44 protein-coding genes and 4 pseudogenes (2 of these 48 cut by a window edge) are annotated in these 57,671 nt (G+C 71.7%); 23 read left to right on the top strand and 25 right to left on the bottom strand.

All coding sequences use genetic code 11. The features are described 5' to 3' along the window. The 4 genes and pseudogenes from ACQEV8_RS15260 to ACQEV8_RS15245 all read left to right on the top strand — a co-directional run. Positions 1-176, top strand: the 3' portion of a protein-coding gene (locus ACQEV8_RS15260; RefSeq protein ID WP_432960442.1) for a tetratricopeptide repeat protein. Its footprint begins 676 nt before the window's first position; 176 of the gene's 852 nt are visible here — the last part of the coding sequence; its start codon lies off the left edge, out of view; the stop codon is at positions 174-176. Beyond that, positions 173-1,587, top strand: a pseudogene (locus ACQEV8_RS15255) (PP2C family serine/threonine-protein phosphatase). The gene ACQEV8_RS15260 and the pseudogene ACQEV8_RS15255 overlap by 4 nt, the downstream one beginning before the upstream one ends. A 100-nt stretch (positions 1,588-1,687) precedes the next feature. Further along, entirely contained in the window at positions 1,688-3,034 is a 1,347-nt protein-coding gene (locus ACQEV8_RS15250) for a vWA domain-containing protein (RefSeq protein ID WP_432960440.1), read from the top strand. A 32-nt stretch (positions 3,035-3,066) separates the two neighbouring features. Then, positions 3,067-4,688: pseudogene (locus ACQEV8_RS15245) on the top strand (FHA domain-containing protein). 20 nt (positions 4,689-4,708) lie between these two features. Here ACQEV8_RS15245 and ACQEV8_RS15240 read toward each other — a convergent pair. Next, entirely contained in the window at positions 4,709-5,701 is a 993-nt protein-coding gene (locus tag ACQEV8_RS15240; protein ID WP_432960438.1) for a methyltransferase domain-containing protein, read from the bottom strand. Between the two features lie 77 nt (positions 5,702-5,778). On the opposite strand from ACQEV8_RS15240, the gene ACQEV8_RS15235 reads away from it, so the two are divergent. Then, positions 5,779-6,192: a globin gene (locus tag ACQEV8_RS15235; RefSeq protein ID WP_184592781.1), complete on the top strand. Its 414-nt coding sequence runs from the start codon at positions 5,779-5,781 to the stop codon at positions 6,190-6,192. A 24-nt stretch (positions 6,193-6,216) separates the two neighbouring features. Here ACQEV8_RS15235 and ACQEV8_RS15230 read toward each other — a convergent pair whose 3' ends face one another. From ACQEV8_RS15230 to ACQEV8_RS15180, 11 genes are all read right to left on the bottom strand, one after another. Next, positions 6,217-6,885 carry a hypothetical protein gene (locus ACQEV8_RS15230; RefSeq protein ID WP_432960435.1) on the bottom strand — a complete coding sequence of 223 codons (669 nt, stop codon included), beginning with the start codon at positions 6,883-6,885 and terminating at the stop codon, positions 6,217-6,219. Then, positions 6,882-7,295 (bottom strand): acyl-CoA thioesterase, encoded by a 414-nt coding sequence (locus ACQEV8_RS15225; RefSeq protein ID WP_328338823.1) that lies wholly within the window; start codon positions 7,293-7,295, stop codon positions 6,882-6,884. Before ACQEV8_RS15225 ends, ACQEV8_RS15230 begins: the two co-directional genes overlap by 4 nt. 6 nt (positions 7,296-7,301) lie before the next feature. After that, positions 7,302-8,966: an energy-dependent translational throttle protein EttA gene (ettA, locus tag ACQEV8_RS15220; protein ID WP_432960433.1), complete on the bottom strand. Its 1,665-nt coding sequence runs from the start codon at positions 8,964-8,966 to the stop codon at positions 7,302-7,304. Positions 8,967-9,788: 822 nt separating this feature from the next. Next, the gene (locus tag ACQEV8_RS15215) at positions 9,789-10,010 is read right to left on the bottom strand and encodes a hypothetical protein (RefSeq protein WP_391097590.1); all 222 of its coding nucleotides are present in this window, start codon (positions 10,008-10,010) and stop codon (positions 9,789-9,791) included. A 93-nt stretch (positions 10,011-10,103) separates the two neighbouring features. Next, the gene (locus tag ACQEV8_RS15210) at positions 10,104-11,075 is read right to left on the bottom strand and encodes an N-acetylglucosamine kinase (protein ID WP_432960429.1); all 972 of its coding nucleotides are present in this window, start codon (positions 11,073-11,075) and stop codon (positions 10,104-10,106) included. Continuing rightward, positions 11,066-12,331 carry a 6-phospho-beta-glucosidase gene (locus ACQEV8_RS15205; RefSeq protein WP_432960426.1) on the bottom strand — a complete coding sequence of 422 codons (1,266 nt, stop codon included), beginning with the start codon at positions 12,329-12,331 and terminating at the stop codon, positions 11,066-11,068. The genes ACQEV8_RS15210 and ACQEV8_RS15205 overlap by 10 nt, the downstream gene beginning before the upstream one ends. An 88-nt stretch (positions 12,332-12,419) precedes the next feature. After that, a complete protein-coding gene (locus ACQEV8_RS15200) occupies positions 12,420-13,313 on the bottom strand; it encodes a carbohydrate ABC transporter permease (RefSeq protein WP_432960424.1) in 894 nt (297 codons plus the stop codon). Beyond that, positions 13,310-14,254: a carbohydrate ABC transporter permease gene (locus ACQEV8_RS15195; RefSeq protein WP_432960422.1), complete on the bottom strand. Its 945-nt coding sequence runs from the start codon at positions 14,252-14,254 to the stop codon at positions 13,310-13,312. Before ACQEV8_RS15195 ends, ACQEV8_RS15200 begins: the two co-directional genes overlap by 4 nt. A 3-nt stretch (positions 14,255-14,257) precedes the next feature. Continuing rightward, the gene (locus ACQEV8_RS15190) at positions 14,258-15,595 is read right to left on the bottom strand and encodes an ABC transporter substrate-binding protein (protein ID WP_432960419.1); all 1,338 of its coding nucleotides are present in this window, start codon (positions 15,593-15,595) and stop codon (positions 14,258-14,260) included. A 67-nt stretch (positions 15,596-15,662) separates the two neighbouring features. Then, complete coding sequence (locus ACQEV8_RS15185; RefSeq protein WP_432960416.1) at positions 15,663-16,874, bottom strand: ROK family transcriptional regulator; 1,212 nt, start codon at positions 16,872-16,874, stop codon at positions 15,663-15,665. 251 nt (positions 16,875-17,125) lie between these two features. Further along, entirely contained in the window at positions 17,126-18,229 is a 1,104-nt protein-coding gene (locus ACQEV8_RS15180; RefSeq protein ID WP_432972712.1) for a mechanosensitive ion channel family protein, read from the bottom strand. Positions 18,230-18,557: 328 nt separating this feature from the next. Between ACQEV8_RS15180 and ACQEV8_RS15175 the strand changes: the two genes are divergently transcribed. Further along, on the top strand, positions 18,558-19,094 hold the full coding sequence (locus ACQEV8_RS15175) for an HNH endonuclease (protein ID WP_215121353.1): 537 nt from the start codon (positions 18,558-18,560) through the stop codon (positions 19,092-19,094). 95 nt (positions 19,095-19,189) lie between these two features. On the opposite strand, the gene ACQEV8_RS15170 is transcribed toward ACQEV8_RS15175, so the two are convergent. The 4 genes from ACQEV8_RS15170 to ACQEV8_RS15155 form a co-directional block, all read right to left on the bottom strand. After that, entirely contained in the window at positions 19,190-20,545 is a 1,356-nt protein-coding gene (locus tag ACQEV8_RS15170) for an FtsX-like permease family protein (protein ID WP_432972709.1), read from the bottom strand. A 77-nt stretch (positions 20,546-20,622) separates the two neighbouring features. Then, positions 20,623-21,309: an ABC transporter ATP-binding protein gene (locus tag ACQEV8_RS15165; RefSeq protein WP_432960412.1), complete on the bottom strand. Its 687-nt coding sequence runs from the start codon at positions 21,307-21,309 to the stop codon at positions 20,623-20,625. Then, positions 21,306-21,839: a PadR family transcriptional regulator gene (locus tag ACQEV8_RS15160; RefSeq protein ID WP_432960409.1), complete on the bottom strand. Its 534-nt coding sequence runs from the start codon at positions 21,837-21,839 to the stop codon at positions 21,306-21,308. The genes ACQEV8_RS15165 and ACQEV8_RS15160 overlap by 4 nt, the downstream gene beginning before the upstream one ends. Before the next feature lie 103 nt (positions 21,840-21,942). Next, positions 21,943-24,843, bottom strand: coding sequence for a beta-N-acetylglucosaminidase domain-containing protein (locus ACQEV8_RS15155; protein ID WP_432960407.1), 2,901 nt, complete (start codon positions 24,841-24,843; stop codon positions 21,943-21,945). A 270-nt stretch (positions 24,844-25,113) separates the two neighbouring features. On the opposite strand from ACQEV8_RS15155, the gene ACQEV8_RS15150 reads away from it, so the two are divergent. From ACQEV8_RS15150 to ACQEV8_RS15140, 3 genes are read left to right on the top strand one after another with little or no spacing between them, the layout of a single operon-like run. Then, the gene (locus ACQEV8_RS15150; RefSeq protein ID WP_399027064.1) at positions 25,114-25,383 is read left to right on the top strand and encodes a hypothetical protein; all 270 of its coding nucleotides are present in this window, start codon (positions 25,114-25,116) and stop codon (positions 25,381-25,383) included. An 8-nt stretch (positions 25,384-25,391) separates the two neighbouring features. Then, positions 25,392-27,488, top strand: a complete 2,097-nt coding sequence (gene malQ / locus ACQEV8_RS15145) for a 4-alpha-glucanotransferase (RefSeq protein WP_432960404.1) — start codon at positions 25,392-25,394, stop codon at positions 27,486-27,488. A 60-nt stretch (positions 27,489-27,548) separates the two neighbouring features. Further along, positions 27,549-27,842 carry a hypothetical protein gene (locus ACQEV8_RS15140; RefSeq protein WP_432960402.1) on the top strand — a complete coding sequence of 98 codons (294 nt, stop codon included), beginning with the start codon at positions 27,549-27,551 and terminating at the stop codon, positions 27,840-27,842. Positions 27,843-27,865: 23 nt separating this feature from the next. Here ACQEV8_RS15140 and ACQEV8_RS15135 read toward each other — a convergent pair whose 3' ends face one another. Then, on the bottom strand, positions 27,866-28,387 hold the full coding sequence (locus ACQEV8_RS15135) for a MarR family winged helix-turn-helix transcriptional regulator (protein ID WP_432960398.1): 522 nt from the start codon (positions 28,385-28,387) through the stop codon (positions 27,866-27,868). Between the two features lie 136 nt (positions 28,388-28,523). Between ACQEV8_RS15135 and ACQEV8_RS15130 the strand changes: the two genes are divergently transcribed. After that, positions 28,524-29,468, top strand: a complete 945-nt coding sequence (locus tag ACQEV8_RS15130; RefSeq protein WP_432960395.1) for an EamA family transporter — start codon at positions 28,524-28,526, stop codon at positions 29,466-29,468. 91 nt (positions 29,469-29,559) lie between these two features. Here the strand turns inward: ACQEV8_RS15130 and pepN (ACQEV8_RS15125) are convergent, their stop codons facing one another. Further along, entirely contained in the window at positions 29,560-32,139 is a 2,580-nt protein-coding gene (gene pepN, locus ACQEV8_RS15125) for an aminopeptidase N (RefSeq protein WP_432960393.1), read from the bottom strand. A 171-nt stretch (positions 32,140-32,310) separates the two neighbouring features. Here pepN (ACQEV8_RS15125) and ACQEV8_RS15120 point away from each other — a divergent pair, with 171 nt between their 5' ends. Next, positions 32,311-32,826: a DUF1203 domain-containing protein gene (locus tag ACQEV8_RS15120; RefSeq protein ID WP_432960391.1), complete on the top strand. Its 516-nt coding sequence runs from the start codon at positions 32,311-32,313 to the stop codon at positions 32,824-32,826. On the opposite strand, the gene ACQEV8_RS15115 is transcribed toward ACQEV8_RS15120, so the two are convergent. Next, a complete protein-coding gene (locus ACQEV8_RS15115) occupies positions 32,823-33,839 on the bottom strand; it encodes an aspartate-semialdehyde dehydrogenase (protein WP_432960388.1) in 1,017 nt (338 codons plus the stop codon). The genes ACQEV8_RS15120 and ACQEV8_RS15115 overlap by 4 nt on opposite strands. Positions 33,840-34,198: 359 nt before the next feature. On the opposite strand from ACQEV8_RS15115, the gene ACQEV8_RS15110 reads away from it, so the two are divergent. Together ACQEV8_RS15110 and ACQEV8_RS15105 are read left to right on the top strand one after the other, a co-directional pair. Then, entirely contained in the window at positions 34,199-34,759 is a 561-nt protein-coding gene (locus ACQEV8_RS15110) for a sigma-70 family RNA polymerase sigma factor (protein ID WP_432972706.1), read from the top strand. A gap of 1 nt (position 34,760) precedes the next feature. Further along, a complete protein-coding gene (locus ACQEV8_RS15105) occupies positions 34,761-35,663 on the top strand; it encodes a hypothetical protein (RefSeq protein ID WP_432960386.1) in 903 nt (300 codons plus the stop codon). 70 nt (positions 35,664-35,733) lie between these two features. Here the strand turns inward: ACQEV8_RS15105 and ACQEV8_RS15100 are convergent, their stop codons facing one another. Further along, complete coding sequence (locus tag ACQEV8_RS15100) at positions 35,734-39,030, bottom strand: S8 family serine peptidase (protein ID WP_432960384.1); 3,297 nt, start codon at positions 39,028-39,030, stop codon at positions 35,734-35,736. A gap of 218 nt (positions 39,031-39,248) precedes the next feature. Here ACQEV8_RS15100 and ACQEV8_RS15095 point away from each other — a divergent pair, with 218 nt between their 5' ends. The 4 genes and pseudogenes from ACQEV8_RS15095 (at position 39,249) to ACQEV8_RS15080 (ending at position 44,134) form a co-directional block, all read left to right on the top strand. Next, the gene (locus ACQEV8_RS15095; protein WP_432960382.1) at positions 39,249-39,716 is read left to right on the top strand and encodes an NUDIX hydrolase; all 468 of its coding nucleotides are present in this window, start codon (positions 39,249-39,251) and stop codon (positions 39,714-39,716) included. A 231-nt stretch (positions 39,717-39,947) separates the two neighbouring features. Next, a pseudogene (locus ACQEV8_RS15090) lies at positions 39,948-41,707 on the top strand (TIGR03767 family metallophosphoesterase). Between the two features lie 95 nt (positions 41,708-41,802). Beyond that, on the top strand, positions 41,803-42,945 hold the full coding sequence (locus tag ACQEV8_RS15085) for a serine hydrolase domain-containing protein (protein WP_432960379.1): 1,143 nt from the start codon (positions 41,803-41,805) through the stop codon (positions 42,943-42,945). A 43-nt stretch (positions 42,946-42,988) separates the two neighbouring features. Next, complete coding sequence (locus ACQEV8_RS15080) at positions 42,989-44,134, top strand: serine hydrolase domain-containing protein (RefSeq protein WP_432960377.1); 1,146 nt, start codon at positions 42,989-42,991, stop codon at positions 44,132-44,134. Between the two features lie 106 nt (positions 44,135-44,240). Here ACQEV8_RS15080 and ACQEV8_RS15075 read toward each other — a convergent pair whose 3' ends face one another. Further along, positions 44,241-44,363, bottom strand: coding sequence for a DUF397 domain-containing protein (locus ACQEV8_RS15075; RefSeq protein ID WP_432960375.1), 123 nt, complete (start codon positions 44,361-44,363; stop codon positions 44,241-44,243). A gap of 505 nt (positions 44,364-44,868) precedes the next feature. On the opposite strand from ACQEV8_RS15075, the pseudogene ACQEV8_RS15070 reads away from it, so the two are divergent. The 6 genes and pseudogenes from ACQEV8_RS15070 to ACQEV8_RS15045 all read left to right on the top strand — a co-directional run bounded on the left by ACQEV8_RS15070 (position 44,869) and on the right by ACQEV8_RS15045 (position 53,652). After that, positions 44,869-47,348: pseudogene (locus tag ACQEV8_RS15070) on the top strand (Pls/PosA family non-ribosomal peptide synthetase). Continuing rightward, on the top strand, positions 47,348-49,798 hold the full coding sequence (locus ACQEV8_RS15065; protein ID WP_432960372.1) for a non-ribosomal peptide synthetase: 2,451 nt from the start codon (positions 47,348-47,350) through the stop codon (positions 49,796-49,798). The pseudogene ACQEV8_RS15070 and the gene ACQEV8_RS15065 overlap by 1 nt, the downstream one beginning before the upstream one ends. A gap of 32 nt (positions 49,799-49,830) precedes the next feature. Then, positions 49,831-50,838, top strand: a complete 1,008-nt coding sequence (locus ACQEV8_RS15060; RefSeq protein WP_432960370.1) for a TauD/TfdA family dioxygenase — start codon at positions 49,831-49,833, stop codon at positions 50,836-50,838. A 29-nt stretch (positions 50,839-50,867) separates the two neighbouring features. After that, complete coding sequence (gene sbnB, locus ACQEV8_RS15055) at positions 50,868-51,917, top strand: 2,3-diaminopropionate biosynthesis protein SbnB (protein WP_432972703.1); 1,050 nt, start codon at positions 50,868-50,870, stop codon at positions 51,915-51,917. 43 nt (positions 51,918-51,960) lie between these two features. Further along, positions 51,961-52,944, top strand: coding sequence for a 2,3-diaminopropionate biosynthesis protein SbnA (gene sbnA, locus ACQEV8_RS15050; protein ID WP_432960368.1), 984 nt, complete (start codon positions 51,961-51,963; stop codon positions 52,942-52,944). A gap of 12 nt (positions 52,945-52,956) precedes the next feature. Then, a complete protein-coding gene (locus ACQEV8_RS15045) occupies positions 52,957-53,652 on the top strand; it encodes a 4'-phosphopantetheinyl transferase family protein (protein WP_432960366.1) in 696 nt (231 codons plus the stop codon). A gap of 2 nt (positions 53,653-53,654) precedes the next feature. On the opposite strand, the gene ACQEV8_RS15040 is transcribed toward ACQEV8_RS15045, so the two are convergent. The 4 genes from ACQEV8_RS15040 to pepN (ACQEV8_RS15025) all read right to left on the bottom strand — a co-directional run. Further along, positions 53,655-54,398, bottom strand: coding sequence for an anti-sigma factor (locus ACQEV8_RS15040; protein ID WP_432960364.1), 744 nt, complete (start codon positions 54,396-54,398; stop codon positions 53,655-53,657). After that, entirely contained in the window at positions 54,395-55,006 is a 612-nt protein-coding gene (gene sigK / locus ACQEV8_RS15035; protein ID WP_432960362.1) for an ECF RNA polymerase sigma factor SigK, read from the bottom strand. The genes ACQEV8_RS15040 and sigK overlap by 4 nt, the downstream gene beginning before the upstream one ends. A 183-nt stretch (positions 55,007-55,189) precedes the next feature. Then, positions 55,190-56,230: a hypothetical protein gene (locus ACQEV8_RS15030; protein ID WP_432960359.1), complete on the bottom strand. Its 1,041-nt coding sequence runs from the start codon at positions 56,228-56,230 to the stop codon at positions 55,190-55,192. A 209-nt stretch (positions 56,231-56,439) separates the two neighbouring features. After that, positions 56,440-57,671 carry the 3' end of an aminopeptidase N gene (pepN, locus tag ACQEV8_RS15025; RefSeq protein ID WP_432960357.1) on the bottom strand. It continues 1,345 nt past the right edge of the window, so the window shows 1,232 of its 2,577 coding nt (coding positions 1,346-2,577); the start codon falls outside the window, past its right edge; it ends in the stop codon at positions 56,440-56,442.

Raw genomic sequence — 57,671 nt, 5'->3', positions numbered from 1 at the left:
TCCCTCCCGCCGCCGGGGACGGACGCTGCTCGGCAGCGGCCTGGACGAGCGGGGCCTGCGTTTCGGCCTGGAACGCTCGTACCGCACGCTGGCCCGGCTGGCGCGGGGCGGCGAGGAGAGGATCGACCTGGTGGAACGTGCCAATCGTTACCGCCCCCGGACGTGGGTGTAGTTGATGTCGCAGATGCCCCAGTTGTCCGCCTGCCCGAGTTGCGAGGAACCCCTCGAATCGGGTGACCGTTTCTGCGGCGCGTGCGGATATGACCTGTCCGCCGTGCCCGAACGGCCGCAGGACAACCCGACCATCACCATGAACGGCTCGGTGCCCGCCCAGGGCGCCCCGGCCGGTGAATATCCCGAGCGCCCCCCGGCGCCCCCGCCGGCGCGCCCTGGCCGGCGCCAGGACCGGCGGACCCTCAAGCCCCGGCCGCGGGTGTCCCCGTGCCATCGGAGGCGCCCCCGGCCACCGGCGTACGGTTCGACCGGAGACCGCAGCCCGACGGACATGCCGCGTCACCGGAGACGCATCAGGCCCAGTCCGATCAAACTCAGCCTGATCGAACCCAGCCTGATCGAACCCAACCCGATCAGATGCAGCCCGACGAGTACCTCCTCCAGGCACCGGACCCACGGGTGTCCGCCGAGCCCGCGGCCCCGGCCGCAGGGGCCGGCGGCAAGGTCTGCGTGGCCTGCCGTGCCGGCCGCGTGGACGACGACGGCTACTGCGAGAACTGCGGCCACGCCCAGCCGCGTGAACGGGACCACATGGAGCAGGAGTCCGGCCCGATGGCCGCGGTCAGCGACCGCGGCCTGCGCCACCACCGCAACGAGGACGCGTTCGCCATCGGCACCACCGCGCTGCCCGACGGCACCCCCGCCTCCGTGGCGATCGTCTGCGACGGAGTGTCCTCGGCGACCCGTCCCGACGACGCCTCCCAGGCGGCGTCGAGGGCCGCGAGCGAGGCGGTGCTGGCCGCCCTGCCACGCGGCGCGCACCCGCAGCAGGCGATGCACGACGCGATCGTCGCCGCCTCACGCGCCGTCAACTCGCTCGCCGCCGAGCCCGCCACGGCCCTGGAGCAGGCCCCGCACCAGAACGCCCCGGCGTGCACCATCGTCGGCGCCGTGGTGACGTCGGGCCTGCTGATCGTCGGCTGGGTCGGCGACAGCCGCGCCTACTGGGTCCCGGTCGACCGGAGCGCTCCCCCCGCCCGGCTCACCGAGGACGACTCGTGGGCAGCGCAGATGGTCGCCGCGGGTCTGATGAGCGAGGCGGAGGCCTACGCCGACGAGCGCGCCCACGCGATCACCGGCTGGCTCGGCGCAGACGCCTACGAACTGGAGCCGCACACCGCCGCGTTCAAGCCGGACCGGCCGGGCGTGGTCGTGGTCTGCACGGACGGCCTGTGGAACTACGCGGAGGCGGCCGAGGAGATGGCCCGGGTCCTCCCCGTCGACGCCGCCGCGCACCCGCTGCACAGCGCCCGGGTGCTCGTCGGCCACGCCCTGGACGGCGGGGGCCACGACAACGTAACAGTGGCCCTCGTGCCGTTCCCCGCCGTGCCCCAGGGGGCAGGATCGGCCTGAGGCCACGTACGAGGACGCCTCGGCGGACCGGAGGGGACCGGTCCGCCTACCGTCATCACCCCGCTGAAGGTGGGGGCTTTCGAGGGGGATCGAAGCAGGCATGGCCATTTTCTCGAAGTCGAACGTGCCGCAGTTCTCGGTGGACGTGTACCAGAACGAGTACCTGCCGGAGGGCGCCGGCGAGGTCAACGCCATCGTCACGGTGACGGCGACGGGCGGCGGCACGATCGGCAGCGCGGTCGCGGCACCCCACCTCTACTCGCCCGGCGAGGGCCCGTCCGCGGCCGTGGCGGTCATGGTCGACTGCTCGGGGTCGATGGACTACCCGCCGACCAAGATGCGCAACGCGCGGGACGCCACGGCCGCCGCGATCGACACCCTGCGCGACGGCGTGCACTTCGCGGTGATCGGCGGGACGCACGTGGCCAAGGAGGTCTACCCGGGCGGCGGGCGCGTCGCGGTCGCCGACGCCACCACCCGCGAGCAGGCCAAGCAGGCACTGCGCTCGCTCAGCGCGGGCGGCGGCACGGCCATCGGCACCTGGCTGAAACTGGCCGACCGCCTGCTGTCCTCGGCGGACGTCGCCATCCGGCACGGGATCCTGCTCACCGACGGACGCAATGAGCACGAATCGCCCGAAGACCTGAAGGCCGCGCTCGACGCGTGCGCCGGGCGTTTCACCTGTGACGCGCGCGGAGTGGGCACCGACTGGGAAGTGAAAGAAGTCACAGGGATCGCGTCCGCCCTGCTCGGCACCGCCGACATCGTCGCCGATCCGGCCGGGCTCGCCGCCGACTTCACACAGATGATGGAGACGGCGATGGGCAAGGAGGTCGCGGACGTCTCCCTGCGGCTGTGGACCCCGGTCGACACCACCGTGAAATTCGTCAAGCAGGTCGCGCCGACGGTCGAGGAACTGACCGGCAGGCGCACCGAGGCGGGCCCCCGCGCGGGCGACTACCCCCTTGGTTCCTGGGGCGATGAGTCCCGTGACTACCACGTCTGTGTCGAGGTCCCGGCCGCGCACATCGGGCAGGAGATGCTCGCGGCCCGGATCTCGCTGGTCATTCCGCAGCCCGACGGCAGCGTTCAGAACCTCGGCGCGCAGGGTCTGGTGCGGGCCGTGTGGACCGACGACATGGTCGCCTCGACCTCGATCAACCCCCAGGTCGCCCACTACACCGGGCAGGCCGAACTGGCACAGGCCATCCAGCATGGACTGGACCTTCGCAAAGCGGGGGATATGGATGGAGCAACGGCCAAACTGGGCCGGGCCGTTCAGCTCGCGAGTGCCTCCGGGAACGCCGATACTGCGAAACTGCTTGCGAAGGTGGTGGACGTGGTCGATGCCGCGACCGGTACTGTGCGACTGAAGGCGAAGGTTCAGGAGGCCGACGAGATGACGCTCGAGACCCGGTCCACCAAGACCGTTCGTGTAAAGAAGTGACCTAGAAGAGATCGAAGGAGGGACGGGCCGACATGCCGACCTGCCCGAACGGACACCAGTCGGGTTCCGACGACTGGTGCGAGGTCTGCGGTCACCGCATGGCGGGTGCCGTGCCTCCGCCCCCTCCACCGCCCCCGCCCGGCGGCTACGGCTTCCCGCCCCCCGGCGGCCCGGGTGGACCCGGTGGTCCCGGTGGCCCTGGCGGCCCGCCCGGTGGTCCCGGTGGACGCCCTCCGCACCTGTCCGCCGTGCCGAACGCCGAGCCGGAGCTCTGCCCGCAGTGCCGTACGCCGCGTGAGGGCGGCGCGCCCTTCTGCGAGGAGTGCCGGTGGAACTTCCTGACGAACACGGCGACCTCGTACACCCCCGCGGCCCCGCCCCCGCAGGCGCCCGGCCCGGGCGTGCGTTTCCAGCCTCCCGGCCAGCCCGGTCCCGGCCAGCCCGGTCCCGGCCCGTCGGGTCCGTCGTACGGTGGCGGTGACTCGTACGAGTACCAGGGCTCCCGCCCGTCGCAGATGAACCGCCCGGCTGAGCCGATCCCGCCGTTCGGCAGCGACCCCTCGGGCCCTCCGCCGCCTCCCGGCGGCGGTTTCCCCGGACCGGGTGGACCCGGTGGGCCCGGCGGTTACCCCGGCCCCGGCGGCCCTCCCGGCCCCGGTGGCCCGGGCGGTCCCTCCGGCCCTGGTGCCGGTGGTCCCCCCGGCCCGCCCGGATTCGGTGCCGACCCCTCGCGGCCGGTCCCGCCCCGCCCGGACCCGGTGGACCCGGTGGTGGACCTGGCGCACCCGGTGGCCCTGGCGGCCCCGGTGGTCCGCAGGCCTTCCAGCAGTCCGGCCCGCCGGCCCCGCCCGGGTTCCCGCAGGAGACCCAGCGGCCGCCGCAGCAGGGCGGTCCGTTCGGCGGCGGTGAGGACGACTGGGTGATCTCCCCGCCGACCACGGGTCCTGAAGGTGGCCCTGGCGGTCCTGGTGGCCCCGGCGGTCCCGGCCCCGGTCAGGGCGGCTACGGCCCCGGTCAGGGCGGTCCCGGCCCCGGTCAGGGCGGCTACGGCTTCCCTCCGCCCGGCGCGACGCAGGCCCCGCCCGCTCCCGGTCAGGGCGGTGGCTACGGCTTCCCCCAGCCGGGCGCGACCCAGGCCCCTCCCGGCCCCGGTCAGGGCGGTGGCTACGGCTACCCGCAGCCCGGCGCCACCCAGGCCCCTCCCGGCCCCGGCGGCTTCCCGCAGCAGCCCCAGGCTCCGCAGGGACCGGCGACCTGGACCGCGACCATCGGCCCGGACCGCGACTACTTCATGGCGATGATGCAGCGCTCCGGCCCCGAGGCCGCGGGCCTGAACCTGCCCGCGTACTCGCCCGAGCAGCAGCGCACGCTCACCGGCAACCAGATCACGATCGGCCGCCGCCGGCACTCCACCGGCGACACCCCCGACGTCGACCTGGCGGTGCCGCCGGAGGACCCGGGCGTCTCGCACCAGCACGCGGTGCTGGTCCAGCAGCCGGACGGCAGCTGGGCGGTCGTCGACCAGAACTCGACGAACGGCACGACGGTCAACGGCTCGGACGAACCGATCCAGCCGTTCGTCCCCGTCCCGCTGCAGGACGGCGACCGCGTGCACGTCGGCGCCTGGACGACGATCACCATCCGCCGGGGCTGAGCCTTCCGGTATCTCGGGATTCAGGACGGGAGGGGCCAGGCGTACGGCCCCTCCGGGTCGTCCAGCCAGGCCCACTCGTGGTCGCCGCGGACCGTGATGCCGTAGCGCTCCCGCTGCGGCCTGCCCTCCTGTTCCCACAACGAGTGCGCCTCCTGCGGATCGAGGCTGCCGCGGGTCAGGGTCAGCAGGAAGCGGAACAGGTCGTCCTCCCTGGCCCGGCGCGGCACCCCGCCCAACTGGGCGGGTTCGCCCCAGGGCCGGCTCTCGCCGCGCAACGGCACGAAGTAGGCAGGCGTGTGCAGGAAGCGCCCCTCGGCATGTCCGGCGTCGCTCACCGTCAGCACGATCAGGCCGGTGCCGAGCGGCATGAGGATCCGGCCGCCGGGACGGCTCTGCGCGAGCCAGGCGCGCGGCACCGTGTTCAGGGCGCAGGTGGCGATGATCCGGTCGAACGGCGCCCGCTCGGGCACGCCCCGGGCGCCGTCGCCGGTGACGACGACCGGGTGGTACCCGGCCGCTGCCAGATGCCGGCGGGCCGACTCGGTGATCTCCGGGTCGAGATCGACGGTGGTGACCTTGTCGTCGCCCAGCCGGTGGGCGAGCAGCGCGGCGTTGTAGCCGGTACCGGCGCCGATCTCCAGGACGGTGTCGCCGTCCTTCACGTACAGCGCGGCCAGCATGTCCGCCATCAGGGAGGGCTGGCTGCTGGAGGAGAGCAGTTCGCCGTCACGCAGCCGCGTCGCCAGCGGGGTGTCCTCGTAGGCACCGCGCACCCACCGCTCACGCGCCCGCGGGTCGGGGCTCTCGCCCCAGCGCCGCTCGTAGCCGCCGGCGACGCCGACGTAGTAGTACGGCACGAAGAGATGGCGCGGGACCGCCGCGAACGCCTCGCGCCACACCGGGTCGGCGGCCCAGGCCCCGCTCGCGTCGATCCGTCGCACCAGCGCCGCCCGTGCGGAGGCGGCGAGCCCCTCCGGCCCGTCCGGTTCCCTGTCGGGTGCATGCCCGCCCATACCCTCACAGTAAGGGCAGCGATGCCGGGCGGTGGGCGGTCCTAGGCCTTGAGTCCTATGTCCTCGCGTCTGAGAGCATGGAGGGCGTGAATGAGATTCGGCGCGGCACGCTGCAGGAGCAGACCTTCTACGAGCAGGTCGGCGGGGAGGAGACCTTCCGTCGGCTGGTCCACCGTTTCTACGAGGGGGTCGCCGAGGACCCGCTGCTGCGGCCCATGTATCCCGAGGAGGACCTCGGCCCGGCCGAGGAGCGCCTGGTCCTGTTCCTCATCCAGTACTGGGGCGGCCCTACGACGTACAGCGACAACCGCGGCCATCCCCGCCTGCGGATGCGGCACGCGCCCTTCACGGTCGACCGTGCGGCGCACGACGCCTGGCTGAAGCACATGCGGGTCGCCGTCGACGAACTCGGGCTGTCCGAGGAGCACGAGCACACGCTGTGGAACTACCTGACGTACGCGGCGGCCTCGATGGTGAACGCGCCGGGCTGACCGGCAGACGGGACGGGGGCGGGTTCAGCGGACGCTGACGTCCAGCGCCCCGAGCCCGGCACGTCGTACGGCAACGGATCCGTACGGCGTGCGCAGCCGGAGCCACGCGCCCGAGGAGAACAGCCCCAGCGGCACCCCCGGGCGGAGGAAGCCGAGCGACTGCGCGGCGTGCACGACCCGCACGGGGAGGCCGGTGTCGCCGACCGTGCGGGACCAGATGTCCCGCCCGATCCGGTCCAGCTCGGCCCGGGTGCGCCCCTCGGGCGGCAACTCCTGCGTACGGGACCGGAACTCGGCGACCACGGCGGCGACCAGGGACCGCAGGGCGTCCGGCGCCGGCAGCCCCGGCTCGGGCCGCCAGCCGCCACGCGGCGGCAGCACGCCCGCCCACGGAGGCCCGGTCACCGCGCCGGGAACGGCGGCCGTGGCGGCCGTCTCGTCCACCGACTCCAGCAGCTCACCGGCGGACACGGTCACGTCGAGCGTGTCGTCCAGCCCGTTCTCGTACGGCTTCGCCAGCCGCACCGCGCGCACGGCCAGCACCTCGAAGGACGGCGGCCGTCCGAAGACGGCCAGTGCGGTGCCCGCTGCCTGCAGGCGCACCGCTGCTCCACGGTCGTAGTGGAGCAGCCGGGAGAGGAAGGCCGCGAGATCCGCCGCCTCCCCCTCGTCGACGAGGTGCAGGACCGTCATGCGGCGACGGCCTCCTCCTCGGCGTCGTCCGTGTACTCCTGGAGGAACTCCCGTTCCTCCGCGGTGATCCGGCGCGGACGCTGGGCCTCGAAGTCGAACGGCACGACCACCGTCGAGGCCCGGACGTAGACCACGTCGTCGTCCTTCACCTCGTAGGTGATGGTGAAGGACGCCGCCCTGATCTGGGTGATCCACAGCTCGATGTCCACCGGGTGGTGCCGGTGGACGAGCTGTCGCTTGTAGTCGATCTCATGGCGTGCCACCACGGACCCCTGCTGGAAATCCTTCTCCGGCCGGAAGAGGAAGTCGATGCGGGCTTCCTCCAGGTAGCGCACGAAGACCGCGTTGTTGACATGGCCGTACGCGTCCATGTCCGACCAACGCAGCGGGCAGCGGTAGATGTGCCGCAAGATCGATCAGCCCCGGGTCAGCTTCTTGTAGGTGGCGCGGTGCGGACGGGTGGCGTCCGGGCCCAGCCGCTCGATCTTGTGCTTCTCGTACGACTCGAAGTTGCCCTCGAACCAGAACCACTTGGACTCGCCCTCGTAGGCGAGGATGTGCGTGGCGACCCGGTCCAGGAACCACCGGTCGTGGGAGACGACCACGGCGCAGCCGGGGAACTCGAGCAGCGCGTTCTCCAGGCTGCTCAGGGTCTCGACGTCCAGGTCGTTGGTCGGCTCGTCGAGGAGCAGCAGGTTGCCGCCCTGCTTGAGGGTGAGCGCGAGGTTCAGACGGTTGCGCTCACCGCCGGAGAGCACCCCGGCCGGCTTCTGCTGGTCCGGGCCCTTGAAGCCGAAGGCGGAGACGTAGGCACGGCTGGGCATCTCGACCTGGCCGACATTGATGTAGTCGAGCTCGTCGGAGACCACGGCCCACAGGGTCTTCTTCGGGTCGATGTTCTCGCGGCTCTGGTCGACGTACGAGATCTTGACGGTGTCGCCGACCTTGATGGAACCGGAGTCCGGCTCCTCCAGGCCCTGGATCATCTTGAACAGGGTCGTCTTACCGGCGCCGTTCGGGCCGATGATGCCGACGATGCCGTTGCGCGGGAGCGTGAAGCTGAGGTCGTCGATGAGGAGCTTCTCGCCGAAGCCCTTGCTGAGGTTGTTGATCTCGACGACGACACTGCCCAGACGCGGGCCCGGCGGGATCTGGATCTCCTCGAAGTCCAGCTTCCGCATCTTCTCGGCCTCGGCGGCCATCTCCTCGTAGCGGGCCAGACGCGCCTTGGACTTGACCTGACGGCCCTTGGCGTTGGAGCGCACCCACTCCAGCTCTTCCTTCAGACGCTTCTGCCGCTTGGCGTCCTTCTGGCCCTCGACCTTGAGGCGCGCGGCCTTGGTCTCCAGGTACTTCGAGTAGTTGCCCTCGTAGGGGTAGAGGCGGCCGCGGTCGATCTCGCAGATCCACTGGGCGACGTTGTCGAGGAAGTACCGGTCGTGAGTGACCGCGACGACGGTGCCCGGGTACTTGGCCAGGTGCTGCTCCAGCCAGTTCACCGACTCGGCGTCGAGGTGGTTGGTGGGCTCGTCGAGCAGCAGCAGGTCGGGCTGCTCCAGCAGCAGCTTGCACAGCGCGACGCGGCGGCGCTCACCACCGGACAGGTTGGTGACGGGCCAGTCGCCGGGCGGGCAGCCCAGCGCGTCCATGGCCTGCTCCAGCTGCGCCTCGAGGTCCCAGGCGTTGGCGTGGTCGAGCTCCTCCTGGAGCTTGCCCATCTCGTCCATGAGGGCGTCGGTGTAGTCGGTCGCCATCTGCTCGGCGATCTCGTTGAACCGGTCGAGCTTGCCCTTGACCTCGGCGACACCCTCCTGGACGTTCTCCAGGACGGTCTTGTCCTCGGTCAGCGGCGGCTCCTGCAGCAGGATGCCGACGGTGTAACCGGGGGTGAGGAAGGCGTCACCGTTGGACGGCTGTTCCAGACCGGCCATGATCTTCAGGATCGTCGACTTGCCGGCGCCGTTCGGGCCGACGACGCCGATCTTCGCTCCCGGGTAGAAGCTCGTCGTCACGTCGTCGAGGATCACCTTGTCGCCGTGCGCTTTGCGCGCCTTGCGCATGGTGTAAATGAACTCAGCCAAGAGAAACCGTCCGGCAGCTTGAAACTGGCAGTGGGCAGATACACCCCATCTTGCCGCAACGCCACGTCTGGGTGGTAACTCGTTTGGGCGGGAGCGGCTGACCTGGGGGTTTCGTGGCTGCCGATCGCAGGGCGACTGTCGCTGTCGGTGGCCCTTGCTCTCCGAGGTGTCTTACCTGAGGTCGATCATCCGTACGGGTTGGCCGGTGGCACGGGCGATGGTCTCGAGGTCCCGGGCGTGGTGCAGCAGCGTGAGCCCGGCCTCTTCGGCGGCGGCCAGGAGGAGACCGACCGGGCCCGCGCTGCGCCACCTGCCCGACGTGCCGTGGCATGGACGACGACGGCGCCAACCTGAACCTCCCCTGTGCGGAGCGGGACCGGCTGCATGAGGAGTATCGGCAGGCGTCCCGTGCCGCCGGTCGGGGAGGAGACCGGTGAGCAGGATCAAGAGCGCGGTGGAGCGGAGGCTGCCGCTCGCCGAGCCGGAGCCCGTGAGCGGCCGTGCGGAGTGCCGGCGGTTCGGCAGTCAGCGGGAGGCTGCCAGGGCAGCAAGAGACATGTCTCGTGTCTTGGGGGCGGCTGCTACCCCTGGCGGGTGACCGATGCAGGCCCGAGGTCCTGACCTGGGGCTACGAACGGCTCGTCCTCTCCGAAGTCCGGGGCCTGGAAGGGGTTCCTGGCCGGCGGGGGCGATGCTGTGGCAGGGCAGCTGGGCGGTCCGTCCGGGGCGGAGAACGGCGAGGTCAGGTCGATGAGAGGTCTCCCTTTGAATCCAAGCCCCCCGTTGGGACCTGGCGTGCGGTGAGCGGGTGCTGCGGTCGTACTACAGCTTGGTCATCTTCGCGTACGGGCTCAGGATCCGCTGCTCCACCGAGCCGCCGAAATTCACCAGCGCCGCGATTCCGTCCTCGATGCCGATCACCCGGCCGAGGCCGTAGATGTCGTGGGTGACCTGGTCGCCGACGGCGAAGTGCTTGGGAGCCGGCACGACCGGGGGCTTGAAGGGGCTGGTGGGCAGGTGGCGCTTCGCGGAAGGCTTTGTCATTGCCTCAGTATGCGCCCGCACGTACCCCAGTCACAGCGGCTGTCCACGAACACTGTTCGAACGCCCGCTCACCGAGCCCCCGTTTCACACCTCTCACGCACCGAAATGCGCCCGCAACCGCCCCTGCGCGCCCTCCCTCGCCCTCACCCTGTCCAGCCCGAGCAGGGCCGCGCCGAGGACGGGGCTCGCCGTGACCGTCTGCGGCATCGCCTTCGGGGCCCGGTCGGACAGGAGGTCCTGGATCCGGCCGTTCAGCTGGGGGTGCTCGGCCGCCAGGACGCCGCCGCCCAGGAGGACCGGGGTCGGTTCGTTCAGCAGGTCGAGGCGGGTGAGGGCCACCACGGCCATGGAGACCACCTCCTCGGCCTGGCGGTCGACGATCGTGCGGGCGATCGGGTCTCCGGTCGCCGCCGTCGCGAAGAGAACCGGTGTCAGTTCGTGGCGGCGGGATTCGGCGATCCGCTTCAGGTGCAGCGCCTCGATCAGGGTGTGCATGGATGCCAGGCCGAAGTGGGCTGGGAGGGTCCGGGACAGGGTGGTGGCAGGGCCCCGGCCGTCCTCCGCGCGTGACGCGTGCCACATCGCCTCCTCCGAGAGGCCCCAGCCACCGCCCCAGTCGCCCGAGACCCTGCCGAGGGCCGGGAAGCGGGCCGTGCGGCCGTCGGGGCGCATGCCCACACAGTTGATGCCCGCGCCGCAGACGACCGCGACACCCCGGGGTTCCGTCACCCCCGCGCGCAGGATCGCGAACGTGTCGTTGCGGACCGTCACCGTCGTGCCCCAGGCGCGTGCGTGCAGCGCCGTCTCCAACTGGTCCTCCTCGACCGGGAAGTCGGCATTGGCCAGGCACGCCGAGACGTGGGTGACGGAGGTGAGGCCCGCGGTGGCGAGGGCCCGGGTGATCACGTCGGCGAGCATGTCCATTGCCATGTCCAGGCCGACCGACGGCGGGCGGAAGCCGCCCCCACGCGCCCTGGCCAGGACTTCTCCGTCCGCCGTCACGATCGCCACGTCCGTCTTGCTGTTGCCGGCGTCGATGGCGAGGACGGTCGCGGTCAGGCCCACGCGAGGTGCTCCCGGTTGTGTGCGATCAATCGGTCCGTGAGCGTCTCGGCGTACTCGTGCTGGGCGATGAGGGGGTGGGAGAGGAGCGCCCTGGAGACGCGCGACCGGCCGCCGTGCAGGGCCGCCTCCAGGGCCAGGTGCTCGTACGCCGTCACGTTCGCCATCAAACCCGCGTAGAGGGGATCCACGGGGGCGACGGGGAGGGGGGACGCGCCCTTCGTGCCCACCGCCGCCTGTACCTCGATCACCGCGTCGTCGGGGAGGAAGGGGAGCGTGCCCCGGTTGTACGTGTTCACCACCTGGTACGGGCTGCCGGCACCGCCCAGCAGGGCCGCCGCCAGGTCCACCGCCGCCTCCGAGTAGTACGCGCCGCCGCGCTTCGCCAGCAGTTCCGGCTTCTCGTCCAGCGCGGGGTCCGCGTACATCGTCAGCAGTTCCCGTTCCATCGCCGCCACTTCGGCCGCTCTCGACGGCTTCGTCCGCAGTTCTCGTACGACCTCGTCGTGCGCGTAGTAGTAGCGCAGGTAGTACGACGGGACCACGCCCAGATCACTCAACAGCGCGCGCGGCAGGCGCAGGTCGCTCGCGATCCTCTCGCCGTGGTCCGCCAGCAGCTTCGGCAGGACGTCCTCGGCCTCCGGGCCGCCCAGGCGGACTCCCGTTTCCCAGGTGAGGTGGTTGAGGCCCACGTGGTCCAGGTGGACCTCCGGGGCGGACACGTCGAGCAGCGCCGCGAACTTGCGCTGCAGGCCGATCGCCACGTTGCACAGGCCTACCGCCTTGTGGCCCGCCTCCAGCAGGGCGCGGGTCACGATGCCGACCGGGTTGGTGAAGTCGATGATCCAGGCGTCGGGGTTGGTGCGGCGTACGCGGTCCGCGATGTCGAGAACGACCGGGACCGTGCGCAGGGCCTTCGCCAGGCCGCCGGCGCCCGTTGTCTCCTGGCCCACGCAGCCGCAGTCGAGGGGCCAGGTCTCGTCCTGTTCACGGGCCGCCTGGCCGCCCACGCGGAGCTGGAGGAGGACCGCGTCCGCGCCGTCGACCGCGCGGTCGAGCTCGGTCGTGGTGGTGATGCGGCCGGGGTGGCCCTGGCGGGCGAAGATGCGGCGGGACAGGCCGCCTACCAGGGCCAGGCGGTCCTCGGCCGGGTCCATCAGGACCAGTGCCTCGATGGGCAGGGTGTCCCTCAGGCGGGCGAAGCCGTCCACGAGTTCGGGGGTGTAGGTCGAGCCTCCGCCGACCACGGTGAGTTTCACTGAGGGGTACCTTGCTTCCATGTGACCGGGACGACGACCATCGGCCGGGGGTTGGGGGGTTGCCCCCGGGGAGATGCTGCATGTGCGTCTAACCCTTTACTCCGGTGAGCGTGACACCCTCTACGAACGCCTTCTGGGCGAAGAAGAACACGAGGATCACGGGGGCCATGACCAGAACGGTGGCGGCCATGGTGAGGTTCCAGTCGGTGTGGTGGGCGCCCTTGAACGACTCCAGGCCGTAGGAGAGCGTCCAGGCGCCCGGGTTCTCCGAGGCGTAGATCTGGGGTCCGAAGTAGTCGTTCCACGCGTAGAAGAACTGGAAGAGCGCCACTGCGGCGATGCCCGGTCTGGCCATCGGGAGGACGACCTTGAGCAGGGTGCGCAGGTCGCCGCAGCCGTCGACCCTCGCCGCGTCCAGGTACTCGTCGGGGATCGTGGTGAGGAACTGGCGCAGCAGGAAGATCGAGAACGCGTCGCCGAACGCCATGGGGATGATCAGCGGCCAGAGCGTGCCGGACAGGTCCAGCTGCTTCGCCCAGAACAGGTACATCGGGATGATGATGACCTGCGGCGGCAGCATCATCATCGAGATGACCAGCATCAGGGCCAGGTTGCGGCCCCGGAAGCGGAACTTGGCCAGGGCGTAGGCCACCGGGATCGAGGAGATCACCGTGAGGGCCGTGCCCAGGAACGCGTAGACCAGGGTGTTCTTCCACCACGTCAGGAAGCCGGGGGTGTCGAAGACCTTGGCGTAGTTGCCCCACTCCCAGGTGTGCGGGATCAGGTCGCGGCTGAGGGCCTGGGTGTCGCTCATGAGCGAGGTGAGGAAGACGAAGACGAAGGGGAGGGTGAAGAAGAGGGCCGTGGCGACGCCCAGGGAGTGGATCGCGATCCACTCCAGCAACGCCCGTCGGTGGGCCGTGCGTTCCGCGGGGGAAGGCGGTGCCTTCAGCTCCAGGGGTCTGTCGAGCAGTTGCGTCATCGGTCACCTGCGTTGATCAGGCCGCCCTTGCGGCGCATCAGGAGTGCGGTGAAGGCCATGGAGAGGGCGAAGAGGACCAGGGCCACCACACAGGCGGAGCCGTAGTCGAAGCGCTGGAAGCCCAGGTTGTAGACGAGTTGGGGGAGGGTGAGCGTGGACTTGTCCGGGTAGCCGGGCTCGAAAAGCGTGCCCGCGCCCTGGATCACGCCCGAGGCGACCTTTCCGGCGATCAGCGGCTGTGTGTAGTACTGCATCGTCTGGATCACGCCGGTGACGACCGCGAACATGACGATCGGCGAGATGTTCGGAAGCGTGACGTAGCGGAAGCGCTGCCAGGGCGTCGCGCCGTCCAGTTCGGCCGCCTCGTACTGCTCCTTCGGTACGTCGAGCAGTGCCGCCATGAAGATGACCATGAGGTCGCCGATGCCCCACAGGGCCAGCAGGGTGAGGGCCGGCTTCGACCAGGTGGGGTCGTTGAACCAGCCGGGGGTGGGGAGTCCGATGCTGCCCAGGAGGGAGTTGACGGGGCCCGTGCCGGGGTTGAGGAGGAAGGCGAAGGCCATCGTCGCCGCCACCGGTGGGGCGAGGTACGGCAGGTAGAAGAGGGTGCGGAAGACGCCCGTCCCGGTCTTGATCTTGGTGATCAGCAGGCCCACGCCGAGGCCGAAGGCGACCCGGAGCGTGACCATGATGGCGACCAGCCACAGGGTGTTGCGCAGGGCGGGCCAGAACATGGGGTAGTGCGCGAAGACGTACGTCCAGTTCTTCGTGCCCGTCCAGGACGGCGGCTTGAAGCCGTCGTAGTGCATGAAGGAGAAGTAGACGGTGGAGAGCAGGGGGTAGGCGAAGAAGACCGTGAAGCCGATCAGCCAGGGGGAGAGGAAGGCGAGGGTGCGGAGCGTCGAGCGGCGGTGTTTCGCGCGCAAGGTGTAGGTGCTCATGGGCTACTTCGCCTGCGCGATGTCCGTGTCGATCTGCGCGGCCGCCTTCTTCAGGCCCGCCTTGAGATCGGTCGCCTTGCCGCTTTCGTAGGCGTAGCCGAACTCCTGCACCGTGGTGAGGTAGACGCCGCCGTTGACGGATGCGGGGGCGGTGGTGGAGTTCGGGTTGGCGGCGATCTCCAGGAACGTCTTGAAGCGCGGGTCGTACTTCAGCTTCGGGGACTTCAGGGCTGCCAGGGTCGACGGGACGTTGTGGATGGCGTTGGAGAAGTTCACCACCGCGTCCGTGTTCGTGGTCATGTACTTCACCAGCTCCCAGGCCGCGTTCTGCTTCTTGCTGGTCGCCGCGATACCGGCGATGGTGCCGGTGATGTAGCCCTTGCCGTACTGGTCGGCCTGGTCGTCGGGGACGGGCAGCGGGGCCACGCCGATGTCGAACTTCGGCTTGGTGTCCAGGGCCATGCCCAGCCGCCACTCGCCGTCGAGCTGCATGGCGACCTGGCCGGTGTGGAAGGGGTGCTTGGGGCCCCACTCGTCGCCGAGCTCGGAGCGGTAGGTCTCCAGCTTGCGGAAGCCGCCGAGTTCGTCGACCAGCTTCTTCTGGACCGTGAACGCGGCCTCGAAAGCCGGGTCCTTGCCGACGTTCGACTTGCCGTCCTTGTCGAAGTACGTGGGGGAGAACTGGCCGAGGTAGTGCTCGGTGGTGCTCTCCCAGCCGTGGTAGTTCGGCATGAAACCGAGCTGCTTGTAGCTGTCGCCCTGGGCGATCGTCAGCTTCTTCGCGACCCGCTCGAACTCGGACCAGGTCTTCGGCGGGCTGGTGATGCCGGCCTTCTCGAACGCCGTCTTGTTGTAGTAGAGGCCGTACGCGTCGCCGAGAAGGGGGACCGCGCAGCGGTTCCCGTCGAACTGGGTGTACTCGTTCATCGCCTTCGGGAAGGTCTTCTCCGGGTCGACGCCGGACTTCTCGAAGAACGGGTTCAGGTCCACCAGGGCGCCGGAGGAACAGAACCTTCCGACGCTGTTCGTGGTGAAGGACGAGATCACGTCCGGTGCCTTGGCGCCGCCGGTGCGCAGGGCCTGGTTCATCTTGTCGTCGGTCATGTTGCCGACGACATCGACGTGGATGTTGGGGTGCGTCTTCTCGAAGCCGGCGACCAGGGACTGGACGGCCTTGACCTCGCCCGGCGCGCTCCAGGCGTGCCAGAAGTTGATGGTCGTGTCCTTCGAGGCGTCGTCGCTCGCGGCGGCGTCCGACTGGCCGGTGCACGCGGTGGTGAGGAGGGCGAGGGAGGCGGAGGCGGCGAGCGCGATGGCTGTTTTTCTGGATATTCCGGGCATGGCGAAGCTCCCTGAGGTACGGGGGAAGGGGGAGGAAGGAGAAGGGAACGCAGGGAGGGGGGTGGGGTCAGCGGGAGGTGTCGAAGACCTCGTCGCGCGTCGACGCGAGCGCGCTCTCCAGTGCGCCGCGCAGCACGGGATGTTCACGGACGTCGCCCACGACCAGGCGGGGGCGTGACGCGGCCAGTTCTTCCAGCTCGGCCTGGACGAGGGCGCGCAGGGTCTCGCCGCCCGAGGTCAGCGACGCGCCGCTCAGCACGACGAGCTCGGGGTCGAGGACCGAGACGAGGGAGGCCAGACCGGTGGCCAGCCGGGTCGCGTAGGTCTGGAGGAGACGGCGGTGAGGATCGTCGTCGGCCTCCGCCGCCCGGGCCACCAGTTCCGCCGCGGTCTCGGCGTACGGCCCTTGCGGGATGTCCTCGATGCCGAGTTCGCGGGCCAGCCTGGGGACGGCCTGGGAGCCGGCCAGTTCCTGGTAGCCGCCGCTGTTGGCCTTGGTGACCTGGCGGACCAGGGGGGTACCGGGCACCGGCAGGAAGCCGACCTCGCCGGCGCCGCCGCTCCAGCCGCGGTGCAGCCGGCCGCCGAGGACCAGGGCGGCGCCCAGGCCCTCCTGGTTCCACAGCAGCACGAAGTCCGCGTGGCCCCGGGCCGCGCCGAGCCGCTGTTCGGCGAGGGCGACCAGGTTGACGTCGTTCTCGTACTCGAACGGCATCGGCAGGGCGGCGGCGAGCTCGCCCAGGAGGGTGGGGGAGTGCCAGCCGGGTAGGTGGGAGGCGTAGCGCAGTCGGCCCGTGGTGGGGTCGAAGGCGCCGGGGGTGCCGATCACGAGGCGGTGGATGTCGCCCCGGGCGAGGCCCGCCGCCTTCACCGCGCCGTCCAGGGCGTCGGTGACCTGCTGGACGACCGGGGTGCCGGTGCGCCTGCCGGGGGTGGGCAGTTCGTGCCGGCCGACGGTGCGGCCGGTGATGTCGGAGACCGCGGCGAGTATCCGCTGCGGGGTGACGTCGAGCCCGGCGGCGTATCCGGCTGCCGGGTTGACCTCGTAGAGCTGGGCGTTCGGGCCCGGCCGGCCTTCGGTGGTGCCGGTGGCCAGGACGAGGCCCGCCGCCTCCAGGCGGGCCAGGAGCTGGGAGGCGGTCGGCTTGGACAGGCCGGTGAGCTTGCCGATCCGCGTACGGGACAGCTGTCCGTGTTCCAGCAGCAGGTCGAGGGCGGCCCGGTCGTTCATGGCGCGCAGGACGCGTGGGGTGCCCGGCGTACCGGCGGTTCCTGCCATGCGTGTCCACACCTGCCCTTCGGCTGCTCAGTTTTTCAGTGATCGCGGGGAGAAGTCCATCGAGGCCCTTCGGCCACTGTCGACCACTGTGGTGGCTACTGTTAGGAAAGTTTCCTATCGATGGAGAGGAAGCTAGACCCGGCACCCCCGGGAGTCAAGAGGGCATGAAGAACAAGAGGGCACGAAGAACAAGAGGGCATGAGGAAAGGGCGGCATCCGGCCGAGCCGGACGCCGCCCTTTCGGGAGGCTGCTACTTCGTCGTACTCGTCGGCGCCGCCGGCGCGAGCGGGGACGCCGCCGCCGACTGCGGAGACGTGGCGTTCGCGTACACCGATGGGGCGGCCATCCCCGCCGTCGGGTCGGCGAGTTGCTCCTCCGCCGCGGCCGTGGCGCCGCCGACGATCCGGATGCCCGCCGCGTCGAAGGCCCGCTTGATGCGCCAGCGCAGCTCCCGCTCCACGGTCAGGGACTTGCCGGGCATCGTCTTGGCCGAGACGCGCACGACCATGGAGTCCAGCAGGACGCTGTCCAGGCCGAGGACCTCGATCGGGCCCCACAGCAGCTCGTTCCAGGGCTCCTCGGCGCCCATCTTCTCGGCGACCTCGTCGAGCGTGGCCTTGACCTTGTCCAGGTCCTCACCGGAGTGGACCGTCACGTCGACATTGGCGGTGGCCCAGCCCTGGGAGAGGTTGCCGATGCGCTTGACCTCGCCGTTGCGGACGTACCAGATCTCGCCGCCGTCGCCGCGCAGCTTGGTCACGCGCAGGCCCACCTCGATCACCTCGCCGGAGGCGACGCCCGCGTCGATGGTGTCGCCGACGCCGTACTGGTCCTCAAGGATCATGAAGACGCCGGACAGGAAGTCCGTGACGAGGTTGCGGGCGCCGAAACCGATCGCGACACCGGCGACACCGGCCGAGGCCAGCAGCGGGGCGAGATTGATCTGGAAGGTGCCCAGGACCATCAGCGCGGCCGTGCCGATGATCACGAACGACGCCACCGAACGCAGCACCGAGCCGATGGCCTGCGAGCGCTGGCGGCGGCGCTCCACGTTGACCAGCAGCCCGCCGAGCGCGCTGCCGTCCAAGGACGGGACGGTGCGGTTCATGCGGTCTATCAGCTTGGTGATCGCCCGTCGTACGACGACCCTCAACACCACCGCTATCACCACGATGAGCAGGACCCGCAGGCCGATCGCGAGCCACGTCGACCAGTTCTGCTCGATCCAGCCGGCGGCGTTCGTCGCGCTGTCGTGTGCGTCCTGCAGCGAGGGCACTCTCGGGCTCTGCGTATCCGAGGGGGTCGGCGACGGCGTAGGGTCGGCGGCCATCAGAACGGCGTCCGCGGGGGACATGGACACGGCGGGTACCTCCAGGTGCAGCGGTCTGCCCCGGTGGAGTGGTTCGGGGGTCTTCGGGGCGTCAAGGTCACGACTGGGTCACCGAAGGGGCAGAACCACCACACTAACGGGGCATTGTGTGTGTTCCCTCGGAATGTGTGAAGGAGAGACCGTGCTCACCTGGGCTTGAACAGGTCATGATCTGGGGGATGAATCAGATGTGGTCGAAAACACTCCCAGCCCGTTACCGGGACATGGTGGCGCTTCCACCAGGCCTGAGGAGAGACTGACTACGAATCGTCCCGGCGCGAGCCACGCGCCGCCGGCGTCCAAGGAGGCATCCGTGCCGCATGTCCTGGTCCTCAACGCGTCGTACGAGCCGCTAGGTGTCGTACCGCTCCGCCGCGCGCTCGTCCTCGTCCTCGAGAACAAGGCCGTATGCCTCGAGGAGTCCGGCGCCTTTCTGCACAGCGCGACCGTCACAGTCCCCGCACCCAGCGTGGTCCGGCTCAAGCGATTCGTCCGGGTTCCCTATCGGGGGCCCGTTCCACTGACCCGCCGGGCACTGTTCGCCCGCGACGGGGGCCGGTGCATGTACTGCGGTGGTGTCGCAACCAGCGTCGACCACGTCATCCCGCGCAGCCGCGGAGGCAAACACGTCTGGGACAACGTGGTGGCGTCCTGCCGCCGCTGCAACCACGTGAAGGCCGACCGGCATCTCTTCGAGATCGGCTGGCGGCTGCGCCACAAACCCGCCCCGCCCTCCGGTCTCGCCTGGCGCATCATCGGGACCGGGCACAGGGACCCGCGCTGGATGCCTTACTTGCAGCCGTACGGCGCGGAGGACGCCATGGCCCGGATCGACGGCATTCCTGCCTGACGACGATCCGGGCTTTCGTATTGCCGCGTGCGGCAGCACCGGCCGGCCCGGGGAACCCCCCGTTCCCCCGGGCCGGCCCGTCATGAGGTGCGGCCCTACACGTACCGCAGCTCCCCCGGGCGCACCGTGCGGCGCAGCAGCGGCAGTGAGGTGGCCGCGGCCAGCAGGCAGGCGGCGTAGACGGCGAGGGGCACCAGGGAGGTCGCCCAGGGCACCGGACGGCCGGCGAGCAGGGCGTACCAGGTGCCGATGGCCAGGCCGCCCAGGCCCGCGAGCAGCACCGCGGGAGCCAGTGGCAGCGCGGTCTCCAGCAGCAGCGCCCGGCCCAGCGCCGCGCGCGGCACCCCGGCAGCCGCCTGGGCGGCGAGGCCGCGCCGGCGGGTGGCCAGGGACTCGGCGGTGCCGACGGCGAGCCCGGACAGCGTGATCGCCAAGGCGACCGCGATGGCGGCGCCGGTGAGGTCGAGGCCGGTGGTGTAGTACGTCACGGACTCGCCGAGGTACTTGTCGGTGCGCACCACGTCCCCCAGCACCTGCCGGATGCCCATGAAGCCGGTGCCGACGACCGTCACCAGCAGCACCGCCGCATGCGTACGGGCGGCCGACCAGGGGTCGTCGCGCAGCCGTTCGGCGGCGATCAGCGTCGCGGCCGACCGAGCCCGGGCCGCGAGCATCCGCCCGGTCGCCTTCGCGGCCGCCCCGGAGAGCCACACAGCGCCCGCCCCGACCGCGAGGACCGCGCCCGCCGTCATCAGCGGCGGCCCGCCGTACGGCCGGTTGGGGGCGGTTGTGGGGGCGGTGGTCACGGCCAGCAGTGCCAGCACCCCGACGAGCAGGATGCCGCCCAGGAACAGCAGCCCCGGCCCCCGTCCGGAGCGCGGTCCGACCCGGCGCACCCAGCCGAGCGGCGAGGCCACCACCCGGCGCAGCGCCAGCGCGCCCGCCGCCGCTCCCAGCAGCGGTACGGCGGCGGCGACCAGGGTGATCCCCGCCCAGGCCAGGGCGGTCGGCCGGTCCCACAGGCGCAGCAGGAGCAGCACCGAGAAGACGGTGGCGACGGCCGAGCCCAGCAGACAGGCGAGCCCGGTCTCCAGCGCGGCGATCCGCCGCACCTGCCAGGGCGTCGCCCCGGCCAGCCGCAGCCCGGCCAGCCGCCGGTCGCGGTGCACCGCCCCGATCCGGGCGCACTGGCCGAGGAACCCGAGCACCGGCACGAGCAGGAGCAGCAGGCTGACGATCACGCCGGACCGTGTACCGGGCTGGTCCAGCAGGCCGGCGGCGTAGGGCACGTCGTGGTAGCCCCGCAGTGACGCCAGGGCGACGGCGGCGAGGGCGAAGCCCGTCGCGAGCGCCGCGCCGGTCGCGGTGAGGGTGACCCGCCACCACTCCCCGCGGTCGGAGCCGCGCGTGAGCTCCCAGGCGAGGCGCAGATCGGCACGCAGGGAGTGCACGGAGCGCAGGAAGTGCGGGGCGTGCGGGGCGTGCGGGGAGCGCGGCGAGTGTGAGGATCGCCTGGGTCGAGGGGAGTTCACGCCGTCACCCCCGCCGCCGCCACGCTGCCGTCCCGCAACTGCACTTCCCGGTCCGCGTACGCCGCCACCTGGGCGTCATGGGTGATCAGCAGGACCGCCGTGCCCGACTCGCGGGCCGTGTGCACCAGGGCCGTCATGACCTGCTCGCCCGCGAGGGAGTCCAGCGCGCCCGTCGGTTCGTCGGCGAAGACCACCCTCGGGCCGGTGACCAGGGCCCGGGCCAGTGCGGCCCGCTGGGCCTGGCCGCCGCTGAGCTCGCCCGGTCGCAGGTCCTGCTGACCGCGCACCCCGAACCGCTCCAGCCACTCACCGGCCAGGTCCCGTGCGCGAGCGCGGTCGGTGCCGGCCAGCAGCAGCGGCAGGGCGGCGTTGTCCAGGACCGTCAGCTCGGGGATGAGCTGCCCGAACTGGAACACCACACCGAACTCGGTGCGGCGCAGCTCGCTCAGCCGCTTCTCGGACAGGTCGTCGAAGCTCCGGCCGTCGTAGGTCACCGAGCCCTCGTCCGGGCGGACGATCCCGGCGAGGCAGTGCAGCAGCGTCGACTTCCCGCTGCCGCTCGCGCCGGTCACGGCGAGGATCTCGCCGGGGCGCAGTTCGACCGACGCGCCGCGCAGGGCGGGTGTCCTGCCGTGCGCCTTGGTGAGGCCACGGGCCGTGAGAAGAGGCACGGGTCTGCTCATACTGCGTCGACCTCCGCGGTCAGGGTGGTGAGCCGGGCCGCCGTGGTGGTCATCCAGCGGAGGTCGGCGTCGAGGTGGTTGACGGCGTAGTCCGCCGAGAGCACGGTCGCCAGGTCGGAGCCCTTGGCGGCCTTGAGCGCCGTGAGTTCGCGCATCCGCTCCATGTGGGCGGCGCGCTGGGCGCTCAGATAGCCGGCCGGGTCGCCGCCCGAGAGGATCGCGACGACGACCTTGGCGAAGATCTCGTTGGCCACGAAGGGGGCGGGCGGTGCGATCTCACCGGCCCAGCGGGACAGCTCGCGCGTCCCGTCCTCGGTCGCGCGGTACATCGTCCGCTCCGGGCCGCCGTCCGAGTCGGTGCCCTCGACCTCTGCGAGGCCGTCCCGGACGAGGCGCTGGAGGGTCGTGTACACCTGCCCGTAGGCCAACGGGCGGGCCTGCGGGAAGCGGTCGTCATGGCGTCGCTTGAGGTCGTAGCCGTGGCTCGGACCCGATGCGAGCAGGCCCAGCAGGATGTGGCGGGTGCTCATGCCGATCATTATGTACCGAGTACATGTACTGAGTGAATAGTGATCGCCGAAAGAATTGCGGGAAACGGTGCGCGAACACTGCGCGACGCACCCGCGCGGCTGCTCACTCCGTGATGGCGTACGCCTCCGCCGACCACAGCGAATACCCGAACCGCGTGGCCCGCTTCTCGCCCTGCACCCGCAGGAAACGCACGTCCCGCTCGTCCACGCGAACGCTCTCCCGGCCGCCCCGGCTGTCCCGGACCGTCGCCGCCGTGCGCCAGCGGCGGCCGTCCGCCGACACCTGGACGCGGTACGCCGAGGGGTGGGCGTCCTGCCAGCGCAGCACGACCTGCCCAAGGCGCGCCGGGCGGGGCAGCTCGACCTGCCACCAGGCGCCGTCGTCGACGGGGGACGACCAGCGCGTGTCCGGGTCGCCGTCGTTCGCCGCCGACGCCGGGAAGTCGGGCGTCTCGTCGCCCGATGAACGCGCCGTGCCGGTGCGGGCCAGGTCTGGGCCGCCGGTGGGCGGGACGGCGCGGACGGTGAGCGTGCGGGTCGCCCCCGCGAAGCCCAGCCGGATGTCGTACGACCGCATCGGCGTGCCGCGCTCCACGGTCACCTCGACGGGGACCGCCGCCCGCGTGCCGCGCTCCACGGTCAGCTCGCCCTTCGGCACCCGGACCCGCACGCCCTCGGGCGCCTCGACGGTGAGCCTGCCGCGGGCGTCGGCGGGCCGCAGCGAGCTGAGCCCGGCCGTCAGCCGCAGGGCCCGGCCGGTCTCGGCGTCCACCTCGTCACGCTCCAGCTCCAGGGAGGCGGCGGGGGAGTCCTTGAACCAGGGGACGAGGTGGCGCACCCGGGCCGGAGCGGGTCCCGCGACCCGTACGGCGTCCACGGGGGAGTCGACCCGCGCCGCGCCCGCGCCCGGACCGGCGCTCCCGTCGGCGTCCTCGCCCCGCACCCGCACCTCGGTCGCGCCCGACCCCGACAGCCGGCCGACCGGCCGCCAGCCGCGGCCGGGGACGTGTGCCTCGACCGCGCCCTCGGTGCCGGGGTCGGTGAGGACCGTCACGGCGGTCAGCGGGCGGGGCCGGGGGAAGCGCAGGGTGCGGTCGTCCGAGGGGCCGCCGGGGTTGCGGGGCGGCTCGTGGTCGATGCCCGCCCAGGACGCGTACGCCTTCTGCGCCCGCCGCAGGAAGGGGTCCAGGACGTCCGTGCCGACCTCGGCCCGCGCCGACTCCAGCCCGGCCCGCAGGGTGCCCAGCCTCCGGTATGCCGTCCAGGCCGCCGCCGTGTCCCCGGCGCGCTGCGCGTCCAGCATGTCGAGCGCGGCCGTGCCCGCCTCGCCGTAGCGGGCCAGCTGCTCCGACCAGGGGGCGACCTCGGAGGCGAGGGCGGTGTCCGAGAGCCGCCGGGGCAGCTCGCGCAGCACGGTGAAGGCCTCGCGCAGCCGCCTCGCGGCGTCGCCGCCCGGCGTACGGTCCCGCCAGTACGCCTCGGTCAGCGGGCGCAGATACGCCGACTCCTCGTCGTCCAGCACCGACGACGCGTCGTTCCCGGCGAGCGCCGCCAGGGCCTGCTCGCGGCGCCGGTCCCCGCCCGCCAGGTCGGCGATGGCGGCCCGCCAGGACTCGCCGGGGCTGTAGGAGCGCGGGTTCCAGGCGTAGTCGGCGGCGGTGAACAGCGGGATGCGGGACGCCTCCGGCTGCTGCATCGCGTTGGCGAGCAGGGCGGCGGAGCCGGTGGCGACGGCGGGCTCACGGCCCTGGTAGGGGCCGAGGAAGATACGGCCGGGGTCGTAGTCGTTGACCGGGTAGTTGTCCATCGTGACCAGCGGGTGCCCGAGCGCCTCCCGCGCGTCGGCCAGCTCCCCGCCCGTGATGGTGCGGGGCACCACCCCGACGCCCGTCCACGCCACCTCGACGCGTTTGTCCAGCTCGCTCGCCAGCGCCCGCCGGTAGTCGGTCGTGCCGTCCTCGTAGTACTCGGTCGGCATCAGGGACAGCCCGGCGGCGCCCGGGTGCCGCTCCGCCAGGTGCCGGGCCACCGCGTTCGCCACCCGGGACTGGGCCCGCGCCGCCGCCCGCGGGCCGGAGCCGAACCGGTCGGCGTCCGCGTCGCAGTGCCACTCGCTGTAGCTGACGTCCTGGAACTGGAGCTGGAAGGCCCGGAAGCCCAGCGCCCACATCGCGTCGATCTTGCGCGTCAGCGCCCGTACGTCGTCGTCCGACGCGAAACACATCGCCTGACCCGGGGCCACCGCCCAGCCGAGCTGCACATGGTTGCCGCGCGCCCGCTCGGCCAGCTCCCGGAAGTCGGCCCGCTGCTTCGCCGGATACGGCTCCCGCCAGCGGGCCTGCCGGTAGAGATCGTCGCCGGGGGCGTACAGGTAACGGTTCTGCTTGGTACGGCCCATGAAGCCGACCTGCGCCATCCGCTGCCGGTGCGTCCACGCGGTGCCGTAGAAACCCTCGGTGATGCCGCGTACGGCGGTGCCCGGCCAGTCGCGTACGACGGCCGCCGCGATCGTGCCGTCGGGACGCAGCAACTGCCGCAGCGTCTGTACCGCGTGGAACAGTCCGTCCTCGCCCGTTCCGGTGAGGGAGACGGCGCCAGGGCCGACGGTCAGTTCGTAGCCCCCGGAGGGGAGGGCGCGGCGGTCGTTCCGCCGGACGGGCTCCGTGGCCGCCCGCACGACGAGGGCGCCGGGCGCGGCCGTATCCGTGACGCGGCGGGCCCCGGCCTGCCGCAGCAGCGTGCGCAGGGCCTCGACGGCGTAGGGGTCCGCCGACGGGCCGGTGAGCAGCGCGACCTCGTCGGTGACCGTGACCGGGGCGCCGTTCGCGCGCAGCGACTGCGGGCGCGGCCAGACGGAGAGGTCCGGTCCGGCCGCGTCGGGAGCCGGCGTCGCGGCCTTGCCGGGGGCGGGCGGAGCGGCCACCGCGGCGGGCGGGGCGCCGAGGCTCCCGGCGACGACGGCGACCGCGAGGGCGACTGCCCGCTTCCCACGCCGCAGTCCCACAGGCCCCCTCCAGATGTGTCCGGCGATGCGTCCGACAGATGTGTCCGACTGATGTGTCCGACCGGGACGACGAGCCCACCACCCGCTCGGTGAAGGTGTCAACGAGAGTGGCCGTTGTGACCGATTTACCGGAATCTTGACAGAGTGGAGGAGAGTGGAATGTGAGCAGGAGCACGATGTTCGGCCTGGGACGTCTGCCATCGCGTCGACTGGGTAGGGCTGCGATAGCCATCGAAAGTTGAACCCGACAAGATCGATCAGGAGGCCCCCGTGGCTGCGATGACTTTCCTTCCGCTCCCGGCCCCGTCCAAACCCGTGGCGGACACGTCCGCCGACCTCGACCCCCACTACGACGATCCGCGCTACGAAGACCCCCACTACTGCGTCTTCAGCTCCGAGAACACCTGCGCCGAGCCCCCGCTCACCAGCGAGCCCCCGCTCCCCGACGCCGAGCCCCTCACCAGCGAGCCGCCGCTCGCCGAATCCGCCCCGCTGACCAGCGAGCCCTCCGCCTTCCTCACGGACTTCTCAGGGATCTAGAGGCCCAGATGACCGCACCGCGGCCGGCCGAACCGCCTTCCGAGGACCTGTCCCGCCTCGCCGCACTGCACGGCGTCGCCACCTCGTACAGCCCGTCCCCGGACCGTACGGTCGCCGCCTCGGCCACCGCGGTCACCCTGACCCTGGCCGCTCTCGGCGTGGACGCGAGCACGCCCGGCGCCGTCCGCGCCGCGCTCGCCGCCCGGGAGCGGGAACAGGCCGCACGACTGCTGCCGCCCACGGTGGCCGGCTGGGGCGCGAGCCCCCCGGCCGCCCTGGCCGCCCTCCCCGAGGGCACCCGGCTGCGCATCGAGACCGAGCAGGGCGAGACCCGCGCCTCGGCCGAGCAGCTCCCGCCCGGCGTCCACCGGCTGACCGCCACCGCCCCCGACGGCCGCGCCGCCGACGCCCATCTGATCATCGCCCCGGCCCGCCTGCCCACGCCGCCGGGACGCTCGTACGGACTGCTGGTCCAGCTCTACTCCCTCCTGTCCCGCCGCTCCTGGGGCATGGGCGACCTCGGCGACCTCGGCGAGCTGGCCGGCTGGGCCGGGCGGTCGCTCGGCTCCGGGTTCGTCCAGGTCAACCCGCTGCACGCGGCCGTGCCCGGCGCCCCCACCGATCCCTCCCCGTACCGCCCCTCCTCGCGCCGCTTCCCCGACCCCGTCCACCTGCGGATCGAGGACATCCCCGAGGCCGCGTACGTCGAGGACCCGACGCGGCTGCGCGCGCTGCTGGAGAGATCCGGCCGGCTGCGCGAAGCGGTGCTGGAGAAGGGCGCCCTGATCGACCGGGACGCCGTGTGGGAGCTCAAGCGGGAGGCGCTCGAGCTGCTGTGCGAGGTGCCGCTCGGCCCCGGCAGACGCGCCGCCTACTGCGACTTCCTCGCCGAGCAGGGCCAGGCCCTGGAGGACCACGCCACCTGGTGCGCGCTCGCCGAGGTGCACGGCCCGGACTGGCACCGCTGGCCGACCGGCCTGCGCGACCCCCGCTCGGCCGACACGGTCCGCGCCCGGGGCGGCCTCATGGACCGGGTGGACTTCTGGTCCCGGCTCGCCTGGCTCACCGACACCCAGCTGACCGCGGCGCAGCGCGCCGGCCGTGAGGCCGGGATGCCGGTCGGGATCGTGCACGACCTCGCGGTCGGCGTCCACCCCGGCGGCGCCGACGCCTGGGCCCAGCAGGACCACTTCGCCGCCGGCATGTCGGTGGGCGCGCCCCCGGACGCCTTCAACGCGCGCGGCCAGGACTGGGGCCTGCCGCCCTGGCGTCCCGACCGCCTCGCCGACTCGGGCTACGCCCCTTTCCGCGAGCTGCTCCGCGCCCTGTTCCGGTACGCCGGAGCGCTGCGCATCGACCACGTCATGGGCCTGTTCCGGCTGTGGTGGGTCCCCCAGGGCCACCCGCCCACCGAGGGCACCTACGTCCGCTACGACGCCGAGGCCATGCTCGCCGTCCTCGTCCTGGAGGCCTCCCGGGCCGGGGCGCCGGTGATCGGCGAGGATCTGGGCACAGTGGAACCCGGCGTCCGCGAGGCGCTGCGTGAGCGCGGGGTGCTCGGCACGTCCGTGCTGTGGTTCGAACGCGACTGGGACGGCGACGGCCGCCCCCTGCCCCCCGACGGCTGGCGCGCCGACTGTCTGGCCACCGCCACCACCCACGATCTGCCCTCCACGGCCGCCCGCCTCACCGGCGAGCACGTCGAGCTCCGCGACAGCCTCGGCCTGCTGGCGCGCCCGCTCGAGGAGGAGCGCGCCGAGGCCGCCGCCGACACCGGCGAGTGGCTGTCCCTGCTCGCCCGCCTCGGCCTGCTGCACGGCACCGGAGGCGGCACCGACACCTCCTCGGAGGAGGCCGAGGTCCAGGCCGTCCACCGCTTCCTGCTGCGCACCCCGGCCCGCATGGTCGGCGTCTGGCTCCCCGACGGGGTCGGCGATCGCCGCCCGCAGAACCTCCCGGGCACGTGGGACCAGTACCCGAACTGGAGGCTGCCGATCGCGGACGCGGAGGGCCGCCCCGTGACGCTGGAGGAACTGGTGGCCTCGCCGCGGCTGCACGCGCTGATCGAGGTGTTGCGGGAAGCGCCCGGCCCGTCCGGCGGCTGAGGGGACTCTTACGGCACCCCGGGCGCGCGGCCTCAAGGGGCGTTGGATACTTTTGACACCGTGGACAAGAAGAACGCCCTGCGCGCCGGCGCCCTGGCAGCCGGTACGACGCTCATGATGCTGCTCATGTCGTCCCCCGCCTCCGCGCTCAGCCGCGACGACGGTGACGACCCCGGCCCGGGCCTGAGCGTCATCGAGACGCTGGGCCTCTTCGTCGTGGCCCCCATCGTGCTGTACCTGGTCATCCACGGTCTCGTGATGATCGGTGACAAGTCGCACCAGCGGAAGGACCCGACCAGCTCCAACATCGCCACCAAGTCCAAGGCCAAGGCCGAGACCGAGGCCAAGGTCTGATCAGGGGCGTCGTGGAGGGGCAGTCACCGCCCGGCTGACCCCTCCGCCCCCGCAAGCAGTTCCCTCAGCAGGCCGGCCAGTTGGCCGGCCTGTTTCTCGTCGAGGCCGGACAGGGCCTCAGTCTGGACCGTCAGCCCCGCGACGGCCGCCTCGTCGATGAGGCGCAGTCCCTCCTCGGTGAGCGTCACCTGAAGGCCCCGCCGGTCATGCGGATCGGGGGAGCGGCGCAGGAACCCGGCCCGCTCCAGCTTGTCCAGGCGGCCGGTCATCCCGCCCGTGGTCAGCATGAGCGTCTCCGACAGCCGGCGCGGTGAGAGCGTGTAGGGCTCGCCGGAGCGGCGCAGGGTCGCCAGGACGTCGAACTCGCCGCGCGAGATCCCGAACCGCCCGTAGGTGTCCTCCAGGCGGTCGGCCATCGCGCGTGCGAGCCGGGAGACCCGGCCGAAGACCTCCATCGCCCGGGTGTCGAGCTCGGGCCGGACCGTCCCCCACTGGTCGATGATCGCGTCGACTGGATCCCTGCGCTGGCCGGGGCGTTCGTTCATGACACGAGTATCGGGCGCCGCTCGGTCACCCGCAAGAAAGTAGCTCGACGGGCAGTTGCTTGGGCAAAAGTCGCTTGACGGAAAGTTGCTTAGGGGTAAGCTACTTTCTGCCGACCTACTTCGAAGGGTGCCTCCCATGGCCTCCTCCCGCCCCGCGCTCATCGCCCTCACCGCCCTCGCCCCCGTCTCCTGGGGCACGACCTACGCGGTCACCACCGAGTTCCTCCCGGCCGACCGCCCCCTGTTCACCGGGCTGATGCGCGCCCTGCCCGCCGGACTGCTGCTACTCGCCCTCGCCCGGGTGCTGCCGCGCGGTGCCTGGTGGTGGAAGGCGGCGGTGCTCGGCGCGCTGAACATCGGCGCCTTCTTCCCGCTGCTGTTCCTCTCGGCCTACCGGCTGCCCGGCGGCATGGCGGCGGTCGTCGGCTCGGCCGGGCCGCTCTTCGTGGCCGGCCTCGCGGCGCTGCTGCTCGGGCAGCGGCCGACCCTGCGCACGCTGCTGACCGGGGCCGTGGCCGCGTTCGGCGTCAGCCTCGTCGTCCTGCGGGCGGCGGGAGCGCTGGACGCGCTCGGCCTGCTGGCGGCCCTGGCGGCGACCGTCTCCATGTCCGCCGGAACCGTCCTCACCAAGCGGTGGGGCCGCCCCGAGGGTGTCGGCCCGCTGGCCCTCACCGGCTGGCAGCTGACCGCGGGCGGCCTGCTCATCGCGCCGCTCGCCTTCCTGGTCGAGGGCGCGCCCCCGGCGCTGGACGCCCGGGCGGCCGGCGGCTACCTCTACCTCGCCGTGGCGAACACGGCGGTCGCGTACTGGCTCTGGTTCCGCGGCATCGGCCGCCTCACCGCCACCCAGGTCACCTTCCTCGGCCCGCTCTCCCCGCTGACCGCGGCCGTCGTCGGCTGGGCGGCGCTCGGGCAGGCGCTGACGGCGGTGCAACTGGTGGGCATGGGGCTGGCGTTCGGAGCGACGGTGGCGGGGCAGATCGGGGCTCGGGGCAGGGCGGCCCCGCGAACGTTCGGTTTCTCTGAGAAGAACGGTCGAAAAGACTCGATGGACGTGACGGACGGGGCGCTGCGACGGTGACGGTAGAGCCGCCGCGCTCACCGACCGGCGCACGAGGACAGCGAAGGGGCGCCCGGCAGACCGCCGGGCGCCCCACTGCTCGTGCGGACGGCTACGCGCCCGCCGCCGCGTCCGCCCGCTGGGCCCGCAGTGCGCGCTCCACGCCCGCACGCGACTCCGAGACCAGGCGCCTGAGGGCCGCGTTCGGTGCCGCGGCGGTCAGCCAGGTGTCGGTCCTGTCCAGGGTCTCCTGGGAGACCTGGACGGTCGGGTAGAGGCCGACGGCGATCTGCTGGGCCATCTCGTGGGAGCGGGACTCCCAGATGTCCTTGACGACCTCGAAGTACCGGTCCGCGTACGGGGCGAGCACCTCACGCTGGTCGGTCTGGACGAAACCGCCGATGACCGCCTCCTGCACGGCGTTCGGCAGCTTGTCGGAGTCGACGACCGACGCCCACGCCTCCGCCTTGGCCTCCTCGGTCGGGCGGGACGCCCGGGCCGTGGCGGCGTGCCGCTCACCGGCCGCCGTACGGTCACGGTCGTACTCGCTCGCGATCTCCGCCTCGTCGAACCGGCCGACCGCCGCGAGCCGCTGCACGAACGACCACCGCAGCTCCGTGTCGACGACCAGGCCCTCGACGGTCTGCGAGCCGTCCAGCAGCGCGTCCAGCACGTCCAGCTGCTCGGGCGTCCGGGCCGTCGCGGCGAACGCGCGCGCCCACGCCAGCTGGTGGTCGCTGCCCGGCGCCGCCGCCCGCAGGTGGGCCAGCGTCGCGTCGGTCCAGCGGGCCAGCAGCGCCTCGCGGGCGGCCGGGTCGGCGTACAGGTCGATCGCCAGCTTCACCTGACGCTGCAGCGACTGCACCACGCCGATGTCCGACTCCTTGCCGATGCCGGACAGCACCAGGGCCAGGTAGTCGCGGGTCGCGAGCTCCGCGTCGCGGGTCATGTCCCAGGCCGACGCCCAGCACAGGGCACGCGGCAGGGAGGACTCGAAGTCGCCGAGGTGCTCCGTGACGACCGCGAGGGACTGCTCGTCCAGGCGGACCTTCGCGTACGACAGGTCGTCGTCGTTGAGCAGGATCACGGCCGGACGGCGCTTGCCCACCAGCTGCGGCACGGCCGTCAGCTCGCCGTCCACGTCCAGCTCGACGCGCTCCTCGCGGACCAGCTTGCCGCTCTCGTCGTCCAGCTCGTAGAGGCCGACGGCGATCCGGTGCGGGCGCAGCGTCGGCTCGCCCTTGGCGCCCGCGGGCAGGGCCGGGGCCTCCTGGCGGATCGCGAAGGACGTGACGACGCCGTCGGCGTCCGTCTCGATCTCCGGGCGCAGGACGTTGATGCCGGCCGTCTGCAGCCAGGCCTTCGACCACGACTTCAGATCACGCCCCGAGGTCTCCTCCAGAGCGCCCAGCAGGTCGGACAGGCGCGTGTTGCCGAACGCGTGCGCCTTGAAGTACGCCTGCACGCCCCGGAAGAACTCGTCCTCACCGACGTACGCGACGAGCTGCTTCAGAACGGAAGCCCCCTTCGCGTAGGTGATGCCGTCGAAGTTGACGAGCACATCGTCCAGGTCGTTGATCTCGGCCATGATCGGGTGCGTCGACGGCAGCTGGTCCTGGCGGTACGCCCACGTCTTCATGGAGTTGGCGAAGGTGGTCCAGGAGTGCGGCCAGCGCGACTCGGGGTGGGCCGCCTGGCAGGCGATCGACGTGTACGTGGCGAACGACTCGTTCAGCCACAGGTCGTTCCACCACTCCATCGTCACGAGGTCGCCGAACCACATGTGGGCCAGCTCGTGCAGGATGGTCTCCGCGCGCACCTCGTACGCCGCGTCCGTCACCTTCGACCGGAACACGTACTGGTCGCGGATGGTCACCGCGCCCGCGTTCTCCATCGCGCCCGCGTTGAACTCCGGCACGAACAGCTGGTCGTACTTCTCGAACGGGTACGTGTAGTCGAACTTCTCCTGGAACCACTCGAAGCCCTGCCGGGTCACCTCGAAGATGGCGTCCGAGTCGAGGTATTCGGCGAGCGAGGGACGGCAGTAGATGCCGAGCGGGACGGACTGGCCGTCCTTCTCGTACACGCTGTGCACGGAGTGGTACGGGCCGACGATCAGCGCAGTGATGTACGACGAGATGCGCGGCGTCGGCTCGAAGGCCCAGACGTTGTCCTGGGGCTCCGGAGTGGGCGAGTTGGAGATGACGGTCCAGCCCTCCGGCGCCTTCACGGTGAACTGGAAGGTCGCCTTGAGGTCCGGCTGCTCGAAGCTCGCGAACACCCGGCGGGCGTCCGGAACCTCGAACTGGGTGTAGAGGTAGGCCTGGTCGTCGACCGGGTCGACGAACCGGTGCAGGCCCTCACCGGTGTTGGTGTACGCGCAGTCGGCGACCACCCGGAGGATGTTGCGGCCCTGGAGCAGCCCGGGCAGGGCGATCCGGGAGTCTGCGAAGACCTCGGCGGGGTCGAGGGAGTCCCCGTTCAGGGTCACCTCGTGCACGGCGGGAGCCACCAGGTCGATGAACGACTCGGCGCCGTTCTCGGCGGTCACATCGAAGCGCACCGTGGTCACGGACCGGTAGGTGCCTCCCTCCTGCGCGCCGGAGAGATCGAGCTCGATCTCGTACGAGTCAACGGCGAGCAGCTGCGCCCGCTGCTGCGCCTCTTCGCGGGTCAGGTTTGTGCCAGGCACGCGGTCATCTCCTCGTTATGGGTGGGTTGCGCCATCTTTCCACGGCAGCCTGGCATCATTCGACGATCTGGGCGTCTCCTAGGGTTACCCCTCGGCAGACCGCTGTCCGGTGGGAACGCGAGGTCCGGAATCCGCCGGTGCCCCGGTCCCGCGCGCGCGAGCCTGATGAGTATGCAGACGACCCACAACGCACTGCCCATCGCCCCGCGCGCCCTGAAGGACCTCCGCACGACGGACGACGCGGGCCGCCCCACCACCCCGTTCACCGACACCGAGGGCGGCGCACCGCTCCGCTGCTGCCTGCGCCGCGCCGAACCGGGCGAACGCATCGCCCTGGCCTCGTACGCCCCGCTGCGCCGCTGGGCGTCGGAGCGGGGCGTCGACCCGGGCGCCTACGACGAACAGGGCCCGGTCTTCATCCACGCCGAGGAGTGCGGGGGGCCGGACACCGACGCCCTCCCCTTCACCAACAGCCACCGCACGGTCCGCCGCTACTCCGCCGAGGGCCGCATCCTGGGCGGCCGGCTGGTCACCGAGCCCGCAGCCGTCGACGAGGCCCTCACGGAAGCGTTCGACGACCCGGCCGTGGAACTCGTCCACGTCCGGGCCGTCGAGTACGGCTGCTTCCTCTACGAGGTGCGCAGGGATCAGGAGGTGCGCAGGGATCAGGAGGTGCGCAGGGACTAGCCCTTCAGCTCCTCGGCAACCAGCTCCGCGATCTGGATCGCGTTCAGGGCCGCGCCCTTGCGGAGGTTGTCGTTGGAGAGGAAGAGGGCCAGGCCGTTGTCCACCGTCTCGTCGCGGCGGATGCGGCCGACGTACGACGGGTCCTTGCCGGCCGCCTGGAGCGGGGTGGGGATGTCGGTGACGACGACGCCCGGGGCGTCCGCCAGCAGCTCCGTCGCCCGCTCGGGGGAGATCGGCCGGGCGAAGCGGGCGTTGACCTGGAGGGAGTGGCCGGAGAAGACCGGGACGCGCACGCAGGTGCCGGAGACCTTCAGCTCGGGGATCTCCAGGATCTTGCGGGACTCGTTGCGGAGCTTCTGCTCCTCGTCGGTCTCGTTCAGGCCGTCGTCGACGATGTTGCCCGCGAGCGGCAGCACGTTGAAGGCGATGGGGCGCTTGTAGACGCCCGGCTCGGGGAAGTCGACCGCTTCGCCGTCGTGGGTGAGCTGGTCGGCGTCGGCGACGACCTTCTGCGTCTGGCCGTGCAGCTCGGCCACGCCGGCGAGACCGGAGCCGGAGACCGCCTGGTACGTGGCGACGACCAGGGCCTCCAGGCCCGCCTCGTCGTGCAGCGGACGCAGGACCGGCATCGCGGCCATCGTCGTGCAGTTCGGGTTGGCGATGATGCCCTTGGGGCGGTCCTTGATCGCGTGCGGGTTCACCTCGGAGACGACCAGGGGCACCTCGGGGTGCTTGCGCCACGCGGAGGAGTTGTCGATCACGACGGGACCCTGGGAGGCGACCTTCTCGGCCAGCGCCTTGGAGGTGGCACCGCCCGCGGAGAACAGGACGATGTCCAGGCCGGTGTAGTCGGCGGTCGACGCGTCCTCCACCGTCACGCCGTCCAGCTCCGAGCCCGCCGAACGGGCCGAGGCGAACAGGCGCAGCTCGGTGACCGGGAAGTTCCGCTCCTTGAGGATCCTGCGCATGACCGTGCCCACCTGTCCGGTGGCTCCGACGATTCCGACCCTCACGGTGACTCCCTCTCCTGCGTCTCTTCACATGCTCGTTGCTTGGCCGAGGCTTTTCCATCATGCGGCCGACCACGGCCCATCTGTCCACTTCTTTCCCCGGGCTGTCCGGTGAGTGGGACGACGTGTCCCGCTCCTTGGTTGCGGACCTGCGGTGTCAACCGCTCTGAGCTGGAGAAATTCGTTCGACAGGGGGCGTGCGCCGTAAGCTCACCTGCCCCTCCCTCCCTCCGCCACACGGGAGTGTGACGTATACCTCTGCCGTTACCTCTGCCGTCCTGCCGGAAATCCCCCGGAGGACGACCGAACGTTCCGGGCCGGACCGGCGTCGTAGAAGAAACACGGCGAGGGGGTGGCTTGTGCTGCTGCGCGGAAGGGCCCGGCGGGGCCGGGAGACGCCGCAGGCCGGTGCCGGGGACGATCCGCAGAGTGCGGCTGATCCGCTGGACGCGGCGCAGGAACGGCGGGTGCGGGCGGTGCTCGCGCTGGGCGGGGTGCCGCAGGCGGACCTGCCGGACGGCGTGCAGCAGGTCCGGCTGCGGCTGCTGGAGCGGGCCGCGAGCGGGCGGGAGGCGCCGCGGGACGTCTCGGCGTGGGCGGCGGTCGTCGCCTCCAACCTGGCCATGGACTGGCACCGGGCCAAGCGCCGCCAGGAGCGGCTCGGGGAGCGGCTGGCCGCCCTGCGCCAGCCGGCGGCGCACCCTTCCGGCGAGGACACCAGCGTGCTGTCCGTCGCCGTCGCCCAGGGCCTGGACGAGCTGCCCGACGCCCAGCGCCAGGTCGTCGTCCTGCGCTTCTACGCCGACCTGCCGGTCCGGTCCATCGCCGAGCAGCTCGGCGTCCCGGAGGGCACGGTCAAGAGCAGGCTGCACACGGCGGTACGCGCCCTGCGCGCCCGCCTGCACGAGGACGAGGTGGTGTGACATGACCGCCCGGAACGAGAACAACGAGAACGGTGCCGCCCGGCGTGACGGCAGTGACGGCAGTGACGGTGGCGAGTACGAGGGAATGGACGCGTTGATGGCTGCGATCCTCGGCGACCCCGTGCCGGGGGAGGCCCGCCGGGACGCCGACTTCATGGCGGCCCACCGCGCGGCCGTGACGGACGTGGCCCTGCTGCGGGAGCAGCTCACGCTGCTCGGGGACACGCTGGCGCACGGCGACGAGGCCCTGCTGGAGGCCCGGGGGGAAGCGGCAGATCCGGCGGGGCGAACCGCGGCGGCAGGGCCGACAGCCGGCCCGCGGGCTGCCGCGCACGGTGCCGGGCCGGGGGCGGCCGCCGACTCGGCGGTGAGGGTGTTGCCTGTGCGGTCGCGGCCCAGCCGTCCCCGGCCTCTCTCCCTGGCCCTGCGCGGGCTCGTCGCCGCCGCGGCCGCCACTGTCGTCGTGGGCATGGGGTGGCTCGTCGTGCAGGGCGGGGCCGGGGCCGGGGACGACTCGGCGGGGAGTTCAGCCGCCGATTCCGCGGCGAGGCCGCAGGACGGTGGTGAGGACGCCGGCCTCAGCCACGCCGGGTATCTCGCCTGCGCCCGGCTCGTCGTCGAGGGCACCGTCGCCGAGGTCGAACCGGTCCCCGGCACCGGGCAGGACCGCGTCACCCTCGACGTGGAGCGCTCCTACAAGCCCGCCGAGGGGAAGGAGCGGGTCGTCTTCCCGATGGGCGAGGACGTCGACCCCCGACTGCGGCCGGGCGACCACGTCCTCGTCGGGATCACGGGCACCCAGGCCGAACCGGACATATGGAGCGTCGGGGAGAAGGACATCGCCCGCGAACGGGCCTGGATCACCGCCGCCCTGCCCGAGTCGCGCACGCTCCCCTGCCCGTAGGAGCCAATGAAGAAATGAAGAAGGGCGGGCGCCCGTACGGACGCCCGCCCCCAGAGACTGTCGGCCGGAGTTACGGCACGACCTTCTCGATCTTCACACTGCCCAGGCCCGCGACCGTGCCGCGCGCGTTGACCAGCTGGATCTGCCCGAAGAACTCACGCCCCTCGGGAGCGGCCGCCGCGGCGGTGACGCTGCCCGAGACCGTGGCCGACGCGCCCGTGCCGAGCTTCACCGGCGCCGAGCCGTCGACGCCGACGCTGCCGAGGGACGGGGAGAAGAACACGTCCTGGTAGTCGTAGGCGGTCGTGCCGGCCGGCACCGAGTAGCCGACGACCTCGACGGTGTACTTACCGGCGGCCGGGGAGGGGACGGAGACCGACTCCTCCGAGTCGCCGTCGGCGGAGCTGCCGACCTGCGTGCCGGCGGCGTCGTAGACCGCGAGGTCCAGGTCCGCGGCGTTGTCCGAGACACCGCCGATGGCGACGTCCAGGGACTTCGCGCCCGCGGGCACCTCGACCGTGGTGGTCTGCGTCTCACCCTGCTTGATCGACGGACGGGTCGTCTTCGCCGAGCCGAGCGGGCCGCCCACCAGCTTGCCGTCGAGCGCGGCGAAGCCGTTCGTCACCTTCCAGGAGGCGGCGGCCGGGGTGCCGACCTTCGCCTCGGGCACGGTCACGGTCTCCGGGTCGAAGGCCGCGCCGAGCACGGCGACATCCAGCTTGTACGGGTTGTCGAGCAGCGGCGACGTACGGCGCGACTCGACCTCGATCTCCCACACGCCCGGCTGCGGGTCCGCGTACGAACGCAGGTCGGGGCGGCAGGTGTTGGCCGGGTTGGCGTAGTTCGGGTAGCAGTTGATCGTCGACGTCGGGTCGGACGGGACGCCGTAGGGGTGGATCGAGATGAACCGGGTCTGGCTCTTGTCCTTCAGCCCGCTCATCGCGACCTCGAGCGTCTTCGCGCCCTCGGGCACGGTGACGTAGTAATGCCGCGAGCTGTTGCGCTGCACCGAGTCGGAGGCGGAGAAGGTGTACTTCAGCGGGGCCGAGACGACGACCGTGCTCAGGACCTGCTTGTCGATGCCCTCGGTCCTCGGGTCGTCGACCTCCAGGATCGCGCTCTTGATACCGGCGGACTTCGGCGCGGCCTGGACCTTGACGGTCACCGGCTGGTTCAGCGGCAGCTTCACCTCGTCGGAGCCGACGATACGGAACGTGCCGCCCGCGTTGTTCTCGAAGTGCAGCTCGTGCCGGATCGCCTTGTCTGCGCCGGACGTACGGGTGACGGTGACCTCGTAGGTCTTCTTCTGGCCGGCCTTCAGGCCGCCCTCACGGTCGTAGAGGCCCGTGCCGAAGCCGGGCGTCTTGAGCTTGTCGTCCATCGCGGTGTCGACCGGCGCCTTCACCGTGTAGGCGTGGGAGGTGGCGTCGTCGCGGATCGAGTCCCAGGCGTCCTCGATGTTCATGAGGCCCGCGCCCTCCTCGTACGCCTGCACACCCTTGATGTGGTCGGCGGTCGAGGTGAGGGCCGTGCGCAGGGTCGCCGGCGTGAGGTCGATCTTCTTCTGCTTCGCGGCGGACAGCAGCAGCGCGGCGGCACCGGCGGCCTGCGGGGAGGCCATCGAGGTGCCCTGGAGCATGCCGTAGCCGGCCGGCAGGGTGTAGCCCGACTCGGCGACCGGGGCGCCCGGCATCCAGGTCTGGATGGTGTTGATGGCGGCACCCGGGGCGATCAGGGTCGGGGTGAAGCCGCCGTCCTCACGCGGTCCGCGCGAGGAGAACGGCATCAGCGCGTACTTCTTCTCCACGACCGAGCCGTAGTTGGCGGCCCAGGTCTCCTTGGAGACGGACGCGCCGACCGAGATGACCTTGTCGGCCAGGGCAGGGTCGCCGATGGTGTTGGTGCCGGGGCCGGAGTTGCCCGCGGAGATCACCAGCTGGACGCCGTACTCGTCGATCAGGCGCGTGTACAGCTCGGCGCGCGCGTTGTTGCCGTCGTTCAGCGCCGGCAGGCCGCCGATGGACATGTTGACGATGTCGACGCCGCGCTTGGTGACGAGGTCGATCATGCCCTCGGTGAGCGCGACGTTGGTGCAGCCGCCCGACCAGGTGCAGGCGCGCGAGGAGACGAGCTTGGCACCCGGAGCCGCGCCGTCCATCTTTCCGCCGAACAGGCCGTTCGCGGCGGTGATGCCGGCGACATGCGTGCCGTGCTCGGACTCGATGACGCCGATGTTGACGAAGTCGGCCTTCGCGCCCGACGCGTTGACGACGACGTCCTTGCGGATCTCGATGACGAACGGCTGCCGCTCGGCGATGTCGGTCTTCGGGTCGTCGGTACCGAAGTACCCGACCTGGAAGCCGTCCTTGTACGGCTTCATCGCGGTGTCGTCACCGAAGTCGTTGTTGTTGTTCAGGTCGACGCGGACCGTGCCGGACGCCGCGTCGTACAGCACGCCCCAGGCGTCGGTGGTGTCGCCGTCCCGGTTGGCGTCGCCCGCAGCGTCGCCGCCGGTGGTGTACGACTCCAGGAAGGTGCTGACCCGGTAGGAGCCCGCCGGGGCCGTCCAGGTCTTCCCGCCGTAGGTGAAGCTGGGCCCGGACACCGAGGTCGTCATCGGGCGCCAGGTGCGGTCGTTGTCGACGACCGGGTCCGTCGCAGTCACCCAGTCGACGATCTTCCGCTCGCCGGTGGTGGTCTTCTGCAGCGCCGGGTGGCCGAGGTCCACGCCGGAGTCCAGGATGCCGATGGTGATGCCGCGGCCGTCGGCCTTCCGGTGGTCCTCGACGAAGTCGACCGCGCCCGTCTCGAAGGACGGGTTGTACGGGTTCTCCGCCGGAGTCTTCTTCCCGGGGGCCGGGTAGGTGCCCTTCGCGGCCTTGGCGCCCTTGGCGGTGTCCGCGCTCGGCGTCGGGTCGTCCAGCGGGATCTCCTCGCGCAGGTCGATGCCGTGCACGGAGGAGAGCTTGGCGGCGGCGGCGATGGCCGCGTCCGCCCGGGAGGTCGGGACGGTGGCGCGGACGTAGCCCAGCTTGTCGTCGGCCCGGCCCACCGTGCCGCCCTTGACCGCGTCCAGCTGCCCGGCGACCTGCTCGGTCTTCCCGGGCGCGGTGGCGATCATCATCGTGACGGACTTGTCGCCGTCGGCCTTGGCCTCCGCGAGGAGGTCAGCGTCGTCCGAACCGAGCTTGTCGGGCGCGGACTTGACGTCCAGGTCGGCGGGGGCGGAGGCGCCCGGGCCGTCGGCGGCGAAGGCCAGCGGGATCGGCCCGGCCGCGGAGAGCGCGGCGACGAGCCCGGCGGCCACGGCTATGCGCGCCACACGTCTCGGACCCGATATCGGGTCTCGCTGGGGGGTGAGGGTCATCGGCATCCCTTGTTGGTAAAGGAACGAGCGGGAACGACCAGGACCGATCGACCCTGGTCGCAACGGTCCGAACGCGAGCCCGGACGATCGCACAGCTTTGCGTAAGGGCGCGCTCTTTGGGGACTGTTGACCGAAACGAGATGGACGTATGGGGAAAACCCGCGATGCGTTTTGCGGGCATGAGTCCTGAAGACGGCGAAATCGGTTAACGTCCCGGAGTGCGAGAGAAGTTGAGGGTGGCGGCCTACGCCATATGCGTCCGTGACGGACAGATCTTGCTCGCCCGCTCACCCGCCCAGGACGGCACCCCCGAGTGGGTCCTGCCGGGCGGCGGCATGGAGCACGGCGAGGATCCCTACGACACCGTGCGACGGGAGGTGGAGGAGGAGACCGGGTACCGGATAGAAGTGACCGGACTGCTCGGCGTGGACTCCTCCCACCGCGTCTTCCGCGACGGCTTCGGACGCCCCGTCGACCATCACGGCGTCCGGTTCGTCTACGAGGGCCGCATCACCGGCGGCGAACTGCGCAACGAGGTGGGCGGCTCCACCGACCTCGCCGCCTGGCAGGACCTGGACGCGGTGCCCGGACTGGTCCGCATCGGGCTGGTCGACACGGCACTGCGACTGTGGCGGGAGCGCCCGGCCGGCGGACGGCTCGCCGAGGTCGCGGAAGGCGTGGAATAGGTGCAGTACCCCGGAAGATGAACGCCGAGTGACCGACTCCGGGCCGTTCCCGGAGCGGTCGTCGACGCGGAGGGTGGGCCAAGATCCACGTACGGTGATCGGCGCTGCCCGTTGCCGTCGCGTTTACGTACAGGTCATCCCCGGTGCCAACGATCCAGTGTGAGCGGGGTGTTCGTTCGACGAACGCCCCGCGACCACTGCCGACGCGTTCGTACTCGGGGAGAGAAGCGCATGTCGCGCACACGCTCAGTCGCAGGATCCGGCCAGGGCATCCACCGTCGTTCCGTCCTCGCCGCCGGCGGCGCGGTCGCCCTCTCCGCGGGCGTCGGCTACGCCCTGCGGCCCAGCGACAGCCAGGCCGCCACGGCAAAGGAGACGACCCAGGCCGTAGCCGCCTCCTCCCGCCAGGCACCGGCCGCGCCGCTGGCCCCCTACACCAAGGGCACCACCCTCGCCTCCGTCGCCACCCCGCGCGGCGGCGGCTCCGGATACCGGCGCCTGGGTGACGGGCCGGGCTGGCAGCGCGTCGTGCGCTCCGACCTGGCCGCGCCCAAGTCCGGCCGCGCCGGGCGCCGTACGCCGCTCGCGGCGTTCGTGCAGCTCACCGACCTGCACATCATCGACGCACAGCACCCGCTGCGCCTGGAGTACCTCCGCTCGGCCGACATCCACGCCTGGCGGCCGCACGAGGCGCTGACCGTGCAGGGCGCCATCGCGCTGGTCGAGCGGATCAACGCGCTCCGCGGCGCCCCCGTCACCGGCGCCCCGCTGCACTTCGCCATGACCACCGGCGACAACACGGACAACAACGCCAAGTCCGAGCTGGACTGGTACCTGAAGATCATGAGCGGCGGGCGCATCACACCCAACACCGGGGACCCACGCCAGTACGAGGGCGTCCAGAACAGCGGCCTCAAGCAGTACTGGCAGCCCGACGCCGCGGTCCGCGACAGCGACAAGCAGGCCGGCTTCCCGCAGCTCGACGGCTTCCTGAAGGCCGCCGTCAGAGAGGTCCGCAGCCCCGGCCTCAATCTGCCCTGGTACTCCACGGTCGGCAACCACGACTCCCTGCCGATGGGCTGCTACGCCTCGCACGGCGACTCCTACCTCACCGAACTCGCCGTCGGCGGCAAGAAGCTGATGGACGTGTCCGAGGCCGAGGCACAGCGGCTCCAGGCGCAGATCAAGGAGGCCCGGGACCCCCAGGGCGTCCGCTACCACGACTTCCTCAAGTCCCACGCCCGCTCCATGCGCTCGGTCACCCCGGACGAGAGCCGCGCCCCCTTCACCCAGGCCGAGTACCTCCAGGCGCACCTGGACCCGGCCCACCGCGGCATCGGCCCGGCCGGTCACGGCTACTCCTCCGCGAACCTGGACTCGGGCACCCAGTACTACGTCTTCCGCATCTCCGATGACGTCATCGGCATCAGCCTGGACACCACCGACGCGGGCGGCCACTACGAGGGCTCCCTCGGCACGGCCCAGATGAAGTGGCTGGAGAAGACCCTGCGGGAGAACAAGGACTCCCACGCGGTGATCTTCAGCCACCACACCAGCAAGACGATGACGAACCTCCGCGACGACCCGTCCCGGCCCGACGAGCGCCGGCACGACGGCCAGGAGGTCCTCGCCCTCCTCGGCGGCCACCGCAACGTGCTCGCCTGGGTGAACGGCCACATCCACAAGAACGTCGTCACCCCGCACTCGATGTCCGGCGGCGGCACCTTCTGGGAGATCTCCACCGCCTCCCACGTCGACTTCCCCAGCTGGCCCGGATCATCGAACTGACCGACAACAAGGACGGCACGATCTCCCTGTTCACCACGCTGGTGGAGTCCTCGGCCCCGCACCGCACGGACTTCTCCGACCTCTCCCAGACCGGCCTCGCCGCCCTCTACCGCGAGCTGTCCCTCAACGCCCCCGGCGCGAACCAGAACCTGGGCGGCGATCCCGAGGACCGCAACACCGAGCTGGTGCTGAAGAAGGGCTGATTCCCGCTCAACCGGCCCCGGGCCGGTCAACTCCGGGCCGCCGGCTCGTGGTCCCCCTCCCTGACACCGCTCGACGCTGACGGGGGTACGGGGACATGGCCATACGCACACGCACGATCTCGACGGCGGCGACCGCCGTGGCCCTGACGGCGGCCCTGGCCGCCCCGGCGCTCGCGGCTCCGTCCACCGGCGGGCATGACGCGACCCGGCAGGCGGTACGGGCCGCCGTCGCCGAGGGCGTCCCCGGGGTGACCGTGACGGTGCGGGAGAGGGACGGCGGCACCTGGGCGACCACCGCAGGAGTGGGCGATCTCAGGACGGGCGAGCCGCGCTCGACGCAGGACCACTACCGCATCGGCAGCGCGAGCAAGACGTTCATCGCCACCGTCATCCTGCAACTGGAGGCGGAGGGCGAACTCTCGCTCGACGACAAGGTGGAGAAGTGGTTACCGGGCCTGGTCCGGGGCAACGGCCACGACGGCCGGAAGATCACCCTGCGGCAACTCCTGAACCTCACCAGCGGCGTCTACGACCTGCTGGCCGACGAGACCTTCCAGCGGACCTACATGCTCAAGGAAGGTTTCTTCCGGCACCGGTTCGACAGGAAGACGCCACGGGAACTGGTCGCGATGGCCCTGACCAACCAGCGGGACTTCAAGCCGGGCACCTCGTGGAAGTACTCCAACACCAGCTACATCCTCGCCGCGATGGTGATCGAGAAGATCACGGGCCACCCGTACGGCGACGCGGTCGAGCAGCGCATCATCGAACCGCTGCAGCTGACGGCCACGTCCGTCCCGCGCACCCGGATCACCGTCCCCCAGCCCAGCAGCCGCGCCTACGGCAAGCTGGCGAAGACGGCGACCGGTCCGACCTACGACGTCACGGAGTTCCGGCCCTCCTTCGCCTACTCGGGCGAGATCATCTCCGACTCGGCCGACCTGAACACCTTCTTCTCGGCCCTGCTGCGCGGCGAAGTGCTCCAGCCCCGGCAGTTGGAGGAGATGAAGCGCACGGGCCCCACCACGAAGGAGAACGAGGGCTATGGCCTCGGCCTGCGTTCGTGGAAGCTGACCTGCGGCACGACCGTCTGGGGCCACGGCGGCGACATCCACGGCTCCTCCTCCATGGCCGTCACCACGAGCGACGGCCGCCACTCGCTGGCCGTGAACTTCAACGGGGACTGGGCGGGGGAGACCAAGGCCGTCGTGGAGGCGGAGTTCTGCGGCGACGGCTGAGCCGATCCTTTTCGAGCAGGCCAAAGACAAGGGAAACGGGGACATGAGGAGACACATACGTACGGCCCTGACGGCGGCGACGGCCGTGGCGCTCACGGCGGCGCTGGCCGCCCCGGCGCTGGCCGCCCCGGGCAAGGCACCCGGCGGCCATGACGCGACCCGGCAGGCGGTGGAGGCCGCGATCGCCGAAGGCGTCCCGGGCGTGACGGTGACCGTGCGGCGGGGGCACGGCACCTGGGCGGCCACGGCCGGCGTCGGCAACCTCAAGACGGGCAAGCCGCGTTCGACGGCGGACCACTACCGCGTCGCCAGCATCTCGAAGACGTTCGTCGCGACCGTCGTCCTGCAACTGGAGGCGGAGGGCAAGCTCTCGCTCGACGACACGGTGGAGAAGTGGCTGCCGGGCCTGGTCCGGGGCAACGGTCACGACGGCCGGAAGATCACGCTGCGCCAGCTCCTGAACCACACCAGCCGCGTCTACGACTACCTGGACGACACCGGTTTCCAGCAGAAGTACATGACCGCGGACGGCTTCATGAAGCATCGTTTCGATGAGGCGACACCCGAGGAGCTGCTCGCCTTCGCCATGGCGAACAAGCCGTATCCCGCGTCGGGGGTGTCGTTCAACTACTCCAACACCAACTACATCCTGGCCGCCCGGGTGATCGAGAAGGCCACGGGCAGCGACGACTACGGCGACGAGATCGACCGTCGGATCATCGCCCCGCTGGACCTGGACTCCACTTCGGTCCCCACCACCCGGGTCACCCTGCCCCGGCCCGGCAGCCGCGCCTACTCCAAGCTGGCCAGGACGGCCACGGGCCCGACGTACGACGTCACGGAGCTGAACCCGCGTCTGGCTTACGGCTCCGGCCAGATGGTCTCCAGCTCGGCCGACCTGAACCGCTTCTACTCGGCCCTGCTGCGCGGGCGACTGCTTCCGCCCGAGCAGCTGAAGGAGATGAAGACCACCGTGGCGTCCGGCGACCGCAGACGCTACGGCCTGGGACTCGCGGACCGTGAACTCAGCTGCGGCGTCCACGTCTGGGGCCACGACGGCGGCATCACCGGATCGAATTCCAGCGCGGTGACGACCGAGGACGGCCGGCACTCCCTGGCCGTCAACTACAACGGTGACTGGTCGGGGACCCCCGCGGCCGTCATCGAGGCGGAGTTCTGCGGCAAGTAGCGGTCGCTACGGCTTCTCTTCCCGGCCGACGTGGGCGAGGAACGCCGTCCACGCGGCCGGGGGAGGAGCAGGGCGGGGCCGGTGGGGGATTTGGAGTCGCGGATGGCTATGGAGGGGGAGGGGTGAGGTGGGCGGCTTCGAGGCAGTTCTGGCCGGTGCCGTCGCTGTAGGACGACTTGAACCAGGACTGGGCTGAGGCGAGTTCGTGCGCGGCAGGGTGCGTGGGCATGGTCTACAGCTCTCGTTGTAGTCGGTACAGGAAGTCGGGAGTGTCCTCGGGCGGCAGGGCTGATGCTGTCATGGCTTCGAACCGACGGATGAAACGATCGACCACACGGCGCTTGTCCGAGGTGTGGGTGGCTCCCCACGGGCTGTCGATCTGGACGCGCGGGGGTAGTTCGTCTCCGAGGTCGAGGTGCCGCCCGGTTTGCCGAGCGGCGGGGGCGGACGCGCCCGCATCGCGCAAGCGCGCCGGGTGGGATCGGCGGCTGTCGCGGGGTGGTCGGAGCGTAATCGGAGCGTAATCGGAGCGGTTGGGTGCTCTCTGAGGGAATGGCTCCAGGTGGGCCGAGTGGCTGGTGGCCGAAGTGCTCCGATCGGGCCGCTGTGATGCATCCGGCTGGTGAGACACCCGCTCACGTTTCGAGAAGTAGGCAGGAGCTTCATACCTCGGCTGCCCGGCTCCGAACCCCTAGTGAGGCAGAGGAGAAGTCGGCAGTCGAGGGGGTTTTCTCATGGCGGGACAGCAGCTCCAGGAGGTGGTCAGGGGCTCCGTTGTCGCCGAGCGGTTCGCCGCGCTGCTGGCGGAGGTCGCTCATCTGGACGAGGTGGGTGTCGACAGCGACTTCTTCGAGGATCTCGGTGCCGACTCTCTGGTGATGGCGCACTTCTGCGCGCGGGTGAGGAACCTGCCCGATCTGCCCGCGGTGTCGATGCGCGACGTCTACCGGCATTCGACCGCCGGGGGACTGGCGGCCGCCCTGGTCGACACCGCCCCGCCGCCCACCCCGGACCCGAGGCGCCCAGCCCAGCGGGACTGACCAGGGCGCCGGTACCGGCACCGGCGCAGCCCACCGGCCGCCCGCACCGCGTGCTCTGCGGGGCACTGCAGATGATGGCCTTCCTCGGCTATGCCTTCCTCCTCGCGGCCGTCACCGCCTGGGGATACGAATGGATCTCCGCGCAACAGCATCTGCTCGACGCCTATCTGCGGAGCGTCGTGTTCGGAGCCGTGCTGTTCGTCGTGCTGTGCGCCCTGCCCGTGATCGCCAAGTGGGTGCTGATCGGCCGGTTCACGCCCCGGCGGTTCCGCGTCTGGAGCCTCGCCTACTTCCGGTTCTGGCTGGTCAAGACGCTGATCCGGTCGAGTCCGATGATCCTGTTCGTCGGATCGCCGCTCTACCCGCTCTTCCTGAGGGCACTGGGCGCGCGGATCGGCAGAGGGGTGACGATCCTGTCGCGCAGCGCCCCCGTCTGCACCGATCTGCTGACCGTCGGGGACGGCGCGCTCGTCCGCAAGGACGCCCTGCTGAGCTGCTACAACGCGGTCGACGGGGTGATCGAGACAGGGCCGGTCACCCTGGGCCGGGGTGCCGTCGTGAGTGAGGTGACGGTGCTGGACATCGGGACCCGGCTGGGGGACGGGGCCCGGCTCGCGCACGCGTCCTCCCTGCAGACCGGGCAGACGGTCCCCGACGGTGAGCACTGGCACGGTTCCCCCGCCCAGCCCGCGGACGGACCCTTCCCGGCGGTGGAGCCCGCCCGGTGCGGCACCGCACGGCGAGCGACGCACGGCGTCCTGACGCTGTTCATGGCGCTGCTGGTGTATCTGCCGCTCGCGGTGGGCTGCCTGGACGTGCTGCTCTCCCGGATGCTGGAGGGATCCGCCGTACTGAAGGGCGGGGCGACGGTGCTCTGGGTCGACCTGCTGGTCGGCACGGTCGTTCTCTTCTTCGGCGGGGTGCTCGCCGCGCTCGTGGTCCTGGCCACCGTCCCCCGGCTGCTGGGCAGGTTCGTCCCGCCCGGCCGGACGTATCCGCTCTTCGGCTTCCACCACACCGTGCACCGCACGATCGTCCTGATGACCAACAGGAAGTCCCTGACCCGGCTGTTCGGCGACAGCAGCTGCATCGTGCACTACCTGCGCTGGATCGGCTACCGCCTCTCCCCGGTGGAGCAGACCGGCTCCAACTTCGGCACAGGGGTCAAGCACGAGAGCCCCTTCCTGAGCAGGGTCGGCACCGGGACCATGGTCGCGGACGGGCTGTCCCTGATGAACGCCGAGTACTCCAGTACGTCGTTCCGGCTGTCGCCGACCGCGATCGGGACGCACAACTTCCTCGGGAACCGCATCGCCTACCCCGTCGGCGGCCGGACCGGCGACAACTGCCTGCTCGGTACCAAGGTGGCGGTCCCCGTCAGCGGGCCGCTCCGGCACGATGTGGGACTGCTCGGCTCGCCCTGCTTCGAGATCCCCCGGTCGGTGGCGCGGGACAGCACCTTCGACGAGCTCAAGGACGGGGACGGTCTCGGTCGCCGCCTCGCGGCCAAGAACCGGCACAACGCCGTCACCATGGCATGGCATCTGTTTACGGGATGGCTGTTCTTCTTCTGCGTCGTCCTGCTGTTCGCGCTCGCCGCGAGCCGGTACCCGGTGTGGGGCACGGCGGTCCTCGCGCTCGCCAACGCCGTCGTGCTGCCGTTCACCCTGCTGTACTACGTCCTCCTCGAACGGGCCGTCACGGTGGTGCACCGGCCGGAGCCGCTGTTCTGCTCGATCTACGACCGCCGGTTCTGGGTTCGTGAGCGGTACTGGAAGGTTCCCTCCGAGACCTATCTGCACGTCCTCGACGGCACGCCGTTCAAGAGCCTCGTATGGCGCCTGCTCGGCGTGCGGATCGGGGCGCGGGTCTTCGACGACGGCTGTGCCGTGACCGAGCGGCCCATGGTCCGGATCGGGGACGACTGCACCCTCAACTCGGGCAGCGTCCTGCAGTGCCACTCGCAGGAGGACGGCACGTTCAAGTCGGACCGCAGCGCGATCGGTGACGGCTGCACCCTCGGCGTCGGAGCGTTCGTGCACTACGGCGTGACGGTCGGGGACGGCGCCGTGCTGGCGGCGGACTCCTTCCTCATGAAGGGCGAGACGGTCCCCGGGCACACCCGCTGGGCGGGGAATCCGGCCCGACCCCTGGACGACGGAGGTGTGCGGTGATGGCAGCGACAACGGCCGAGGGCCGCGTCGCCGGGAGCGACAGCCGGGCCGACGGCGGTCTCACGGCCGTGCCCCGGTGGGCGAGGGAGCCGGTGGCCGGGACCGGGGTGCATGTCATGCGAGTCCCCGGCGAGATGACGGCCGCCCTTCGAGGGCGGGCCGGTGACCTCGGTGTGCCGCTCACCGCGCTCCTTCTCGCGGCCCACGCGAAGGTGCTCGCCCTGCTCTCCGGCGACCCCGAGGTGCGCAGCGGCTACCTCTCCCCGGCCGCAACGGAGATCTTCGAGCTGACCGTCAAGCCCGGCACCTGGGGTGAGCTGGTGCGGGAAGCGGGGTCGGCCGCATCGGCGGTGCCGCCGCCCGGGCCCGGGCCCGAGGCCGTCTTCGCTCCCGCCGGGCACGAGGTCACCGTCCCTGCGGACGGTGGCCCGCTGCTCGGCGTATCGGCAGCCGAGGAGGACGGCCGGCTCGTGCTGCGCCTGCGGCACCGGACCGACCTGCTGGACGCGGACTGTGCCGCCCGGATCGGGGGGTACCACCTCGCCGCGCTGGAGGCGATCGCCGCCGATCCCGACGCCCGCCACGACCGGGGCAGCCTGCTGTCTCCCGATGAACTCCGGTTCCAGCTCGACGGGCTGGCGGCGGGGCCGCGCCGTGCGCTGCCGGACCGCCGGTTCCATGAACTGTTCGAGGAGCGGGTGCGTCGGAATCCGGACGCCACCGCCGTGGTCCACCAGGGACGCGGCCTGACGTACGCGGACCTCAATACCCGGGCCAACCGGGTGGCCCGCGCCCTGCTGGCGGAGGGGCTCGGCCCCGAGGACACGGTCGCCGTGGTGACCGAGCGCGACCTCCACTGGGCGGCCGGTGTGCTCGGCGTCCTCAAGGCCGGCGGTGTGTACCTGCCCGTCGACCCGCATCATCCGCCCGGCCGCATCGGCGCGATGCTCACCCGCGCCGACTGTGCGTACGTCCTCACCGAACCCGGCAGCACCGGTCAGCTGGACCGGGCGCTCGCGACGCGCCCCGGAACCCGGCGGCTGCTCGTCCCGGACCTCACCGGCCGGGCGACCGACGGATCGGATATCGGCCTGGACATACCGGCGGACCGGCTCGCGTACGTCTTCTTCACCTCCGGCTCCACCGGGGAGCCGAAGGGCGCGCTGTGCGAGCACGCCGGTCTGCTCAACCATCTGTACGCCAAGATCGACGACCTGGGCATCGGCGAGGGCACCGTGGTGGCGCAGACGGCCTCGCAGTGCTTCGACATCTCGCTGTGGCAGTTGCTCGCCGGGCTGCTGAGCGGCGGGCGGACCCTGCTGGTCGAGCAGGACGCCATCCTCGACGCGGACCGGTTCCTGGACCGGATCGCCGAGGGACGCGTCAACATCCTCCAGGTGGTGCCGTCCTATCTCGACGTCGTCCTGTCCGCGCTGGAACGCGTCCCCCGGGACCTGCCCGACCTGCGGTGCGTCTCCGTCACCGGCGAGGCGCTGCGCGGGGAGCTGGTCCAGCGGTGGTTCACCACCGGGCCCGCCGTGCGCCTGGTCAACGCCTACGGGCTGACCGAGACGTCCGACGACACCCACCACGAGGTGATGGACCGGGCGCCCGGAACCGACCGGATCCCGATCGGGCGGCCGATCGCCAACGTGTACCAGTACGTCGTCGACGAGAACCTGCTTCCCGTGCCGCTCGGCGCGCCCGGCGCCATCGTCTTCTCCGGGGTGTGCGTCGGGCGCGGCTACGTCAACGACGCCGAACGGACCTCGCTCACCTATCTGGAAGACCCTCACCGCCCCGGCCAACGGCTGTACCGGGGAGGCGACTTCGGCCGCTGGCGGCCCGACGGAAAACTGGAGTTCCTCGGCCGCCGGGACGCGCAGGTGAAGATCCGGGGGTTCCGGGTCGAGATCGGCGAGGTCGAGAACACGCTGCTGCGGCTGCCCGGCGTAACGGACTGCGCGGTCGTGGTGACCGGTGCGGAAGGGCACGGCCGCCAGCTGGCCGCCTTCTGCGCGAGCGAGGGCGCGGTGAGCGCCGAGGACCTGCGTGAGCGGCTCGCGGATCTGCTCCCGGCGTACATGGTCCCGGCGTCCTTCCACCGGCTGGACCGTCTGCCGCTCACCGCCAACGGCAAGACCGACCGCAAGGCACTCGCGGCGCTCGCCGAGGACCTCGGTCCGGCCCGGGACTCCGGCGGCGCCCCGCGGACACCGGCCGAACGGCGGCTCGCGGCGCGTTGGGAGGCGGAACTCGGCCTGCCGCCCGGCCGGATCCGCCGCGACGACAACTTCTTCGACCTGGGCGGCACATCCCTGACGGCGGTGCGCCTCGCGGTCTCACTGGACCGGGTGATCTCCCCGCGCGACCTCACGGGCCGCCCCGTCCTGGCCGACCTGGCCCAGCTGATCGACACCCGCACCGGCGGAGAACCGGGACAACCGTGACGGACACGAGCAGTACGAGAGGAGAGAGCGACATGCTGTCGGCACTCTTCCGCAAGAACAGGGCCACCACGACAGAGACGACAACAGAGACGACCGGGGGCCCGGACGGTCTTCCGGTTCTCGACGCGGAAGACATCCCGGACGCCCGGGGCGCGCTGCGCGAACTCGTCGCCGAACACGGGGCGGTCACCGTCCGGGGCCTCGGACTGCGCACCCCGGCCGACGTCGAGTCGGTCCTCCGCCGGGTGGCCGAGCGCCCCATGACGGAGCGGGAGGCGTTCGCCGCCCGCGACCGCCACGCGGACGGCGTCTACTCGTCGTCGGCCTGGCCGCCCACCCAGCCCATGTGCATGCACCATGAGCTCAGCTACGCCCTCGAGTGTCCCGGCCTGCTGCTGTTCGCGTGCCTGGAGCCGCCCGTCGAAGGCGGTGCCACCGCGGTGGCCGACGCGACGGCCGTGCTGCGGGCGCTGCCCGCCGACCTCGTCGACCGCTTCGCCCGCGAGGGCTGGCTGCTCACCAGGGCCTACAACGAGGGGATCGGCGCGACACTCGGTCAGTCCTTCGGCACCGACGACCGCGGCGCGGTCGAGGCCTACTGCCGTGCCCACGCGATCGACTGGGCCTGGCAGCCGGACGGTTCGCTGCGGACCTGGCAGCACCGGCCCGCCGTCGTACGGCACCCGGCCTCCGGCCGGAGCTGCTGGTTCAACCAGATCGCGTTCCTGAACGAGTGGACGATGGCCCCCGAGGTCAGGGAGTTCCTGACCGACGAGTACGGCCCCGACGGCCTGCCCTTCAACACCCGTTACGGCAACGGCGATCCGGTGCCCCCGGACGTCGTCGAGCGGATCAACAAGACCTACGAGGCCCACACCGTACGCCGGCCCTGGCAGCGCGGGGACCTGATGCTCGTGGACAACATCCGCACCGCGCACAGCCGGGAGGCCTACCAGGGGCCGCGGGACATCGTGGTGGCGATGGCCGACCCCGTGCGTCCCGGCCTCCCAGGACCGCAGCCGGGGAGGGAAGCGGCATGACCACCGCGCACACCGTCCCGCAGACCGCCATGACGCGAACATCGGACGCGGACACCCCGGTGGTGCCGCCCTTCGCCGTCATCCCCGGAAGCCAGGTCAAGGAGGTGCTCCAGGGCCGGGAGAAGACCGTGGTGGAGGTCGTCGAGGCGACGTACCGACTGCACGGCGCCGGCCGTACGGTCAATCCGCCGTCCTCCTTCCTGCGCTTCCCCGACCGGCCGACGGCTCGGATCATCGCCCTGCCCGCCTCCCTCGGCGGCGAGGGCCGGGCGGACGGGCTGAAATGGATCTCCAGCTTCCCCGCCAACGTCGCCTCGGGCATTCCCCGGGCATCCGCCGTCCTCATCCTCAACGACCCCGTCACGGGCTACCCCTTCGTCTGTATGGAGAGCTCGATCATCAGCGCCGCCAGGACCGCGGCGTCCGCCGCGTCGGCCGCCGACCGGCTCAGCAGGGGACGGCCCCGCCCGGCCCGGCTGGGGTTCGTCGGGGCGGGGCTGATCGCCCGTTACATCCACACCTATCTGGAGGGCACCGGCTGGTCCTTCGACGCCATCGGCGTGCACGACCTGTCCGCAGACAGCGCCGCCGGCTTCCGCACCTACCTGGAGCAGTCCGGGGCCGTCGGGCGCGTCACCGTGCACGGCAGCGCCGAGGAACTGATCCGCCTCAGCGACCTGATCGTCTTCGCCACGGTCGCCGACCGGCCGCACATCACCGAGCCGTCGTGGTTCCGCCACAACCCGGTGGTGCTGCACGTGTCGCTGCGCGACCTCGCACCCGAGGTGCTGCTCGGCGCCGTCAACGTCGTCGACGACATCGACCACTGCCTGCGGGCCGCCACCTCACCGCACCTCACCGAACGCCTCACCGGCAACCGCGACTTCCTGCTCGGCACGCTCGACGACGTGATGGCCGGCCGGGTGACGGTCCCAGCCTGCCGTCCGGTGGTCTTCTCACCGTTCGGCCTGGGCGTGCTGGACCTCGCGGTCGGCGCTTACGTCTACGACGAAGTGGCCCGCTCCGGAGAGCTGCGGGTCATCGACCACTTCTTTCACGAACTGAGCCGGCACGGCTGAGGGCGGAACCCGTCCTCCGTCCGCCCCGTACGAGGAGAACATCGTGCCTGTCATATCCGTACCCCACGCCTTCAACGAGGAGGACCTGTACGTCGACCTCGAGCCGATGACGGGACACCGGCTCTTCCTCAAGTGCGAGGGCTTCAACTTCGCCGGCTCCATCAAGATGAAGGCCGCGACCGAGATGGTGGAGTCCGCCGAGCGCGGCGGCACCCTCAGGCGGGACTCCATCCTGGTCGAGTCCTCCTCCGGCAACCTCGGCGTGGCACTGAGCATGATCGCCGCGAGCAAGGGCTACCGCTTCGTCTGTGTGACGGACTCCCGGTGCAACCTCGCCACCCGGCTGATGATGGAGGCCCTGGGCAGCCAGGTCCACGTCGTCTCCGACGAGCGTGCCACGGGTGGTCTGCTGGGCGCGCGGCTGGCGCACGTGCGTGCTCTGTGCGCGGCCGACGACCGCTATGTGTGGCTGAGTCAGTACACCAACCCCGACAACTGGAAGGCGCACTACTTCCGGACGGCCCCGGCCATCGCCCGCTGGTTCCCACTCCTGGACGTCCTGTTCATCGGCGTCGGCACGACCGGCACCCTGATGGGCTGCGCCCGCTGGTTCCGCTCCTGGCACCGGCCGGTGCGGATCGTGGCGGTGGACAGCGTCGGTTCCGCCATCTTCGGCGACCCGCCCGGACGGCGGATGATCCCCGGCCTCGGCATGAGCGTCCGGCCTCCGCTGCTCGACGAGAGCTACGTCGACGAGGCGGTGCGTGTCGAGGAGGCCGACGCCATCCGCACCTGCCGGTCCATGGCGAGGCAGGGCTTCCTCTTCGGCGGGTCGACCGGCACGGTCGTCAGCGGGGCGACGAACTGGCTCGCGCGGCACGGAACCCCGGGCCTCACGCCCGTCGCGATCGCCCCGGACCTCGGTGAGCGCTACCTGGACACGATCTACCAGAGCAACTGGGTGCAGGCCCTGTACGGCGCCGACACCGTCGCGGACCCCCGCGCTGTTCGAGCGCCCTCCGACTGACAGAGGACGGCCATGCGTCCCGAGCGGCTGACAACCGCCGTCTGGGCCCGGCCTCCGGAGCCGCCCCGCCCCGGCCGGCCCCGAGTGTGGCTGGCCCGGGTGGAAGACCTCCTCGGCGTCGTGGCCCCGCTCGCCGGGACGCTGCTGGACAGCGGGGAGCGGGCACGGGCCGCGGCACTGCGCCGGGCGGTGGACCGGGACGGCTACCGGGTCGCCCATGTGTGCCTGCGCCTGCTCCTCGGCGCCTACCTCGAAGTCGAGCCGTCGAAGGTGACGTTCGTACGGCGGCCCTGCCCGGTGTGCCGGGGCCCGCACGGGCGTCCCGACGTTCCCGGCGTGCCCCTGTGCTTCTCCCTCTCCCGTACCGCCGGACTCTGCCTTCTCGCGTTCGCGGACACGACGGTCGGCGCGGACATCGAGCGGCTGCCCGACCCGGACGCCGTCGCCGCCCTCACGGCGACGCTGCACCCCCGGGAGGCCGACGAACTCGCCGCGTGTCCCCCTGAGGGGCGCCCGGCCGCCTTCGCCCGGGTGTGGACCCGCAAGGAGGCGTATCTGAAAGGACTCGGCACCGGACTCGGACGCGATCCGGGCCTCGATCACCTCGGCGCGTGCGCGCGCGGTCCGCGCCGGATGCCGGGCTGGACGGTCGACGACGTGGCGGTGGGAGCGGAGGCGGCGGCCGCCTTCGCGGTGGCCGAGCGGTGACCTCACGCGGGGACGGAGATGACGCCGACGGGGCGGGTGGTGGGCTGCCGGGAGCCGCCGGCCGGTTCCACCGTGAGACATACGGCAGTGGCCCCGCCGAGGTGCCCTTCCAGGACTTCCGCGTGACCCCCATCCGCGGTGGACAGCAGTCCGGCGGGCCGGAACTGCCCCGATTCGGCGTACCAGAGCTGGTAGACCCGGTCGTCGGTGAGCGGCGGCAGCCCCGACGCGAACACCGCGGACCGGTTCTCCGCCCGGGAGGCGACCACGCTCGCGGTCCCGCCGTCCGCGAGCTTCTTGGCGCTGATCGTGGCGTCGGGGGCGGTCAGGACGTCGGCGAGCCGCCGGTACTCGGAGCTCTCCTCGGCGGACTGCTCACGCGCGGAGTCGGCCTCCGAGCTCTGCCACCAGGCGATGCCTCCGAGGGCCGCGGCCGCCGCCAGGGACGCCGCCAGCGCCAGCCGGAGAGCCCGTTGCCGGCGGCGTCGGCGCCGGGACTCCGCCGCGACGGACCGGTCCTGAGGTACGGCCGCGATCCGCTCCAGCACCCGGCGGCGCAGGTCCGCCGAGGGCGTGCCCGTCTCGGCCGCTCCCATCCCGACGGCCGCCCCGGACAACTGATCGACCTCCGCACGGCACGGGGCGCAACCGGCCAGGTGCTCCTCGAAGGCGGCCCTCTCATCGGCCGGCAGCGCGTGCAGGACGTACGCGCCGACAGCGAGGTGGGGGTCGTCGGTGAGGTTCACGAGCCGGCCTCCATGCAGTCGTGCAGGCGCCGCAGCCCCTGACGCATCCGCGACTTGACGGTGCCGGCCGGCATCGAGAGCGCCTCGGCGACCTCCGCGTACGTCAGCCCCTCGTAGTAGGCCAGCACCAGGGGCAGCCTCAGCTCGCGGGTCAGCTGCGTCAGGCAGCGGAAGACCACCCGCCGCTCCTCCCGCGTCTCGACCTCCTCGGCGACGGAGTCGAAGGACCGCTCCTGCTCCCGGACGGCGGCGCGCAGCTCGCGGGCGCGGCCGGCGGCGACGGACCGGACCCGGTCCACCGCGCGCCGGTGCGCGAGGGTGAGCACCCAGTTCCGGGCGGCCCCGCGCGCCGGCTGGAACCGGTCGGCGGTCCGCCAGACCTCCACCATCACGTCCTGGGTCACCTCCTCCGCCTGGGCCTTGTCCCTGACCACGCGGGTGGCCAGTCCCAGCACCGTGTGAGCCAGGGCGTCGTACAGTTCGGCAAAGGCCCCTTCGTCGCCGTCGGCGGCGCGGACGAGCAGCCGGTCCAGGCCGGGGTCGTCCTTGGCCTCCGCTCTTCCCCGTTGTGTGTCACCTTCCCTCTGGGCTCCGGCTCGTCGGTCCATCGCGCCTCCTCGGCTCAGCTCGACACTGGCCCTCTTCCACGCAGAGCGCATCCGGTCCAAAGCCGTCCGTCTGACAGATTCACCTGTCTGCCGCAGCAGAGGGCCGGCGTCTCACGCGCGGCTAGGCGGCGCGTTTCCCCACTGCTGGTTCGTAGCCGCCGGCCCGGCAGATCAAGATCAGTGCTACCGGGGCAGCACCACGACATACGCGGCCGGTTCGCGGTCGGCCGCCGCCATCAGGGCCGTGCGGACCACCGTCGCCTGCTGCTCCACCGAGTCACGGAGCTTTCTGGGCGTGATGTGGACGACGGTGATGCCGAGCCGCTCCAGGTGCTCGCGCTTGCGGGCGTACTCCGACCACTGCGCCTCGTCGTTCTGCCGGGGCGCCCGGGTGTCCAGCTCCAGGGCCACCGCCTGGTCCGGCCAGTAGGCGTCCAGACCGCCGAGGTAGGGGCCGCCCGGCAGCCGCAGGTCCACGTTCCACACCGGGTCGGGCAGGCCGTGCTCGCGCACCATCCGGTACAGGCGGTCCTCCGCGATCGCCCGTCCCTCGGCCAGCAGGGAATCCACCGCGTCCACCACGTGCGGGCGGCTCAGCAGCCGGGCCTGGTTCAGCTCCCGCACCACCGCGGCCGGCTCGCAGTACGCGCCCCGCACCGCCTCCGTCATCAGCCTCCGCACGATCACGGCGTCCGCGAGGCCCGCCACCGCGTCGGCCAGCGCACGGGCGACGGGCGCGACCGGCAGCCCGGTGACCTGCTCGGGGGCGGGCAGCGAGACACCTCGGACGATGCGCGCGCAGCCCGTCGAGCGCAGTCGGCGCAGCCGCGGGACCAGGACGTCGATCGTGTCCAGGGACGGCAGCGGGGGAGTGGAGGAGAACCCGTGCAGCGTCAGCGCGGCCAGGCCCGTGATCATCGCCTCGGGCGGGGCGGGAGCGCCGGAGCCGTCCGCGCCGGGCTGGGCGGGAACACCCGTCCCGCGCTCCCGTGCCGCGTACATCAGCACCGCGTGCAGCCGCTCCTCGCTGGTCGGCGGGCCCGCGTGGAGCAGGACGACGCCGGGGAGGAGCTGCTGCCAGGGGCCGCCGGGGATGCACTGCTCGGTCACCTGGGCCGTCGGGACACCGTGTGCGCGGAGCCGCGCGACCGTCATCACCCGGAGCCGGCCGCGGCCGGTCAGGTCGTGCAGGGGGCGGGGGGAGAGCGGGGTGTTGTGCGTCATGACGGGCAATTTCCCGCGTCGGACCCGGCTTTTAACCCCTGTTACAGGCCCGTCGACACATACGGACAATCCGGCACTAAAGGACGGATGTTCGGATGCCGAAACGCCCTGGTCCGTTCGGGTGCGGACCAGGGTTACGGCTGTGATTGCCTGTATTCCGTAACGGTGACGAAACCCCAGATCTCAGGCCAAAGGTGTCAGGGCCCTGTCTACCCGGCCGCCGTGTCGCACGCCTGCCCCCGCAGCGCTCGCGCCAGATCGTCCCGGGCCTCCAGGACCAGCCGGCGCAGCGCCGGGGCCGCCTCCCGGTGGGACTCCAGCCAGGCGTACGTGGCGTCGAGGGTCTCCGGGGACTGCTGGAGCGACGGGAACAGGCCCTGCACCACGTGCATGCCGATCTGGATCGACCGCTCGGCCCACACCCGCTCGATCGCCGCGAAGTACTTCGCCGCGTACGGGGCGAGCAGATCCCGCTGCGAGCCCTGCTCGAAGCCGGAGATGGTCGCCTCGACCATGGCGTTGGACAGCGCGTCCGACTCCACGACCTGCGCCCACGCCTGCGCCTTGACCGCCTCCGAAGGGCGGGCGGCCAGACAGCGCACCTGGTGACGCTTGCCGGAGGCGGTGTCGTCCCGGGCCAGCTCCTCGGCCAGCACCTTCTCGTCCACGACCCCGTGCGCGGCCAGCGGCTCCAGGAAACCCCACCGCAGCTCCTGGTCCAGGTCGAGGCCCTCGATCGTCACCGTGCCCGTCAACAGGTCCCGCAGCAGCTCGAAGTCGGCGTCGGCGGCGGCCGCCCGGGCGAAGAACCGCGCCCACGCGAGCTGCTGCTCGCTGCCCGGCCCGGCCGCGTACAGCTCGCGCCGCGCGCCCTCGGAGAGCAGCCGCTCGCCCGTCTCCCGCCAGGCGGGCGCCGCGTAGTGCGTGAGGGCCGACTCGGCCCACGCGTGCAGCATCTGGAGCACGCCGATCTCGGACTCGCGCCCCGCGAACCGCAGCACCAGGTCCACGAAGTCCCGCGCCGGGAGCAGCGCGTCCCGCGTCATGTTCCACAGCGCCGACCAGCACAGGGCGCGCGCCAGCGGATCGGTCACCGAACCCAGGTGCTCGCGCAGCGTCGCCAGCGACGTCGTATCGAAGCGGATCTTGCAGTACGTGAGGTCGTCGTCGTTGACCAGCACCAGGTCGGGGGCGTCGGCGCCGGCCAGGTCCGCCACCACCGTCCGCGCGCCGTCGACGTCGGTCTCGGTGCGCGCGTACCGCTCCAGGATGCCGCCGTCCGTCACCCGGTACAGACCCACCGCGACTCGGTGCGGCCGCAGCGCGGGGTGCGACTCGGCGGCCTCCTGTACGACCGCCAGCTCCTCGACGCGGCCCTGAGGGCTCAACAGCACCTGCGGAGTCAGCGAGTTGACCCCGGCCGTCTGGAGCCAGGACCGCG

The sequence above is a fragment of the Streptomyces sp. CA-179760 genome, from assembly GCF_050937045.1.
Lineage (GTDB): Bacteria > Actinomycetota > Actinomycetes > Streptomycetales > Streptomycetaceae > Streptomyces.
Note: the sequence above shows the minus strand (reverse complement) of the source record. Positions and strands in the feature narration are given on the sequence as shown.

Bases quoted from the DNA above. Each gene is read 5' to 3' on its own strand.
- ACQEV8_RS15250 (WP_432960440.1), top strand. From the start codon at position 1,688: ATGGCCATTTTCTCGAAGTCGAACGTGCCGCAGTTCTCGGTGGACGTG.
- ACQEV8_RS15240 (WP_432960438.1), bottom strand. From the start codon at position 5,701: ATGGGCGGGCATGCACCCGACAGGGAACCGGACGGGCCGGAGGGGCTC.
- ACQEV8_RS15235 (WP_184592781.1), top strand. From the start codon at position 5,779: ATGGAGGGCGTGAATGAGATTCGGCGCGGCACGCTGCAGGAGCAGACC.
- ACQEV8_RS15230 (WP_432960435.1), bottom strand. From the start codon at position 6,885: ATGACGGTCCTGCACCTCGTCGACGAGGGGGAGGCGGCGGATCTCGCG.
- ACQEV8_RS15215 (WP_391097590.1), bottom strand. From the start codon at position 10,010: ATGACAAAGCCTTCCGCGAAGCGCCACCTGCCCACCAGCCCCTTCAAG.
- ACQEV8_RS15200 (WP_432960424.1), bottom strand. From the start codon at position 13,313: ATGACGCAACTGCTCGACAGACCCCTGGAGCTGAAGGCACCGCCTTCC.
- ACQEV8_RS15195 (WP_432960422.1), bottom strand. From the start codon at position 14,254: ATGAGCACCTACACCTTGCGCGCGAAACACCGCCGCTCGACGCTCCGC.
- ACQEV8_RS15190 (WP_432960419.1), bottom strand. From the start codon at position 15,595: ATGCCCGGAATATCCAGAAAAACAGCCATCGCGCTCGCCGCCTCCGCC.
- ACQEV8_RS15185 (WP_432960416.1), bottom strand. From the start codon at position 16,874: ATGGCAGGAACCGCCGGTACGCCGGGCACCCCACGCGTCCTGCGCGCC.
- ACQEV8_RS15180 (WP_432972712.1), bottom strand. From the start codon at position 18,229: ATGTCCCCCGCGGACGCCGTTCTGATGGCCGCCGACCCTACGCCGTCG.
- ACQEV8_RS15165 (WP_432960412.1), bottom strand. From the start codon at position 21,309: ATGAGCAGACCCGTGCCTCTTCTCACGGCCCGTGGCCTCACCAAGGCG.
- ACQEV8_RS15160 (WP_432960409.1), bottom strand. From the start codon at position 21,839: ATGAGCACCCGCCACATCCTGCTGGGCCTGCTCGCATCGGGTCCGAGC.
- malQ (WP_432960404.1), top strand. From the start codon at position 25,392: ATGACCGCACCGCGGCCGGCCGAACCGCCTTCCGAGGACCTGTCCCGC.
- ACQEV8_RS15135 (WP_432960398.1), bottom strand. From the start codon at position 28,387: ATGAACGAACGCCCCGGCCAGCGCAGGGATCCAGTCGACGCGATCATC.
- ACQEV8_RS15130 (WP_432960395.1), top strand. From the start codon at position 28,524: ATGGCCTCCTCCCGCCCCGCGCTCATCGCCCTCACCGCCCTCGCCCCC.
- ACQEV8_RS15120 (WP_432960391.1), top strand. From the start codon at position 32,311: ATGCAGACGACCCACAACGCACTGCCCATCGCCCCGCGCGCCCTGAAG.
- ACQEV8_RS15105 (WP_432960386.1), top strand. From the start codon at position 34,761: ATGACCGCCCGGAACGAGAACAACGAGAACGGTGCCGCCCGGCGTGAC.
- ACQEV8_RS15100 (WP_432960384.1), bottom strand. From the start codon at position 39,030: ATGACCCTCACCCCCCAGCGAGACCCGATATCGGGTCCGAGACGTGTG.
- ACQEV8_RS15085 (WP_432960379.1), top strand. From the start codon at position 41,803: ATGGCCATACGCACACGCACGATCTCGACGGCGGCGACCGCCGTGGCC.
- ACQEV8_RS15080 (WP_432960377.1), top strand. From the start codon at position 42,989: ATGAGGAGACACATACGTACGGCCCTGACGGCGGCGACGGCCGTGGCG.
- ACQEV8_RS15075 (WP_432960375.1), bottom strand. From the start codon at position 44,363: ATGCCCACGCACCCTGCCGCGCACGAACTCGCCTCAGCCCAGTCCTGG.
- ACQEV8_RS15065 (WP_432960372.1), top strand. From the start codon at position 47,348: ATGGCAGCGACAACGGCCGAGGGCCGCGTCGCCGGGAGCGACAGCCGG.
- ACQEV8_RS15060 (WP_432960370.1), top strand. From the start codon at position 49,831: ATGCTGTCGGCACTCTTCCGCAAGAACAGGGCCACCACGACAGAGACG.
- sbnB (WP_432972703.1), top strand. From the start codon at position 50,868: ATGACGCGAACATCGGACGCGGACACCCCGGTGGTGCCGCCCTTCGCC.
- ACQEV8_RS15045 (WP_432960366.1), top strand. From the start codon at position 52,957: ATGCGTCCCGAGCGGCTGACAACCGCCGTCTGGGCCCGGCCTCCGGAG.
- sigK (WP_432960362.1), bottom strand. From the start codon at position 55,006: ATGGACCGACGAGCCGGAGCCCAGAGGGAAGGTGACACACAACGGGGA.
- ACQEV8_RS15030 (WP_432960359.1), bottom strand. From the start codon at position 56,230: ATGACGCACAACACCCCGCTCTCCCCCCGCCCCCTGCACGACCTGACC.